Genomic DNA, 57,671 nt, shown 5'->3' on the forward strand with positions numbered 1-57,671 from the left:
CACGCCCGACGGCACCGTCGGGTCGCCGATGGCGCCGAGCAGGATCGCGTCGTGCGCGCGGATCGCCTCGAGGTCGGTGTCGGTGAGGGTCTCCCCCGTCGCGTGCCAGCGCCGGGCGCCGAGGTCGAAGTCCGTGGTGGACACGCGCACGTCTGTGCCGGTCAGCGCTGTCTCCAGCGCGAGCAGGCCCTGCTCGACGACCTCGGTGCCAATCCCGTCACCCGCCACGACAGCGAGGCGGACATCCCGTGCAGCGTTGTTCTCGACCATGGACGCAGGCTACCGGTCCGTCTCACGCATCGGGACCTGCATCTCATCCTCCGGAATCGCTGGCTGCTGGTAGAGCACCTCGAACTCCTCGAGCAGCAGCGGCAGGTCCTGCGAGAACGGCTGCCCGCCGCGCGCCTCCGCGAGCCGCCTCCAGTACTTCTCATGCTCCCGGCGCCACGACTCCAGCGAGAGGTCGTCCTCCCCCTCGGCGGCCGCGTACTCCGCGTCCACGTCGCAGAACGGCACGACGCGCACCGCAGTCGTGCGGATGAGCGCCCGCGGGCGCCCCGCGCTGTCGAGCAGGATCGACAGGTCGCCGACGCTCGGCCGCTCCTCATAGCCCGCCTCGAACTCCCACAGCGCGGTGGTCGTGGCGGTCTTCCGGCCCGACAGGACCACCCCCAGCAACTCGTCGGCCAGTCGCGGCGAGTCGCCGAACGACCACGCGGGCGGAGGGACGGAGCCCAGCGGCGAGGAGCCCACCACCACGCCCAGCCGGTCGATGCCGGCATGACCCCTGGCGACCTCCCAGAACTGGGCCAGCTCGCCGTCATCACGCGGGTGGTCGGTCACAGTCATCTCAGCCTCCAGGTCGGTGACGCGGTGCGTGGCGCGGGCCCGAGTCTCGCAGCCACGAGCCCGGGGTGGGACGCCGACGGCCCGGGCCTGTCCACAGACAGGGCCCGGGCCGTCGGACGGGTCGGCCTTGTCAGGTCAGCGCGCGGCGCTGCCCTCGACGTAGTCGCTCTCGGACGGCTTCACCCAGGCGAACATCTTGCGCAGGTCGCGGCCGGTGGCCTCGATCGGGTGCGCCTCGCCCTTGGCGCGGAGCGCGGTGAACTCCGGGGCGCCCGCGTCCTGGTCGTCGATGAAGCGCTTCGCGAACGCGCCGTTCTGGATGTCCGCGAGGACGGCCTTCATGTTCTCCTTGACGCTCGGGTCGATGACCCGCGGGCCGGAGACGTAGTCGCCGTACTCGGCCGTGTCGGAGACGCTCCAGCGCTGCTTGGCGATGCCGCCCTCGACCATCAGGTCGACGATCAGCTTGAGCTCGTGCAGCACCTCGAAGTACGCGACCTCGGGCTGGTAGCCCGCCTCGGTCAGCGTCTCGAAGCCGTACTGGACCAGCTGCGAGGCGCCGCCGCACAGCACGGCCTGCTCGCCGAACAGGTCGGTCTCGGTCTCCTCGGTGAAGGTCGTCTTGATGCCGGCGGCGCGCAGGCCGCCGATCGCCTTCGCGTAGGAGAGCGCGAGCTCCCAGGCGCTGCCCGACGCGTCCTGCTCGACGGCGACGATCACCGGCACGCCACGGCCGTCGACGTACTCGCGACGCACCAGGTGGCCGGGGCCCTTGGGGGCGACCATGACGATGTCGTGGCCGGCCTCGGGCTTGATGTAGCCGAAGCGGATGTTGAAGCCGTGCCCGAAGACGAGCGCGGCGCCCTCGTTCAGGTTCGGGGCGATCTCGTCGCGGTACACGTGACGCTGCACCTGGTCCGGCGCGAGGATGACGACGACGTCGGCCTCCTTCACCGCGTCCACGACGGAGAGCACACGCAGGCCCTCGTTCTCCGCCTTGGCCCGCGACGCGGAGCCCTCACGCAGGCCGACGCGCACGTCGACGCCCGAGTCGCGCAGGTTCAGCGCGTGCGCGTGGCCCTGGCTGCCGTAGCCGATGACCGCGACCTTCTTGGAGGCGATGATGGACAGGTCGGCGTCGTCGTCGTAGAACAGCTCAGCCACGGTAGTTCTCCTTGTGTATTCGGTGGTGATGGACGTCTGTGGTCGCTCGTGCGGGGCCGTCAGGCGGACCGGCTGACCCGTTCGAGCGCGCGGTCGGTGATGGAGCGGGAGCCACGGCCGATCGCGACGGTGCCAGACTGCACGATCTCGCGGACGCCGAACGGCTCCAACGCGGCGAGCAGCGCCGCGAGCTTGTCCGGGCCGCCCGTCGCCTCGATGGTGACGGTGTCCGGCACCACGTCCACGACGTGCGCGCGGAAGAGCTGGACGACCTCGAGCACGTGGGTGCGCTGCGCGGCCTCGGCGCGGACCTTGACCAGCAGCAGCTCGCGCTGCACGGACGCGCTGTCCTCGAGCTCGACGATCTTGATGACGTTGATCAACTTGTTGAGCTGCTTCGTCACCTGCTCGAGCGGCAGCTCGGCGACGTCGACGACCACGGTGATCCGCGAGATCTCCTCGCGCTCCGTGGGGCCGACCGCGAGCGAGTGGATGTTGAACGAGCGCCGGGCGAACAGCCCCGCGACCCGGGTGAGCACACCCGGCTTGTTCTCCACCAGCACCGAGAGCGTGTGCCTGGTCATGCTGCACCTTCTTCCAGGGACGGGGCCTGCGGCGCGAGTGCCGCGTCGAGGAGGGCGTGGACGTGCAATGCCGTGCTGTCGAGCACGGGCACGGGGCTGTGCGTGGGGTCGTCGGGCGAGATGAGCATCGACAGCTCGGTGCACCCGAGGACGATGGCCTGCGCGCCCTGCTCGACCAGCCGCCCGATGATCGCGACATACGCCGCGCGTGAGGAGTCCAGCACCCGGCCGAGCGCGAGCTCCTCGTAGATCACCCGGTCGACCTCGGCCGCGTCCGCCCCGGTGGGCATGATCGTGGCCACGCCGCGAGCGGCGAGGCGAGCCGGGTACAGGTCCGAGGCCATCGTGAAGCGGGTGCCGAGCACGCCCACGCGCTCGACGCCGAGGCCGGCCACCGCGTCAGCGACCACGTCGACGACGTGCACCACCGGCAGGCCGGAGCCGCGCGCGACCTGGTCGTGGAGCAGGTGCATCGTGTTCGCCAGGATGCCCACCAACTCGGCGCCCGCGGCGCGCAACTGCGCCGCCTCCTGCTCGTACCGCTCGCCGAGCGTCGCCCAGTCACCGGCGCTCTGCAGCGCCTCGATCTCGGCGAACTCCACGGAGCGCAGCACCAGGTCGGCCGAGTGCAGGCCGCCGAGGCGCGCCTGCACCCCCTCGTTGAGCTGGGCGTAATAGTGCGCCGACGACTGCCAGGACGTGCCGCCGAGCAGTCCGATGCGGCGCACTCAGTCCTCCCGGTCCCACGCGGGCGTGATGCCCCGCGCGTACAGGATGTCGTCGTTGCTGACGCCCGACGGCACCATCGGCCACACCATCGAGTCCCGCGAGACGGTGAAGTCGACCACCACGGGCTGGTCGTTGATCTCCATCGCGCGCTTGATCGTGGCGTCCACGTCCGCCTTGGTCTCGCACCGCAGCCCGACGCAGCCGTACGCGTCGGCCAGCTTGACGAAGTCGGGGATGCGGCGCGTGCCGTGGCCCGTGTGCAGGTCGGTGTTCGAGTAGCGCGACTCGTAGAACAGCGTCTGCCACTGGCGCACCATGCCCAGCGAGGAGTTGTTGATCACCGCGACCTTGATCGGGATGTCGTTGATCGCGCAGGTGGCGAGCTCCTGGTTGGTCATCTGGAAGCAGCCGTCGCCGTCGATCGCCCACACGGTGCGATCGGGCTCCCCCACCTTCGCGCCCATCGCGGCGGGCACGGCGAAGCCCATGGTGCCCAGGCCGCCGGAGTTGAGCCAGGAGTTGGGCCGCTCGTAGCGGATGAACTGCGAGGCCCACATCTGGTGCTGGCCCACGCCCGCCACGAAGATCGAGTCCGGCCCGGAGATCTCCCCGATCCGGGAGATGACGTGCTGCGGGGCGAGGTGCCCGTCACTGGGCTCGTCGTAGCCGAGCGGGAACGTCTCGCGCAGCTTGTCGAGCTCGCTCCACCAGGCGCCCAGGTCCGGGCGCCCGTGCTGCGTGTGCTCGCGGGCGAGCTCGGGCAGCAGGTCGGCGATGACCTCGCGCAGGTCGCCGACGATCGGCACGTCCACGGCCCGGTTCTTGCCGATCTCGGCTGGGTCGATGTCCGCGTGCACGATCGTCGCGTTGGGCGCGAAGCTCGACAGCTTGCCGGTGACGCGGTCGTCGAACCGCGCGCCCAGGCTGACGATCAGGTCGGCCTTCTGCAGTGCGGCGACCGCGGCGACGGTGCCGTGCATGCCGGGCATGCCCAGGTGCTGCGGGTGCGAGTCGGGCAGCGCGCCGCGGGCCATCAGCGTGGTCACGGCCGCCGCGCCCGAGGCGTCGACGAGCTGGCGCAGCTCGGCCGAGGCGCCGGAGCGGATCGCGCCGCCGCCGATGTACAGCACCGGGCGCCGGGCGGTGGCGAGCAGTCGCGCGGCCTCGCGGATCTGCTTGGCGTGCGGCTTGACGACCGGGTGGTAGCCCGGCAGGTCGAGCTCCTGCGGCCAGGAGAACGTGGTGTCCGTGACCATCGCCGACTTCGCGATGTCGACGAGCACCGGGCCCGGGCGGCCGGTGGAGGCGATGTGGAAGGCCTCGGCGATGACGCGCGGGATCTGCGCGGGGTCGGTCACGAGGAAGTTGTGCTTGGTGATCGGCAGCGTGATGCCGACGATGTCGGCCTCCTGGAACGCGTCGGTGCCGATCAGGGACGCGCCGACCTGGCCGGTGATGGCCACCATCGGGATCGAGTCCATGTTCGCGTCGGCGATCGGCGTCACCAGGTTCGTGGCGCCCGGCCCCGAGGTGGCCATGCAGACCCCGACCCGGCCGGTGGCGTGCGCGTAGCCCGACGCCGCGTGCCCGGCGCCCTGCTCATGCCGCACCAGGATGTGGCGGAGCTTCTTCGAGTCCATCAGCGGGTCGTAGGTCGGCAGGATCGCGCCGCCCGGGATGCCGAAGACGACGTCGACGCCGGCCTCCTCGAGGGAGCGGACGATCGACTGGGCGCCCGTCACCTGCTCTCGCACAACCGAGGCCTGCGGAACCGGCTGCTGCGCGCTGGCGAGCCGCGGCTCGACCGTCGCGCGCACCGATGCCGGTGTGGCGGGTGTCGTGCGCTGCGGTGCGGGGTGGGTGCCCTGGACCATCGTGTCTCCCTGGCGTCGGTGCTGAAGCTGGTGCTCTGAGTCGATCGCTGCTGCTCGCACGGTGGAACGTGCGTCTGGCATAGAAAAACCCCTCGGGCCCGGAGGGGGCTGGACGAGGGGTGCGCGCGCTGACGAGACCTGTGACGAAGGTGGCCTCAGCCGGCGCGCCCAGGAAGTACTACAACAATGATCGTCTGCACGGAATGGACTGTACGCCGGTCCCCCGGCGAATGTCACGCCCCCCACCGGTCGTCTCACATCGTGGTGCACGTGTCCAGTTCTCGGACGCGGTCCTAGCCTCACCTGCGCGGACAGCCGCCTGCGCGGCCCTCAGATCGGCGCGGCCCTCAGATCGGCGCCGCCCCTAGATCGGCGCCGCCCTCAAATCAGCACCGCCCCCACCGACGCGGACTGCACCAGCCGCACGTACTTGCCGAGCACCCCCCGCGTGTACCGCGGCGGCAACGGCGCCCAGCCGGCTGCGCGCGCCTCGAGCTCCTCCGGCGCCACCAGCAGGTCCAGCCGCGCGTTCGCGACGTCGAGGCGGATGCGATCGCCGTCGCGCACGAACGCGATCGGCCCCGCGTCCACCGCCTCCGGCGCCACATGCCCGACGCACAGCCCCGTGGTCCCGCCGGAGAACCGCCCGTCGGTCAACAGCAGCACGTCCTTGCCCAGCCCCGCGCCCTTGATCGCGCCGGTGATGGCCAGCATCTCCCGCATGCCCGGGCCGCCCTTGGGCCCCTCGTAGCGGATCACCACGACGTCGCCCGCGACGATCGTGCCGTCCTCCAACGCGTCCATCGCCGCGCGCTCCCGGTCGAAGACCCGGGCCGTGCCCTCGAACACGTCGGAGTCGAACCCCGCCGACTTCACCACGGCGCCCTCTGGCGCGAGTGAGCCCCGCAGGATCGTGATGCCGCCGGAGCGATGGATCGGGTCGCCCATCGCCCGCAGGATCTTGCCGTCCGGGTCGGGAGGCGCGATGTCCGCGAGGTTCTCCGCGACGGTCCGGCCCGTGACGGTGAGGCAGTCGCCGTCCAGCAGCCCCGCGTCGAGCAGCGCCTTCATCACCACCGGCACGCCGCCCACCCGGTCGACGTCGCTCATCACGTACCTGCCGAACGGCTTCAGGTCGCCCAGATGCGGCACCCGCGCCGCCACCCGCGCGAAGTCGTCGAGGGTGAGGTCGACCTCGGCCTCATGCGCGATGGCCAGCAGGTGCAGCACCGCGTTCGTCGAGCCGCCGAAGGCCATGACCACGGCGATCGCGTTCTCGAAGGCCGGCTTCGTCATGATCTGCCGGGCGGTGATGCCGCGGCGCAGCAGCTCCACGACGGCCTCACCGGACTGCCGGGCGAACACGTCCCTGCGCCGGTCCACCGCGGGCGGCGCCGCCGAGCCGGGCAGCGACATGCCCATCGCCTCGGCCACCGACGCCATCGTGTTCGCGGTGTACATCCCGCCGCAGGCGCCCTCGCCGGGGCAGATCGCGCGCTCGATGCGGCCCACGTCCTCCCGGCTCATCAGGCCCCGCGCGCATGCGCCCACGGCCTCGAAGGCGTCGATGATCGTGACGTCCTTCTCGGTGCCGTCCTCCAAGGTGACGAAGCCCGGCAGCGTGGATCCCGCGTACAGGAACACGTTGGCGAGGTCGAGGCGCGCGGCGGCCATCAGCATGCCCGGCAGCGACTTGTCGCAGCCGGCCAGCAGCACCGAGCCGTCGAGCCGCTCGGCCTGCATCACCACCTCCACCGAGTCCGCGATGACGTCGCGGCTGACCAGCGAGAAGTGCATGCCCTCATGGCCCATCGAGATGCCGTCCGACACCGAGATGGTGCCGAACTCCAGCGGGAACCCGCCCGCCTCGTGCACGCCCTCCTTGACGGCCTTGGCCAGCCGGTCGAGGGACAGGTTGCACGGCGTGATCTCGTTCCACGAGCTGCCGACGCCGATCTGCGGCTTCGCGAAGTCGTCGTCGCCGAGGCCGACGGCCCGCAGCATGCCGCGGGCGGCCGTGGCCTCCAACCCGTCGGTGACCTGGCGCGACCGTGGCTTGATGTCGACGCCGCTCACCGGGGCGCCGGATGGGAACTCGGGGGCAGTGGGCATCCTCGGAGTGTGGCGCCGTCAGTCCCTGGCCTGCCAGGTGCTCACGCACACCTCGTTGCCCTCCGCGTCGGCCAGCACCCAGAACGACGGCGCGCGTTGGTCGCTCACCACATGGCCGCCGGCGTCGATCGCGTCCGCCACCCGTTGCTCCGCCACATCGTGCGGCACGGTGACGTCCAGGTGGATGCGGTTGCGCTGTGGGCGCGGCGCGTCCATCTGCTGGAACCAGATCGACGGGCCGATGCCCGCCGGGTCCTCGAGCGCCGGTGTCGAGCCCGGGTCGTCGCGGTAGGCGAAGACCGCCCGCCAGAACGGCAGGACCGCGGGGATGTCGAGCGCGTCGACGGCGATCTCCGTGATCCCCAGCACCGGGACTTCTGACTCGATCCCCAGCTCGTCGGCGATGTGGCTGATCACGGCCGCGAGCGCGACGTCGCGCTCGCTCACGCCATGCACGTCGTGGCTCGTGAGCGCCACGCGCAGACGGCCGTAGGTCAGGTGCAGGTCGGGGTGGTGCTGCACGGCCTCGGCAGCGATGGTGATGCGCTGGGCGAGCAGGAAGCCGCGCGAGAACGTCTCGGTGCGGAACGAGGCGTGGATCGTGTGCAGGAGCACGCGCCAGTGGCGCGCGTCGGTGCGGGCTGTCACATCGGCGTGGCTCAGCAGATCGCTCATGGGCACAGCGTGGCGCCGGGCGCCGACATGTGCCTGTCGACGCCCGGCGCGCTACTGACCCCTCGGGCTACCTCAACGCACCGAGACGGACGTCCAGCGCTCGCTGTTCACGTCCACCCGGTGCACGGGCCCGGTGAGCGTCGTCCGCGCCTCGGTCTCGCGCTCGGCGCACGAGGGCCCGACCCACAGCTCCAGCTCGCCTGGCTCCACGACCCGGTCCAGGTCGCGGTTGGCGAACGCCAACCGTGCCGGCGGCACCGAGAACGAGACCACGACAGACTCGCCCGGCTCCAGCCGCACACGCTGGTACCCGACGAGCTGCGCCACCGGGCGGGTCACCGAGCCGATGACGTCGCGGGCGTAGAGCTGCACGACGTCCTCCCCGGCCCGATCGCCCGTGTTGGCGACCCGCACGCTCGCCTCGATCGGCGAGCCCGTGGGCGACTGCGCCGGAGCCTGGAGCTCCGACCGGGCGAACGTCGTGTACGAGAGCCCGTGGCCGAACGGCAGCGCAGGCGTGGTGCGCAGGTTCGTCACGTCGCCGTTGCCGCCCAACTGCGGGTGCAGGTACGTGTACGGCTGCGCGCCCGCCGAGCGCGGCATGCTCACCGGCAGTCGCCCGGACGGGTTCACCCGTCCGGACAGCACCCCGGCGATGGCCGGCGCGCCCTCCTCCCCCGGGAAGAACGCCTGCACCACTGCCGAGCAGCGGTCGAGCGCCCAGTCGATCGCGTACGGGCGACCGGTGAGCAGCACGAGCACCACGGGCGTCCCGGTGGCGAGGACGGCCTCGACGAGCTCGCGCTGGACACCAGGCAGCTCCAAGTCGTCGCGGTCGCACCCCTCACCGACGGTGCCACGGCCGAACAGCGCGGCGTGGTCGCCGACGACGACCACGGCGACCTCGGCGGTGGCCGCCGCCGAGGTCGCCGCAGCGAAGCCCGAACGGTCGTCATCATCGACAGCGCAGCCGCGCGCGCCGATGATCTCCGCCCCGGGCAGCTCAGTGGCGATCGCGTCGGCCACCGTCTGGATCTCGATCCCCACCTCGGCGCCCGGATGGTGCGCGAGCACGTGGTTGAGGAACGAGTAGCAGCCGAACAGCGCCTCGACGCGGTCGGCGTTCGGCCCGATGACCGCGACGCGCGCCGGCGAGGCCAGCGGCAGCGTCCCGTCGTTCGCGAGCAGCACGAGGGACTCCTCGGCCAAGCGCGCGGCGATCTTGCGGTGCTCGGGGCTGTCGAGGTCGACAGCCGTGGGCGGCTCGTCGTCGAAGGTCGCGTCGAGGAGCCCGAGCTCCTCCTTCTGCTCGAGCGCCCGCAGCACCGCGCGGTCCACGAGCGCCTCGTCGACGCGCCCTGCACGCACCGCCTCGGCGAGCGGCGCGAGGTACGCGTCGCCCGTCGGCAGCTCGATGTCGACCCCGGCGGCGAGGGCCAGGCCCGCCGCCTCGCCGAGGTCGGCGGCCACGGAGTGCAGCAGGTGCAGGAAGGCCACACCGAAGTAGTCCGCCACCACGGCGCCGTCGAAGCCCCAGCGGTCGCGCAGCACGCCGGTGAGCAGCGCCGGGTCGGCGGCCACGGGCACGCCGTCGATCTCGGCGTAGGAGTGCATCACCGAGCGGGCGCCGCCGTCGAGGAGGGCCATCTCGAACGGCACGAGCAGGACGTCCTCGACCTCGCGCGGCCCGGCGTGCACCGGGGCGAAGTTCCGCCCCGACTGCGACCCCGAGTAGCCCACGAAGTGCTTGAGGGTGGCGTGCACGCCCATGGACTGCAGGCCGCGCACGTAGGAGGTCCCGAGCGTCCCGACGACATACGGGTCCTCGGAGATGCACTCGTCGACCCGACCCCAACGGGGGTCGCGGATCACGTCGAGCACCGGCGCGAGGCCCTGGTGGACGCCCAGCACGCGCATCGAGTCGCCGATCACGGCGCCCATCTCGGCCACCAGGTCGGGGTCGAACGCGGCGCCCCACGCCAGCGGCGTCGGGAACGTCGCGGCGCGCCAGGCCGACAGGCCGGTCAGGCACTCCTCATGCACGATCGCGGGGATGCCCAGCCGGGTGTCGCGGACCAGCGAGCGCTGCTTCTCCCACAGCCACTGCGCCCGCTCGACCGGCTCCACCGGACGGGTGCCGTACACCCGGGTCAGGTGCCCGAGCCCGTGCCGCATCGCCTCGGCCAGGCCGACGTCGTGGGTGAACTCGCCCTGCAACGGCGCCACTGCCTCGCCGTCGGCCTTCTCCCAGAACCCCACGATCTGCGCGAGCTTCTCCTCGAGGGTCATCCGCGCGAGCAGCGCGCGCGGACGTGTGAGCACCCCAGAATCAGCCAGCGGCTGCAGAACAGTCACCGAACCATCCCCTTCATTGGAACTGACGAGCCGGAGCGGGCGCGGTGGGGCGCCCGCCCCGTCCAGCGGCGCGGGGGTCATCCCTTCACCGCTCCCTGCAGGCCGTTGACGATCCGCTTCTGCATGGCGAGGAAGAACACGAGCGCGGGGATCATCGCGAGCGAGGTGAACGCGAACACCCCCGCCGTGTCGGAGGAGTACTCGGAGGAGTAGTCCGCGACGCCCAGCGGCAGCGTCTTCATGTCCCCCTGCAGCAGCAGGAGCGGCAACAGGTACGCGTTCCACGACGCGACGAACGCGAGCACGCCCACCGTCACCATGCCCGGGCCGGACAGCGGCACCAGGATCCGCCAGAAGAACCCGATGCGGGAGGCGCCGTCGATCAGCGCGGCCTCCTCGAGCTCGTCAGGCAGGGCCTGCAGGAACGGCCGGAGGATGATCACCGTCGTCGGCAGCGCGAAGGCCGCCTGTGGCAGGGCCACCCCCCACCACGTGTTGCCGAGGCCGAGGTCCTTGGTGATGAGGATGAACAGCGGCACGATCGCGACGGTCGCGGGGAACAGCAGCCCGGCCACGAAGACCAGGAAGAGCTGCTCACGCCCGCGGAACTTGTACCGCGCCAGCGGGTACGCCGCCATGATCCCGAAGACGACGACGATCGCCGTGGTCACGAGCGCGATGATCGTGGAGTTCAGCGTGTACTGCCAGAAGTCCGGGTTGGTGAGGACGCCCGTGTAGTTCGACAGGATCCACGGGGACGGCAGGCCGGCGGGGTTCTCCGCGAGCTGGGAGTTGGAGCGGAAGCCGCCGAGCACGCCGTAGAGCACGGGCCCGAGGGTGAGTGCCACCACCACCAGGGCCAGCCCGTAGACGAGCGGGTTGCCGCCCCCGGGGCGCTTCAAACGCCGACGAGGAGGCTCCGGCTGCGAGTGGGGCGTCTTCGGCGCCGAGGTCAGGGTGCCGGCGCTCATCGCTTTGCCTTCTTCCGGGGTGCCGGGTCGTGAGTGTCACGGCGCATCACGAAGCGCTGGTAGACCAGCGCCAGGACCAGTGCGATCACGAAGAGGATCACGGAGGCCGCTGAGGCGATGCCGAAGTTCTGCCGCTTGGTGCCCTCGTTGATGAGGAAGGTCGCCATCGTGGTGGTCGCGTTCGCTGGCCCGCCCTTGGTGAGGATCCACACCATGTCGAAGAGCTGCAGTGAGCCGATCATCGACAGGAAGCCCCAGGTGCGCATGGTCGGGCCGAGCAGCGGGATCGTGATCTTCCGCTGGATCTGCCACCAACTGGCGCCGTCGAGCTGCGAGGCCTCGTAGAGCTCCTCCGGGACGCCCTGCAGGCCGGCCAGGAAGAGGATCACGGCCAGGCCGAGGTACTTCCAGGTGAGCACGACGATCACGGCGATCATCGCCTTGTCGGGGGTGCCGAGCCAGCCCTGCGGCGGGCCCTGGAGCCCGATCGCGCCGAGGATCGTGTCGATCACGCCGTACTTGGGCTGCAGCAGTTGGAACCACACCACACCCGCGATGACCTCGGCCAACACATAGGGCACGAAGATGATGGTCCGCAGAACGCCCTGGCCCCACATCTTGCGATTGAGCAGCAGCGCGATAGCCAGGCCGAGCGGAAGCTGAATGAGGATCGAGAGGACCACGATCGTGAGGTTGTGCTGCAACGCGCCCGTGAAGACGTCGTTCTGGAGGACGCTCACGTAGTTCTTCAGCCCGACGAAATCGACCAGCGGGCCGAATCCCTTCCAGCGGTACAGCGAGAACTGGACCGCCTTGACAATGGGCCACACCACAAAGAAAAGAAAGAGAAGGAGCGCGGGCGCCACGAAGAAGAAGATCTCCGCGCGCTTGCGCCAGGCGGGGCCCGGCCCACGGCGTCCGCCCGGGGCCCGGGCCGCCGGCCGCGCCGAAGCGCGACCGGCGACCGGGGCCTGGGAGGTGGACGTCGCAGCCGAGACGGAGGCGCCCATGGGGGCGGTCGTTTCGTCTGCCACGTCGGTCACTTCTCCGCGTCAGCCGCCGCCTGGGTGGCGTCCACGATGTCCTGCGCGGTGCCGCTGGAGGCGAACACCAGCAGGATTGCGTCGTTCATCGCGCCGCCGACCGAGGAGCCGAACGCCGTGTCGAAGTAGAGCTGGACGAACGGCGCGGCGTCACGGACCTGAAGGAGGTCGGCGAGCGCCTTGTCCTTCACGTACTGGGTCGCCGAGGGGTTCGTCGGCAGGCCCATGTCGTTGTCCGCGAAGCCCTGCTGGACCTTGTCGGAGAGCAGGTAGTTCACGAAGTCGACAGCAACATCGGGGGCGTCCTGGGTCACGGCCCAGGCGTCACCGCCGCCGAGGACAGCCGTCTGGTCGCCCTTGCCGCCGCTCACGGCCGGGAAGGGGAACCAGCCGGTGTCGTCGCCGAGGCCCTGCTTGTCCTCGGTGAGGCCCTGCATCACGCCGGGCTCCCAGTGGCCGGCGAGCTCCATGGCGACCTTGCCGGTCGCGAGGAGGGCCGAGGCGCTGGTCGGGCCCTTCTGGGCGGGCGTCGCCAGGAAGCCCGCGTTGAACGGCTCGGCCGCGATGAGCTGCTCGAGGTCGACGCCCGCCTTGGCGAAGCACGGGTCGCTGAAGTCGAGCGTGCCGACGCCGTCCTGCAGCGTCTTCTGCGAGCACTCGCGCAGCGCGAAGTAGTACCAGTAGTGCGCTGCGGGCCACTTCTCGCCGGCGCCCACGGAGACGGGCTCGATGCCCGCCGCCTTGAGCTGGTCGACGGCCGTGTAGAACTCATCCATCGTGGCCGGAGGAGTCGTGATGCCCGCCTGGGCGAACAGCGACTTGTTGTACCAGAACCCGACGACGCCCATGGAGAACGGCAGGCCGTAGGTCTTGCCGTCGACCTGCCAACCGGCGACGGCGCTGCCGATCGTCGAGATCGCGTCGGCCGAGCTGTCGGTCAGGTCCTTGGTCAGGCCCGCCTCGACGTGGGCCGCGAGCTCGCCGCCGCCACGCTCCATGTAGATGTCGGGCGCGTCCCCACTCTGGAACGCCGCGTCGAGCTTGGTCACCATGTCGTCGTGCTGCATGGCACTGACCTCGATGGTCACGCCCGGGTTGTCGGCCTCGAAGTCAGCCGCGACCTGGTCGTAGTAGTCCTTGCCAGGCGAGGTGTTGGAGTTGTGCCACCAGGTGATCGTGGTGGCGTCTCCGTTGCCCTCTTCCGTGCCTTCTCCGGCGCCGGTGCCCGAGCTGCACGCAGTTGCGAGCAGCGCCATACCCACACCCAAGCTGAGGGTGCGGAGCGCTGCGGTCCTCGTCTTCTTCATCGTCGAATCTCCTCGTCGTCACTGACAGGGCGGGACGCGGATCAGGTTGGCAGCATTTCGGCCGTTGCGTCAATCGTTGTCGATATCGTTATCGAACTGATGCTCTATGCTTCCCCACGTGGACACGACTCCCCGCGTGAAAATGGCTGATGTGGCCCGGACCGCAGGAGTCTCCGTGGCCACGGTCTCGAAAGTGGTCAACGGCCGCTACGGCGTCGCCCAGAGCACCCTGGCCCGCGTCCAGGAGGTCATCGACGACCTCGGCTACGAGGCCAGCCTCGGAGCGCGATCCTTGCGCCGGCACCGCACCAACGTGCTGGGCATCCTCGTCGCCGAGTTCGAGCCGTTCAGCACCGAGCTGCTCAAGGGCGCGTCGACGGCCGTCGCCGCCACGGGCTACGAGCTGCTCGCGTACTCCGGCGGCGGGCGCGGAGGCGACGTCGGCTGGGAGAAGCGGTACCTCTCACGCCTGTCCGGCACGCTGATCGACGGCGCGATCATCGTCACGCCGACAGTGGTCGGGACCAACCACGGCGTGCCCGTCGTGGCCGTCGACCCGCACACCGGGCCGTCCGGGGTGCCCATGATCGACTCGGACAACCGCGGTGGAGCGGTGCTCGCCACCGAGCACCTGATCGCGCTCGGCCACCGGCGCATCGGCTTCCTCGGCGGGCGCGAGGACCTCGACTCCGCGCAGCAGCGCGAGGAGGGCTTCCGCCAGGCGATGGAGGCCGCGGGCATCCCCGTCGACGAGTCCCTCGTGGCGGTTGGCGGCTACCGGCCCGAGACCGCCGACGGCCCGGCGCGCACGCTCCTCGACCGCGCCGACCCGCCCACGGCCGTGTTCGCGGCGAACGACCTCTCCGCCATCCAGGTCATGACCGTCGCGCGCGGGCTGGGCATGAGCCTGCCCGACGACCTGTCGGTCATCGGGTTCGACAACGTGCCGGAGTCCGCCCTCGCGACCCCGCCGCTCACGACCATCAACCAGCCGCTGCAGCGCATGGGCTCGGAGGCCCTGCGGCTCCTGGTCGACCTGATCGACGGCCGCGAGCGGCCCTCCCACCTGAGACTGCCCACCGAGCTCGTGATGCGGGTCTCCTGCGCGCCCCCGCGCCGCTGACCTCACTCCCCCGCGCGCTGGACGGGCGCCTGACGCCGCCGCGGCGCCCGCCAGGATCACCCACCGAGTTCACCCGTCCGGCCCAGGCGGCGCCACCCATGCGGCCCAGCGGTGATCACTCGTCCGATGCGCAGGATCACGACTGCAACTCGGCCTCACGGGTGCTCTCCGCGCCCGCCTTGATGTGCCGGGTCACCCACGGGGCCAACGCGAACATCGCCAACGCGGGGATCATCGCGATCGCGCCGATCCAGCCGAAGTACGCCGTCTCGCTGACCCCCTCGGTGGCTGTCAGGAGCTGGGCGGTGATGGCGTTGCCCGCCGCGGGAGCCAGGAACCACAGCGCCATCGCCTGGCTGCGGAACGCCTCGGGAGCGAGCAGGGTCGTGGCCGCGAGCCCGATCGGCGACAGGCACAACTCGCCCAGCGTCTGCATGACATAGGTGAGCACCAGCACCCAGGCCGGGCTCTTCCCGTCACCGGCGATCGCCGACGCGGCCGACAGGAAGAGGAAGCTCGACGCGGCCATGGTCAGCCCGATGGCGAACTTCACCGCCGTGGACGGCCGGTTGTCCGTCTTGTACCAAATCCACGCGAACACCGGCGAGAGCAGCACGATGCCCGCCGGGTTCACCGACTGGAAGACCTCCGGCGCGATCGTCCACCCGAAGACCGTGCGGTCCGTGCTGTTCTCCGCGAAGGCCGCCAAGGTGCTGGCCGCCTGCTCGAAGATCATCCAGAACGCCACGGCCGTGAGGAACAGCGGCACATAGGCGGTCAGCCGCGAGCGCTCATGCGCGCTCACCCGCGGCGAGCGGAACATCACCAGGAAGTACGCGATGGGCGCCGCGAACGCCAGGTACGACAACGCGTCGATGAGGACGCCGAGCCCGGACTCCCCCGACACCCACGACGCGAGCAGCACCGCGAGCCCGACGGCCAGGAGCACCAGGGCCCCCGTGCGTGCCAGCGCGGGGCGGTCCGCCCGGGTCAGGGGATTGCCGGGCTGGTCGCCCGCATGGCCCAGCAGCCGCCGGCCGGCGACGAAGAACACCAGCGCGATCGCCATGCCGATGGCGGCCACCGCGAACCCGGCGTGGAAGCCGCCCCAGGCACGCGCCGCCCCGACCACGAACGGCGCCGCGAACGAGCCGATGTTGATGCCCATGTAGAAGATCGAGAACCCGGAGCTGCGCCGCGGGTCCTCCCGGTCGTAGAGCTCGCCGACCATGGTCGAGACGTTCGGCTTGAGCAGCCCGGTGCCGACCGCGACACAGGCGATGCCCGCGAAGGAGAAGCCCGCCGAGGGGATCGTCAGGAGCACATGCCCCGCGGCGATGACGACGCCGCCGTACAGCGTGGCCCTGCGGGCGCCCATGACCCGGTCGGCGAGCCAGCCACCGACCACCGACAGCAGGTAGACGGCCGTGCCGTAGATCGCGACGAGCGCGCCCCCGGTGCTGCTCGCGATGCCGAGGCCGCCGTCCTCGACGGAGGCCGTCAAGTAGAACAGCAGGATGGCGCGCATCCCGTAGTAGCTGAACCGCTCCCACAGCTCGGTGTTGAAGAGGGTGAAGAGTCCCAGGGGGTGCCCGAAGAACGCGTGGTCGCGGGGCACCGGCGGCTGGTGCTCCGGCGAGGGCTGGACCGGTGCGCTAGTCATCCCCCCATCGTGCATCGAGTAGGGGAAACCGGCCTGGGCACAGAACGATTGCCTGACCAGGACGAACGGCCCACACGCCCGCGCCCGGCACACAGCATCCTGGACAAGCCGGTTCGCCTCGCGATCCAGGGGACCACGAGTGCCTCACGACGAGGGGCGATGCCGGCAGCGGACCACCAGTCCGCCTGCAGACGCCTGACCATGCTGATCCGTGGCCAGGTACCCCTGCCAGGCCGCCGTCCGGTCGCTCGACACGACCGGATCGGCGGCCTGGCGCCAGGGGTTGGCGCGCAGGCGGCGGTCAGTCCAGCTGGCTGGCGCGGAACTCGTCCTCGAGCAGCCCCATCACCAGGCTGTCGCACCAGCGCTCGCCGTCGCGGTACGCGTCCCGGAGCCTGCCCTCGACGCGGAAGCCGAGGTTCTCGTACAGGGAACGGGCCCGCGGGTTGATGCTCAGCACGTCCATCTCCACGCGGTGCAGGCCGAGCCCGTCGAACGCCAGCCCGAGCATCAGCTGGATCGCCTCGGTGCCGTAGCCGCGGCCGCGGTATCCCGGGCGCATCACGAGCCGCAGGTTGCCGCTGCGCACCACGTCGTCGATCTCGTTCAGGACGATCTCGCCCAGGTACTCGTCGGAGCCGTTCGCGGTGATCGCGAGGTCGATGCGGCCGTCGGCGTCGGCGATCGTCGAGCACCAGTCGTCGATCTGCGCGCGGCTGAACACCGTGGTCGTGCCCGTCATGCGGGCGCCCTCCGGGTCCTGCACCATCTCCCACATCGCGTCCGCGTCATCCGCGCGGACGGGGCGCAGCCGGATCATCTCCCCCTCGAGGGACGGCTTCTTCATGACGCCTCCTTCATTCACCGCACGAGCCTACGTCCCGAGGATGTCGTCGAGGTTTCCCGGTGGACCGTCGCGGCTAGCGTGGCCGCGTGACTGCGATCCACTGGTTCCGCCGCGATCTGCGCCTGGCCGACAACCCGGCGCTGCTGGCCGCGGCCGCCGGCGGGGACGTGGTCGGGGTGTTCGTCCTCGACGACGTGTTGTGGCGGTCCGCGGGCGCCCCGCGACTCGCCTACCTGCTGCGCAGCCTCGCAGCCCTCGACGCCAGCATGGACGGGCGCCTGGTCGTGCTGCGGGGCGACCCCGTCGATGAGGTGCCGCGCCTGGCCCGCGACGTGGGGGCCGCGGCCGTGCACGTCGCGGCGTCGCATGAGCCGTACGGCGTGCGGCGCGACCTGGCCGTCGAGGCCGCGCTGAACGCGGCGGGCACTGCGCTGACGCGCACCGGCTCGGCCTACGCGGTGGACCCGGGCGTGCTGCGCACCCGCACCGGCAGCCCGTTCCAGGTGTTCACGCCGTTCCGCACGGCGTGGCTCGAGCACGGGTGGCCCGGACCCGCCGGGGACGCCGCCCGCGTGCGCTGGGCTGATCCCGGCGGCGGGGCGGCGTTGCCCGCCGAGCCAGGCCTGGGCGGGCTCCGCCTGCCCGACGCCGGGGAGGACGCCGCCCGGCGCCGATGGGCGTCCGCGCTCGACGACGTGGTTCCCCGCTACGCCGACGAGCGGGACCGCCCCGACCGGGACGGGACCTCGCGGATGTCCGCTGCGCTGCGCTGGGGCGAGGTGCACCCCCGCACGCTGCTCGCCGACCTCGGCCGCCTCGAGGGCGACGGGCCTGCGATGTTCCGCAGCGAGCTCGCGTGGCGCGAGTTCCACGCCGACGTGCTGCACCACCATCCGTCGGCGCGGACCGAGTCGCTGCGGCCGGTGGCGCCCGAGGACGCGTGGGCCGGCGGCGACCGCGAGCACGCCCTGCTCACCGCCTGGCAGGACGGCCGCACCGGGTACCCGTTCGTCGACGCGGGCATGCGCCAGCTCCGCGCCGAGGGGTGGATGCACGGACGCACGCGCATGGTGGTGGCGTCCTTCCTGGTCAAGGACCTGCACATCCGGTGGCAGCGCGGCGCCGAGCACTTCCTGCGGTGGCTCGTGGACGCGGACCTGAGCCAGAACCAGCTCAACTGGCAGTGGGTGGCGGGGACCGGGCGCGACGCGGCGCCGTTCTTCCGGGTGTTCAACCCGGTGGCCCAGGGGCAGCGGTTCGACCCCGACGGCGACTACGTGCGCCGGTGGGTCCCCGAGTTGCGCGGGGTCGCGGGCGCCGCCGTGCACGAGCCGTGGCGGCTGCCCGCCGGGACAGTGGACTACCCGGAACGGCTCGTGGACCACGCCGTGGAGCGGCGCGTCGCGCTCGAGGACAACGCCCGCGTCAGGGCGTTGAGATGAGCGCTTGCGCTTGACGTAACGTCAACTCGTAGCGTCGTTCTCGACGGCGGAAGTCCCGCCGTCAGGAGACGACATGAGGAGGGGCGGCATGGAGACGGGCTCGGTCCAGGACGAGACCTGGACCATCGACGAGGTCACCCGGCTGTCGGGGACCACGTCGCGCACCCTGCGCCACTACGACGCGATCGGCCTGCTCACACCCTGCGGCGCCGCCGCCGGGGGGCGCCGCGTCTACGGGCGCCCCGAGCTCCTGCGGCTGCAGCAGATCCTCGTGCTGCGCGAGCTCGGGGTCGACCTCGCGACGATCGCCGACGCGCTCCGCGTCGAGGACGCCGCCGAGCCCGACGCCGCACGCCAGGCCCGGCTCGACCTGCTCCGCGAGCACCGGGAGCGGCTGCTCGCGGAGAGCGACCGCTTCGCACGGCTCGCCGCCACCGTCGCCTCCACCCTCGAGTCCCTTGAAGGGGGACCAGCCATGGAAGCCAAGGACATGTACGCCGGATTCGACAACAGCCAGTACGACGCCGAGGCGCGCGAGCGCTGGGGGGACGAGGCAGTGGACCGCAGTCAGGCCACATGGACGAGCCTCGGCGAGGAGGGTCGCGCCCGGCACACCGCCGAGCACGACGCCGTCAGCCGCGAGCTCGCCCGATGCCTCGTGGCGGGCACGCCCGTGGACGACCCCGAGGTCCAAGCGCTCATCGCCCGCCACCACGCGTGGGTCAGCGTGTCGTGGACGCCCGGGCGTGAGGCCTACACCGGGCTCGGCGACATGTACGTGGCGGATGAGCGCTTCGCCGCCGTGTACGACGCCCACGCGCCCGGCCTCGCCGCGTACCTGCGGGACGCGATCCGGGTCTACGCGGACAGCGCCCTGTCCTGACGGGCCCTGTCCTGACGGGGCCATGGGGCCGGGACATTCTCAGAAATGCCGCCAACGCACAGCGGGGCGCGACCTGTCGGTCGCGCCCCGCTGTGCGTCGCTCTGTGCGCGGAAGGCGCACGCGATGTGATCAGCCCTAGCTGAGCCGCTCCAGCACGAGCTCGCGCACACGGCCGGCGTCGGCCTGCCCACGAGTGGCCTTCATCACCGCGCCGATGATCGCGCCGATGGGGCCCTGGTTGCCGGAGCGGATCTTCTCCGCCAGGTCCGGCTGCGCGGCGAGCGTCGCGTCGATGGCCTCGAGCAGCGGGCCGTCATCCGAGACGACCTCGAGCCCGCGGGCGACGACGACCTGCTCGGGGTCGCCCTCCCCCGCCAACACGCCCTCGAGCACCTGGCGGGCCAGCTTGTCGTTGATCCGGCCCGAGTCGACGAGCGCCTGGAGCTGGCCGATCTGCGCGGGGGTGATGGGCAAGTCGCCCAGCTCCACCTCCTGCGTCTTCGCGGTGCGGGCCAGCTCGCCCATCCACCACTTGCGCGCGGCCGCCGGGCTCGCGCCCGCCGCCACCGTCGCCTCGATCAGCTCGATGGCGCCCGCGTTGACGACGTCGCGCATCTCCGCGTCCGCGAAGCCCCACACGCCCTGCAGACGGCGGCGCCGTGCGGCGGGCAGCTCGGGCAGCGTCGCGCGGATCTCCTCGACCCACTCACGGCTCGGGTTGACCGGCACCAGGTCGGGCTCCGGGAAGTACCGGTAGTCCTCGGCGTCGGACTTCACGCGGCCGGCGGTGGTGATGCCGGTGTCCTCGTGCCAGTGCCGCGTCTCCTGCGTGACCGTGTCACCGGCGTCGAGCACCGCGGCCTGCCGCGACACCTCGTAGCGCACGGCGCGCTCCACCGAGCGGAACGAGTTGACGTTCTTCGTCTCCGTGCGGGTGCCGAGCACCGACTCGGGCGTCGGGCGCAGCGACAGGTTCACGTCGGCGCGCACGTTGCCGCGCTCCATGCGGGCCTCCGAGACGCCGAGCGCCCGGAAGATGTCCCGCAGGGTCTGCACGTAGGCGCGCGCCACCTCGGGCGCCCGCTCCCCCGCGCCCTCGATGGGACGCGTGACGATCTCCACCAGCGGGATGCCCGCGCGGTTGTAGTCGACCAGCGAGTACTCGGCGCCCTGGATGCGGCCCGTGGAGCCGCCGACGTGGGTGTTCTTGCCCGCGTCCTCCTCCATGTGCGCGCGCTCGATCTGCACGCGGAAGATCTCCCCGTCGTCCAGCTCGACGTCGAGGTAGCCGTCGAACGCGATCGGCTCGTCGTACTGCGACGTCTGGAAGTTCTTCGGGACGTCCGGGTAGAAGTAGTTCTTCCGGGCGAAGCGGCAGGACTCGGCGATCTGGCAGTTCAGCGCCAGGCCGATCCGGATCGCGTACTCCACGGCCGTCCCGTTGACCACCGGCAGCGCGCCGGGCAGGCCCAGCGAGACCGGGGAGACGGACGTGTTGGGCTCCTCGCCGAACACCGCCGGGGCCGGGCAGAACATCTTGGTCGCGGTGCCCAGCTCGACGTGCACCTCGATGCCGATCACCGGGTCGTACCGGCGCACGGCCTCGTCGTAGTCGACCAGGTCGACGGTCTGCGTGCTCACTTGCCCACCTCCAGCTCGGGCGCGCGATCCAGGAGCGGACCGCCCCACTGTGCTTCCAGCAGCGCCTCGAGCGCGGCGCCCACGCGGTACAGCCGGTCGTCCGCCTTCGCCGGCGCCAGCACCTGGAAGCCGACGGGAAGGCCGTCGTCCGACAGGCCGTTCGGCACCGACAGCCCCGGCACGCCCGCGAGGTTCGCGGGGATCGTGGCGACGTCGTTGAGGTACATCGCCAGCGGGTCGTCGAGCTTCTCGCCGAGCTTGAACGCCGTGGTCGGCGCCGTCGGGGAGACCAGCACGTCGGCCTGCTCGAACGCGGCCGCGAAGTCGCGCTGGATCAGCGTGCGGACCTTCTGCGCGCTGCCGTAGTACGCGTCGTAGTACCCCGCGGACAGCGCGTAGGTGCCCAGGATGATGCGGCGCTTGACCTCGTCGCCGAAGCCCGCGCCACGCGTGGCGGCCATGACGCGCTCGGCCGTGATCGGGCCCTCGTCGGGCTCGACGCGCAGGCCGAAGCGCATGCCGTCGAACTTCGCCAGGTTGCTCGACGCCTCACTCGGCAGGATCAGGTAGTACGCGCCCAGCGCATACGTGAAGTGCGGGCAGGAGACCTCGACGATCTCCGCGCCCGCCGAGCGCAGCAGGTCGAGGGACTCCGCGAAGCGCGCGCTGACGCCCGCCTGGTAGCCCTCGCCGGTGAGCTCGCTGACCACGCCGACGCGCACCCCGGTGAGGTCGCCGGTGCGGCCCAGGCGGGCGGCCGCGACCAGGTCGGGCAGCGGCTCGTCGATCGAGGTGGAGTCACGCGGGTCGTGGCCGCCGATGAGCTCGTGCAGCAGCGCCGAGTCCAGCACCGTGCGGGTCACCGGGCCCGCCTGGTCCAGGCTCGAGGCCAGCGCGATCAGCCCGTAGCGGGACACGCCGCCGTACGTCGGCTTGACCCCGACCGTGCCGGTGACGGCCGCGGGCTGGCGGATCGAGCCGCCCGTGTCCGTGCCGATGGCCAGCGGCGCCTCATACGCGGCCACCGCGGCGGCCGAGCCACCGCCCGAGCCGCCGGGGATGCGGTCCAGGTCCCACGGGTTGTGCGTGTTGCCGAACGCGGAGTGCTCCGTGGAGGAGCCCATCGCGAACTCGTCCATGTTGGTCTTGCCGAGGATCGGCAGGCCCGCGTCCTTGATCCGGGACACGAGCGTCGCGTCGTACGGCGGCACCCAGCCCTCGAGGATCTTCGAGCCGGCCGTCGTCGGCAGGCCCTTCGTGACGATGATGTCCTTGACCGCGATCGGCACCCCGGCGAGCGTGTGCAGCTGCTCGCCAGCGGCGCGGCGCGCGTCGATGTCACGGGCCGTGGCCAGCGCCTCGTCGCCGCTCACGTGCAGGAACGCGTGCACCGCGGGCTCGACCTCGGCGATCCGGTCCAGATGGGCCTGCGTGGCCTCGACGCTTGAGACGTCGCGGGCGGCGAGCTTGTCGGCCAGGTCGGCGGCGCTCAGCCGCGTCAGGTCGGTCATCAGTCCTCCTCCATGATCTGCGGGACGAGGAACTTGCCGTCCTGCGTCGCGGGGGCGCCGGCGAGCGCGTCCTCCACCGGGAGCGGCGGCTCGGGGACGTCCGCCCGGAAGACGTTCGTCAGGGGCAGCGGGTGGCTGGTGGCGGGCACGTCGGGCGTGGCGACCTCGCTGACCCGGGCGACCGACTCGACGATCACGTCGAGCTCGCCCGCCAGGCGGTCGAGCTCGGTGGTCGTCAGGTCGATCCGGGCCAGGGCTGCCACGCGCGCGACCTCGTCGCGGGAGAGGGTGGACATGCCTCGAAGTCTAGGCGTTCGACGATGGCCGCAGCGACGGCCCGGGGCTCATCGGACCCGGTCCACAGCCGCCGCGACCAGGGCGAGCAGCGCATCGGCGTACACGTCGGGCACCGTCGGGGCCCGGAACGACTGCTCGGGGCGGCCAGGCAGCTCCACGACCACCTGGTAGTCGTCGATGCCGCGCGACAGGCTGCGGAACGTGCCGCCCAGCAGCTCGCGGAGCTGGCCCTCGCTCGGCAGCCACAACGCGTCCTCCTGCGACACGGAGTCCAGCGCCCACTCGGTGGTGCCGTTGAAGCCGAGCACCGTGCCCGTGGGGAACTCATGCGCCTCGATCATCATGTCCGAGATGGTGAAGACCTCGCCGGAGAGCTCGGGCTGCAGGATCGTGAACCGGTCGCCGGCGCGCGGGCGCCAGCTCATGCCGGCGGCACGGAGCCGCAACGCGCGATCGACAGAGACCATGCGGCCAGTATCGAACGGCCCACGGACGGCGGCACCTCAGGGCGACCGGGGCGGCCTACCCGCTATGGCGGGTAGGCCGCGTCGTCGCCCCGGACGCCCAGACGTCTTATCGCTCGACGTAGCAGTACCGGTCGGCCGGCTGGAACCCCATCTGCGCGTAGAGCGCCGCCGCGCCCACGTTGCCGGCCTCGACCTGCAGGAAGGACCTGCGGGCTCCGGACCGGGCGGCCACGTCGAGCGCCGCCCGCGTGAGCGCGCGACCGAGGCCCCGGCGCCGGGCGGCGGGCACGACGGTCAGGCAGGACAGGCCCGTCCAGTCGTCCGCGAACGCGGCCCGGATCACGCCGACCACCCCGGTGGCGTCACGCGCGCTGAGGTAGGCGGCGCGCGATCCGGTGACGACTGCCCGCGCGAGGTCCAGGTCCGCGCCCGCGCCGGCCTTGACGCCGGTCCAGCAGGCCAGCCATGCCTCGTCGGGCGCGTCGGCGATGTCGAGGGCCATGTCGCCAGCCACCCCCGGCAACAGCCCGGATGCCTGGCCGACCGTGACCCCAGAGCCCGTGCCCTCGGCTGTGAGCCCATCGAGCACCAGCACGTCCGTCACCGCCGCAGGCGCGTACCCACGCGCGAGGAGCAGGTCGCGCAACCCGTCCGGGCGGCTCTCGCGGCCGACGCGGAACACGGTGGGCAGCCCGCGCTCGCCATAGCACCGCTCCACCCGTGCGAGGGCGTCCGCCACATCGCCGGGCTCCGCGAGCGGGAGCACGCTGTTCGCGCGGCGGGTGAACCCGCCCGAGATCCCGAGCCGCCACCCGTCCACGTCGACGACCTCGAGCGGAGGCCAGGTGGCGGCCTCCACCGCGACACCGGGGGCCGGCGGCGCGGCCCACTCGAGCACGCGCATGTCGATCCCGTGGTCGTGCCGGTCACGGGCCGGCGCGGCGACGAATCCGAGGCGCCCGTACAGCCGGTGCGCGGTGCGCATCGAGTCGAGCGTCGAGAGCACCACGCGATGGGCGCCGAGGGCCACGGCCTCCCCCAGGGCGGACCGCATGAGCGCCTCCCCCACCCCGCGGCCGCGGGCCCCGGGCGCCACGGCGAGCATCCGCAGCTCCACCTCGCCGGGCTCCGCGAACTCCGCCCACGGGCTCTCCCGGCGCGCCAGCGTCAACGTGCCGACCACCGAGGGCTCCGCCGAGCCCGGGCCGCCGGGGCCGAGCGCGACGAGCAGGGTCGCCTCCGCAGCGCGTCGCGCCGCGTCCCGCAGCTCACGCGTGTACGGATGCTCGGCTGTCAGCAGGCCGTCCGACAGATAGGCGGCGGCAGTGACCTCGCCCGCGCCCGCGATCTCGGCGGGCGTGGCGGCGGCCCGGACCAGCACGCCGCGACCCCGTTCGGTGAGCGCGGTCATGCCTCGTCTGCCCCGGCGCCCGCGTCAACAACGACCTCATCGGCCTCGTCGGCGAAGGCCGCCGGCCCCTCGGCGAGCAGTCGCGTGAACTGCGCCTCGTTGAGGATCCGCAGCCCGAGCTCGCGCGCCTTGGCCTCCTTGCTGCCGGCGTTCTCCCCCACCACCACGTAGTCGGTCTTCTTCGACACGCTGCCCGACGCCTTCCCGCCGCGGCTGAGGATGGCCTCCTTGGCGCCGTCCCGGCTGAACCCCTCGAGCCCGCCGGTGACCACCACCGTGAGGCCGTCGAGGGTGCGCGGCGCGGACTCGTCGCGGGCGTCGGCCATGACCACGCCCGCCGCCTTCCAGCGGTCCACGATCTCGTTGTGCCAGTCGGCGCCCTCGCCGTGGAACCACTCCTGCACCGCTGCGGCGATGGTGGGGCCGACCCCGTCGACGGCCGCGAGCGCCGCGGCGTCCGCGTCCCGGACCGCCTCGATCGTGCCGAACTCCCCGGCCAGCGCGCGGGCGGCCGTGGGTCCCACATGCCGGATCGACAGGGCCACAAGCACCCGCCACAGCGGCTTGGACTTCGCCAGCTCGAGCTGCTCGATGAGCTTGAGGGTCGTCGCGGAGGGGGCCGAGGGCTTCTTCGCGGTGGGCCGGGTGTAGAAGTACGGGACCTGCTCCCAGACCCCGGTGCCGACCCCGGACTTCTTCTTCTCGCGCCACACCCGCACGTCGGCGAGGTCCTCGGCGCGCAGGTCGAAGAGCCCGGCCTCGGTGCTGAGCACCGGCGTCTGCGGCTCGCCCTGCGCGTCCTCGGGCCTGTTGAACTCGGGGTCGACGAGGGCGATCGCGGCCTCCCAGCCGAGCGCCTCGATGTCGAGCCCGCCGCGTGAGCCGATGCCGAAGACCCGCTCACGGAGCTGGGACGGGCACGAGCGCGCGTTGGGGCACCGGATGTCGATGTCCCCCTCCTTGGCGGGGGCGAGCGGCGTGCCGCAGGACGGGCACTCCGTCGGCATCTCGAAGGGCCGCTCCGTGCCGTCGCGCAGCTCGACGACGGGCCCGACGATCTCGGGGATCACGTCGCCGGCCTTGCGCAGCACCACGGTGTCGCCGATCAGCACGCCCTTGCGCGCCACCTCGCTGGCGTTGTGCAGCGTCGCCATCTCGACGGTGGAGCCGGAGACCCGGACCGGCTCCATGACGCCGAAGGGCGTGACCCGGCCGGTGCGCCCGACGTTCACCCGGATGTCGAGGAGCTTGGTGTTGACCTCCTCGGGCGGGTACTTGTACGCGATCGCCCAGCGCGGGGCGCGGCTGGTGGACCCGAGCCGGCGCTGCAGCGAGATCTCGTCGACCTTGATGACGATGCCGTCGATCTCATGCTCCACGTCGTGGCGGTGCTCGCCGTAGTGGTCGATCATCTCCTGCACCTCGGGCAGCCCGGCCGCGACGCGGGTGTGCGACGAGACGGGCACCCCCCACCCGGCGAGCAGGTCGTACACCTGCGACTGCCGCTCGAGGCCGGCGCCGCCCGTGCCATCGCCCCAGCGCAGCGCGCCGATGCCGTGCGCGTACATGCGCAGCGGACGCGAGGCCGTGACCCGGGGGTCCTTCTGCCGCAGCGAGCCCGCCGCCGCGTTGCGGGGGTTCGCGAACGGGGCCTTGCCCGCCTCCACCTGGGCGGCGTTGAGCTCCGTGAACGCCTCCACCGGCAGGAACACCTCGCCGCGGACCTCGATCAGCTCCGGGTGGCCAGCCGGGTCGCCCGCCAGCACCTGCGGGATCGTGGGGATGGTCCGCACGTTCAGCGTGACGTCCTCACCAGTCCGCCCGTCACCACGGGTGGCGGCCCGCACGAGCCTCCCCCGCTCGTACAGCAGGGCGATGGCGAGCCCGTCGATCTTGAGCTCGGTGAGGTAGTGCAGCCCGCCCGGGCTCTCGCCGACGTCACGGGCCACGCGCTCGGCCCACGCGGCGACGTCCTCAGCGGAGAACGCGTTGTCCAACGACAGCATCCGCTCGACGTGGTCCACGGCGGTGAACTCGGTGGAGAACGTGCCGCCGACCACCTGCGTGGGCGACTCGGGGGTCCGCAGCGCCGGGAACTCCTCCTCGAGCGCCTCCAGCGCGCGCATCGACTCGTCGTACTCGGCGTCGCTCGCCAGCGGGGCGTCGCGCACGTAGTAGGCGAACTGCAGGTCGCGGACGCGCTCGGCGAGCTCGGTCCACCGGCGCCGGGCGGCGACCTCCTCGGGCGTCGCGGCCGACGGCTCGGCCCCCTGCGACATGCTCGGGTCGACTGCGGGATCAGGTGCGGTGCTCACCGGCACATCATCGCGTGTCCCGCCCACACACGCCGCGCGCTGTTCGGCCGTCGGCGCGGGAGGCCGCAGGGTCAGCCCACCAGCGCGGGCGCCACCCGGCGGCGCCGGGTCAGCGCTCCCACCGTCACCGTCACCCCGACGCCGACCACGGCCGCGGCGAGCCCGGCCGCGAACACCTGGGGCGACATCTGCGCGACGACCACCTCGGCGCCGTCCGCGTCCCAGGTGCACACCGCGCGCGGCGGGAACGCCGTGAACTGCACGCTCGCCTCTTCGGCGGCGTAGGCGACCAGGCACGGCTCGTCGGTCGCGTTGCTCGACTCGAGCGTGGAGACCCCGACGCCGATCCACCCGACGAGCAGCACCACGAGGCCGACGAGCGCCAGCCCTGAGCCGGCCAGCAGCGCGAGCAGCTGCCCCCGGGTACGTCCTGCCGTGCGCGCCATCGCGGTCAGCCTTCCGCTCGTTCGGCGACCAGCTCGGCCGCCCGCACCGCCGCGGCGAGCGCCGCGCGTGCCTGGTCAGGTGTCGCCGACGCGTCGGGCGCTGGCGGCAGGAGGGTAGCGCGGGCCAGTCCCTCGGCGGGCAGCCCGACGCGGCGCCAGGGCACGGTGAGCGCGTCGGCCTGGGCGCGCAGGTCGGGCCCGGCGCACTGCGAGGACGTCAGGGGCGGCAGCTCGGCCCAGAGCGCCGTGCCCTGTTCGACGGCCTCGGCGATGTGCTCCCAGGCCCGCTCGTCGAGTCCGGGGAGCGCGAGCGCGACACCGTCCGCCCCGGCCGCCACTGCGGGGCGCAGCGCCGTCCACGTCGCCCCGCCATGCACCACGACCTGCCCGGCGCCCGGGCGCGCGCCGCGCACGACGACGCCCAGCAGCTCGGTGGCGGCGGGCGCGGGCACGGCGCGCAGCGCGCTGTAGCCGGAGAAGCTGGGCAGCACCCCGGCGACGACCTGGGCGAGCAGCGGCTCGTGCAGCAGCACGACGGGCTCGACGCCGGGCACGAGGCGCCGCACGTCGGCCAGGTGCTCGGCGATCCCCGCGGCGAGCGACCACGTGAGCTCCTCGAGCGCGCCGCGGTCGGAGACCACCCGGTCGCCGCGGGCCAGGTAGAGCCGTGCGGCGAGCGTGAGCGGCCCGGTCACCGGGACCACCAGCGGTCCGGTGAGGCCGTGGGCCGCGACAGCCAGCGCGTCGAGGTCCTCGCGGCGCAGGGCCTGGGCACGGGCGAGGTCGCCGCCGGGACGGTCCGCGAGCTTCCAGCCGTGCGGGCCGAGCTCGGTGGGCATGTCGACCAGCAGCGTGGCGGCGGTCCCCGTCGGGCCGCCCCAGGGCCCACGCTGCGGCAGCCGCACGGCGAATGGCAGCCCGGTGACGCCGGTGGGGGCGTCCGCCAGGTCGCCGACCACGACGGTCTGCGCCTCGAGGACGTCGTCCCCGGGCCAGGGCCCGGAGCCGCTGACGCCCGTCATGCCGAGCCCGCCGGGGTGGAGCCGCTGACCGTGGCCTGGCCGAGCACGCGCGTGCCGGAGTAGAGCACCAGCGACTGCCCGGGCGCGACGCCCTGCAGGCCGGGCTCGTCATCGTCGAGCCGGACCTCGACCTCGTCCCCGAGGTCGCCGAGCGCGCGGGCGCGGGCCGGGACCGCCTCGCCGTGCGCGCGCACCTGCACGGCGCACGAGAACCAGTCGTCGCCCGCGGGCCGCTCGAGCCACACTGCGGCGTCGCCGCGGATGCCGCCGACCCGCAGGGCCTCGGCCGGGCCCACCACCACGGTGTTGCTGACAGGCTCGATGGACAGGACGTACCGCGGCTTGCCGTCGGGCGCGGGCCTGCCGAGCGCCAGGCCCTTGCGCTGCCCGACGGTGTACGCGTAGGCGCCGTCATGGGAGCCCACGACGGCGCCCGTCGTGTCGACCACGTCGCCCGGCCGTGCGCCGAGCCGCTCGCGCAGGAAGCCCTGGGTGTCGCCGTCGGCGACGAAACAGATGTCGTAGGAGTCCGGCTTGGCCGACACGGACAGCCCGCGCGCGGCGGCCTCGGCGCGCACGTCGTCCTTGGACGCGACGTCGCCGAGCGGGAACATCGACCGCGCGAGGCGTTCGGGGCCCATCACGGCGAGCACGTACGACTGGTCCTTCGCGGCGTCACGCGCCCGGTGCAACTGCGGCGCCCCACCGGCGGGACGCTCGACCCGCGCGTAGTGGCCCGTGCACACCGCGTCGAAGCCGAGTGCGAGGGCCTTGTCGAGCAGCGCCTCGAACTTGATGTGCTCGTTGCAGCGCACGCACGGGTTCGGGGTGCGCCCTGCCGCGTACTCGGACAGGAAGTCGGCGATGACGGTGTCCTCGAAACGCTCGGACAGGTCCCACACGTAGTACGGGATGCCCAGCACGTCGGCGGCGCGGCGCGCGTCCCCCGCGTCCTCGATCGAGCAGCAGCCCCGGGAGCCGGTGCGGTGCTGGGCCCGGTTGCGGGACAACGCCATGTGCACGCCGACCACGTCATGCCCGGCGTCCACCGCGCGGGCCGCGGCCACCGCGGAGTCCACTCCCCCGGAGAGGGCGGCGAGCACCCGCATCAGCGGCCCTCTCCCGCTGCGCTGGCCGCGCGCGGGCGGCCCGAGAGCCCTGCGGCCCGTGCCCGCTCGACGGCGGCGGGGAGCACCTCGACGAGCCGGTCCACATCGGCCTCGGTGGACGTGTGGCCGAGTGTGAAGCGCAGCGCGCCCCGGGCCTCGTCCTCGCCCGCGCCCATCGCCAGGAGCACGTGGCTGGGTTGCGGCACGCCCGCCTGGCACGCGGAGCCGGTGGAGCACTCGACTCCCGCGGAGTCCAGCAGGTACAGCAGCGAGTCGCCCTCGCAGCCGGGGAAGGTGAAGTGCGCGTTCGCCGGGAGCCGCAGCGACGGGTCGGCGGGCCCGCGCAGCACGGCGTCGGGGACGACGCGCCGCACCTCGGCCACGAGCCGGTCGCGCAACGCCGCCAGTCGCGGCGCCGTCGTCGGGCGGGCGGCCACAGCCGACTCCACCGCCACCGCGAAGGCCGCCGCCGACGGGGTGTCGAGCGTGCCCGATCGCACCCCGCGCTCTTGGCCGCCGCCGTGCAGCACCGGCGTCAGGTCGAGGCCGCGCCGGGCGAGCAGCGCGCCCACCCCCATCGGCCCACCGACCTTGTGACCGCTCACGGTGAGCGCGTCGAGGCCCGATGCCGCGAAGTCGACGGGAACCTGCCCCACCGCCTGCACCGCGTCGGCGTGCACGGGAACGCCATGCCGGCGCGCCAGGGCGACGGCGTCGGCAAGCGGCTGCAGCGCGCCCACCTCGTTGTTCGCCCACATCACGGACAGCAGCGCCGCGGAGTCGCCGTGCGCCTCGAGCTCGGCGGCGAGCGCGTCGATCCGCAGCACGCCGTCCGAGTCGACGGGCAGCAGCACGATCTCGGCGCCGGCGTGCTCGGCCATCCAGAAGGCCGGGTCAAGCACCGCGTGGTGCTCGACGGCGGAGACGAGGATGCGCCGCCGGGCCGGGTCCTGCGCGCGCCGCGCCCAGAACAGGCCCTTCACGGCGAGGTTGTCCGCCTCGGTTCCGCCTGCCGTGAGGACCACCTCGCTCGGCCGGGCGCCCAGGGCGGCGGCGAGCCGCTCACGCGCCTCCTCGACGGTGCGGCGGGCGGCCCGGCCAGAGGAGTGCAAGGACGAGGGGTTGCCGGTGCGGACCAGGGCCTCGGTGAAGGCGCTGACGGCTTCGGGGAGCATCGGCGTGGTCGCCGCATGGTCCAGATAGACACTCACCGCGTCATCCTACGAACCCGCACTGGCAAGATGTGTCCGTGAGTGCCGACGACGTCCTGGGATCCCCGCTCGCGTTCAGCGGGCAGCGCCTCGACTGGCGCGACCTCCCGCGCGCCGTCCGGAGCCGCATCGCCGAGCTCGCGGGCGCGCAGGTGACCGCCGAGATCAGCGCGAACACCGGGTTCAGCCCCGGCTTCGCGGCCGTGCTGGAACTGGCCGACGGGCGCGGGGTGTTCGTCAAGGCGGTCTCGCCGGAGCAGAACCCCGCCTCCCCCGACCTCGCCCGGGCCGAGATCCGCGTCGCCGCGGCCCTGCCCCCCGAGGTCCCCGCCCCGAAGATGCTGTGGTCGGACGACGACGGCGAGTGGGTGCTCCTGGGGTTCGAGGTCGTGCACGGGCGCGCGCCGGAGTCGCCGTGGCGCCCCGCCGACCTCGAGCTCGCGCTGGACGCGCTGGCCGTGCTGGCCGACGCGGAGCCGTTGCCCGGCCACCAGCTCCCGAGCACCGATGTCACCCTGGCCGCGGAGTTCACGGGCTGGCGGCAGTTGCACGCGGCGGCGCCCGAGATCCGGCGGGAGGCTGCCGAGCAGGCCGGCGAGCTCGGGGGCTGGGCGTGGGAGAACCTGGAGCAGCTCGTGCGCTGGGAGCAGGATTCGCCCCGGGTGTCCGTCGGCGGGGCGCTGGTGCACGGCGACCTGCGCGCCGACAACATGCTCATCGACCACGAGCACGCGAAGATCGCGCTGGTCGACTGGCCGCATGCGAGCGTCGGCGCGCCGTGGCTGGACCTGGCGTTCATGCTGCCCAGCGTCTCGATGCAGGGCGGCGGCGACCCGCAGGACCTGTTCTGGTCACAGCCGGTGACCGACGGCCTGCCGGTGGACCACCTGCGGGCGGCGCTCGCCGGCATGTCGGGGCGCCTGGCCTACGGGTCGCTGCAACCCGCGCCGCGGGGGATCCCCAACCTGCGCCGGTTCCAGCGGGCGCAGGCCGAGGCCGCGTTGTCCTGGCTCCGCGAGCTGGCCTGACCGACCGCGTGGGCCGGCGCCCTCCGGCGCCGGCCGCCAAGCGGGGGCTCAGCCCTGGGCGTCCTTGAGCCGGCGCAGCTCCTGCGTGGCCTGCGGCAGCACCGTGAACAGGTCGCCCACGATGCCCAGGTCGGCGATCTCGAAGATCGGCGACTCGGGGTCGGAGTTGACGGCCACGATCGTGCCGGAGGCCTGCATGCCGCCCCGGTGGTGCACGGCGCCGGACACCCCGGCGCCGATGTACAGCCGGGGGGCGATGGTCACGCCCGTCTGGCCGATCTGCGCGTCGTGCCCGATCCAGCCCTCGTCGGTGGCGACGCGGGTGGCGCCCACGGCCCCGCCGAGCACGTCGGCGAGCTCCTCGAGCGGGGTGAAGTCGCCGTTGGTGCCACGGCCGCCGACGACCACGACCTGCGCCTCGCCGAGCGCCGGGCGGTCCGACGGCGCGCGCTCGGCGTGCTCGACGACGACTGCCTGACGGGCGGCGCCGCTGATGGCCACCGGGTGGGTGACGACGGCGGGCGAGGTGGGCGCGGCGGCGGGCGTGGGCTGCGTGGAGTTCGCCTTGAGCGCCACCACGGCGAACGGGGTGCGCACCGCGCAGCTCGTGGTCCACGTCCCGGCGAGCACCGTCTTGTCGGCGACGACCCGCCCGTCCGCGACGCGCGCGTCGGAGGCGTCGACGACCACGCCGGCGCCGGAGCGCACACCGAGCCGCCCGGCGATCTCCTTGTTGTCGAACGTGGAGGTGAGCAGCAGCGCCGCGGCGCCGAGGGCGGCGGCCAAGTCGGCGAGCGCGTCGGCGACCACAGGGGTGAGCCGCTGGTCGGCGGCGCCCAGGTCGAGCGCGTCGACGACCTCGACGCCCTGGGCCCCGAGCTCGGCGAGCACGTCGCCGCCGGGGCCGTCGGCGCCCAGCCAGACGCCGTGCACGGCGCCCAGGCCGCGGCCAAGGGTCAGGAGCTCGAGGACCGGCGCGCGCAGCGTCCCGTCCGGGGCGTGGTCGAGCAGCACCAGCACAGGGCCGGCGAGGTGGTTCGTCATCGTCAGGGGTCCTCCGGTCGCTGCGCTCAGACGAGCTTGTTCTCGACGAGGTAGGCCGCCAATCGCAGGCCCGCCTCGCCGTCGTCGGTGACCAGCACGCGGTCCTCGCGCGCGGGCCGTGGCGCCGCCTCGAGGACCTCCGTGCGCGCGCCCGCGGCGCCGACGGTGGCCGGGTCGACCCCCAGGTCGGCGAGCGTGAGGACGTCGACGGGCTTCTTGCGGGCCGCCATGATGCCCTTGAAGTTGGGGTAGCGCGGCTCGTTCGCCTGGTCGGTGACCGAGACGAGCGCCGGCAGCGGCGCCTCCAGCACCTCGGTGGCGTGGTCCAGCTCGCGGCGCACCCGCACCGTGCCGTCCGTGACGGCGACCTCGGCCGCGAGGGCCAGCAGCGGCAGGTCCAGCTCGGTGGCGAGCGCGGCGGGCAGCAGGGACGTGAGGCCGTCGAGCCCCGCCATCCCCGTCACCACCAGGTCGACGGGCTCCTGCTCGCCGAGGCGGCGCACGGCGGCGGCGAGCACCTTCGCGGTGCCGAACACGTCGGAGCCGGCGATCGCGTCGTCGACGACGTGGACGGCCTGCTCGGCGCCCATCTGCAACGCCCTGCGCACCGCGTCCACCGCGTCGTCGGGGCCGACGGTCACGGCGACGACCTCGCCGCCGTGCTCCTCGACGAGGGCGAGGGCCGCCTCGACGGCGTTCTCGTCCAACTCGTTGAGGGTGCCGTCACCGCCGTCGCGGGCCATCCGGCCGTCGGGCTGGAGGGAGCGCTCTGACTGGATGTCCGGCACGTGCTTGACGCACACCACGATTCTCACCCGCGGAACGTTACCTCCCGGGGCGCGCGGACCCCAGCCCGCCTGCGTCACAGTCCCGCCCAGCGGACTGCGCGGACGCCCCGGAGGTCCGCCTGGGGAGGCCAGCGCGCGTCGGCCCCCGCCCGGCAGGTCAGAATGGCGGGGTGACGCGGGAGGACATGCGGGGCCGGACGCCAGGGCTGGGCGTGCGCGTGACCGACGACGGCATCGAGGCCGCCGTCCTCGCGTCGCATGCCAGCGCCGTCGACCTGTGCCTGCTGGACCCGGGGCCGCCCGGCCCGGACGGCGCGCCGACATGGTCCGAGCGCAGAGTCCCGATGGGCGGCCCCCATCTGGGGGTGTTCCGCGCCCAGGTCGCCGGGGTGCGGCCGGGCCAGCGGTACGGCTTCCGCGCGCACGGCGCGTGGGATCCCGCCGGCGGGCTGCGCTACAACCCCGCCAAGCTGCTCGTGGACCCGTACGCGCGGGGCCTGGCGGGCTCCCTCGAGCTGCGGCCCGAGGTGTACGGGCAGGTGGTGGACGACGCGCTGCACGGCGACCCCTACGGGCCGGCGGACCCGCGCGATTCCGCGGCCCATGTGCCGCACTCGGTGGTCGTCGACACCCGCGCGCGCAGCCTCGTGCCGGATCCAGCCGCCAACCGTCCGCGCACGCCCTGGTCGCGCACCGTCGTCTACGAGGCGCATGTGCGCGGGCTCACGCAGCGCATGCCGGACCTGCCGCCCGCGCTGCGCGGCACCTACGCCGGCCTCGCCCACCCCGCGACGATCCAGCACCTGCGGACGCTCGGCGTCACCACCCTGGAGCTACTGCCGGTGCAGGCGTTCGCCTCCGAGCCGCATCTGCTGCCCCATGGGCTGACGAACTACTGGGGGTACAACACCCTCGGCTTCTTCGCCCCGCACACCGACTACGCGACGCGGGAGGCCCAGGCGCAGGGCCCGGCGGCGGTGCTCGCCGAGGTCAAGGCCGCGGTGCACGCGCTGCACGCGGCGGGCATCGAGGTGCTGCTCGACGTCGTGTACAACCACACCTGCGAGGGCGGGATCGGCGGGCCGCAGGTGAGCTGGCGGGGGCTGGACCCGAGCGTGTACTACGCGCACGACGGCGGGTACCCGGCGACGCTCGCCGACTTCACCGGCACCGGGAACTCGTTGGACTACCGGCGCACCCCCGTGATCGCGATGGCCCTGGACTCGTTGCGCTACTGGGCGGACGAGGTGGGCGTCGACGGCTTCCGATTCGACCTGGCGGTGACGCTCGGGCGCGGGCCGTCGGGCTTCGACCCGCACCACCCGTTCCTGGTGGCCCTCACCACCGACCCGAGCCTGCGCGACCTCAAGCTCGTCGCGGAGCCGTGGGACGTGGGGCCGGGAGGCTGGCAGACGGGGCACTTCCCGCCGCCGATGGCGGAGTGGAACGACAAGTTCCGCAACGCCGTGCGCTCGTTCTGGCTGGCCGACCCCGCCCGCGCGGCCCACGGCCTGCCCGGCCACCGCGTGCGCGAGCTCGCGACCCGCCTGGCCGGCTCCGTCGACCTCTTCGGCCACACCGACCCGCCGCTCATGCGCGGCCCGCTGGCCTCCGTCAACTACGTCACAGCGCATGACGGGTTCACCCTGGCCGACTTGGTCGCCTACGACCACAAGCACAACTCCGCCAACGGCGAGGACAACCGCGACGGCACCGACGACAACCGGTCGTGGAACCACGGCATCGAGGGGCCGCTGCGAGCCGACTCGATCGGCGCCCCCATCCTGCCGCTGCGCCGCCGCTCCATCCGCAACCTGTTCGCGATGCTGCTGCTGTCCGCCGGCACCCCGATGATCACCGCCGGCGACGAGATGGGCCGCACGCAGCACGGCAACAACAACGCCTACTGCCAGGACAACGAGACGTCGTGGGTGTCCTGGGACCTGTCGCCGTGGCGCGCGGACCTGCTCGCCACCGTCACCCACCTGCTGCGGCTGCGGCGCGAGCACCCCGCGCTGCGCAGCGAGCGCTTCTTCACCGGCGCCCCGGTGCGGCCCGGCGGCCGCCCGGACCTGGCCTGGTACGACAGCCAGGGAGCCCTCTTCGACCACGACCGCTGGCATGACCAGGAGCTCCGCACCCTGCAGATGGTCCGCTCGCTGCCCGCCGAGCGGGCCGAGGGCGCCGACGAGCGCACTCCGGGCGAACGGCGCCCGCCCGCGCCCGATGACGACACCGTGATGATCGTGGTCAACGGCGCGCTGGACCAGGTGGAGGTCGCGCTCGCCGCCGATCGGCCCACCGTGTGGGAGCTGGCCTGGGACTCCACCTGGGAGAGCCCGCGCGAGTTGCGCGCCGCCGCGATCAGCTCGGCGCTGCACACGGCCTCCGGCGCCCGCACTGTGCTGGAGCCGCTGAGCGCTCGGGTCTACATCGCGCGCTGACACGCCGCTACGCTGCGCGCATGGCCGACACCGCCGTCAGTCCGCAGCACGTCCCGCAGCGCGCCACCGACGTGATCGTCGTGGGGGCCGGGCTCGCGGGGCTCGTCACCGCCGCCGAGCTCACCGCCGCCGGCAGGCACGTCACGCTGGTCGACGCGGAGGGCCCCGCGGCGCTGGGCGGCCAGGCCTGGTGGTCCTTCGGGGGCCTGTTCCTGGTCGACTCGCCCGAGCAGCGCCGGCTCGGCATCCGCGACTCCGCGGACCTCGCCCTGGCGGACTGGCTGGGCTCGGCGGACTTCGACGCGGGCGGCGCCCCGGGCGGCGGCGACGAGTGGTCGCGCGCCTGGGCCGAGGGCTTCATCGACTTCGCCGCGGGCGAGATGCGCCCCTGGCTGCACGCGCAGGGCGTGCGCTGGTTCCCGCTGGTGCAGTGGGCCGAGCGCGGCGGGTACCTGGCCGACGGGCACGGCAACTCCGTGCCCAGGTTCCACGTCACGTGGGGCACCGGGCCGGGCATCCTCGAGCCGTTCGTGCGGGCGCTGCTCGACGCGCGCGCCGCGGGGCTCCTGACGGCGATGTTCCGGCGCCGGGTGACCGGGCTGGTGCTGACCGACGGGCGGGTCACGGGCGTGCGGGGGGACGTGCTGGCCGCCGACGGCGCCGCGCGCGGGGCGCCGAGCTCACGCGAGCCGGTGGGGCAGTTCGAGCTGGCCGCGAGCGCCGTGGTGATCGCCACGGGCGGCATCGGGGCCAACCACGACCTGGTGCGGGCGACCTGGGCGCAGGACGCGGGGCGGCTGCCGCAGCGGATGCTGTCGGGGGTGCCGGACCATGTGGACGGCTCGGGCATCGAGGCGGCCCGCGGGGCCGGAGCGGCGGTGGTCCACGAGGACCGCATGTGGCACTACCCCGAGGGCGTCACGAACCACTCGCCGGTGTGGGGGCGCCATGGCATCCGCATCCTGCCCGGCCCGAGCTCGTTGTGGCTCGACGCCGACGGCCACCGCCTGCCCCCGCCGCTGTTCCCGGGCTTCGACTCGTTGGGCGCCCTGCGGCACATCACGGGGCGCGGCGACGACCACTCCTGGTTCGTGCTGGACAAGACGATCCTGGGCGCCGAGTTCGCGCTCTCCGGCTCGGAGCAGAACCCCGACCTGACCGGCAAGGACGTCGGCCTGCTGCTGCAGCGCGTGCGCCCCGGCGCCGTGGGGCCGGTGGAGGCCTTCGCCCAGCACTCGGAGGAGTTCCTGTGGGCGGACACGCCCGCGGAGCTCGCCGCCCGGATGAACACCCTGACGGGCACTGACCGCATCGACCCCGGCAAGCTCGCCCGGACCATCCGCGAGCGCGACCGCCAGGTGCGCACGGGCCTCGGCAAGGATCTGCAGGTCACCGCGACGGCGATGGCCCGCCGGTATGTGGTGGACCGGCTGATCCGCGTCGCCAAGCCGCATGAGCTGCTCGACCCGGCGCACGGGCCGCTGCTCGCGGTGCGGCTGTCGGTGCTGACCCGCAAGACGCTCGGCGGGCTGCTCACCGACACCGACGGCCAGGTGCTGCGCCCGGGTGGCGGCGCGCTGCCCGGGCTGTTCGCGGTCGGCGAGGCCGCGGGCTTCGGCGGCGGAGGCGCCCACGGCCGGCGCGCGCTCGAGGGCACGTTCCTGGGCGGCTGCCTGTTCACCGGGCGCACCACCGGCAGGGCGCTCGCCGACCAGCTCAGCGGCTGAGCCGGCGGGCGCCCTGCGGGGTCAGCTCACGGCGTTGGCGACCAGCCCCACGTCGGCCACGGATGTCAGCCCACGGTGCCGGGGCACGATCCGCACGGTGTACCCGAACGACCCGGACGACTCGAGGCGCACGGTGCCCGCGAACGCGTAACGGCCCACCTCGAACGCCTCGGCGACCTGCAGCGCCGACACCGCGAAGGTGGACAGCTCGTCGTCCTCCCGCACGTGGCCGTGCAGCACCTGCACCTCGACGTCCTGCGGGGTGAGCTCGCCCAGGGAGATATACGCCTTGACGTGCATCTCGTCGCCGACCTGCGGCACGTCGCTCACACCGCCGGACTCGACGTGGTCCACGCGCACCTGGGCCCAGCCGGCCCGCACCCGCTCCTTCCAGCGCGCGAGCTCGCGCGCGCCGGCGAAGTCGTCGGCCTCGAGGTCCTGGCCGGCGACAGCGGCGGGCACGTACAGGTGGCGCACGTAGTCGGCGACCATGCGGGTCGCCTGGACCTTCGGCCCGAGGGTGGCCAGCGTGTGGCGGACCATCTCGAGCCAGTGCACCGGCAGGCCGCGCTCGTCGCGGTCGTAGAACCGGGCGGCGACCTGGTGCTCGATGAGGTCGTACAGCGCCGCAGCCTCGAGGTCGTCGCGGCGCTCGGGGTCGTCGACGCCGTCGGCGGTGGGGATGGCCCAGCCGTTCTCGCCGTCGAACCACTCGTCCCACCAGCCGTCGAGCACGGACAGGTTGAGGCCGCCGTTGAGGGCGGACTTCATCCCGGACGTGCCGGAGGCCTCCAGCGGGCGCAGCGGGTTGTTGAGCCACACGTCGCAGCCCGGCAGCAGGGTCTGCGCCATCCCGATGTCGTAGTTCGGCAGGAAGACGATGCGGTGGCGCACATCCGGCTCGTCCGCGAAGCGCACGAGCTGCTGGATGAGGCGCTTGCCCTGGTCGTCGGCGGGGTGGGACTTGCCGGCGACGATGAGCTGCACGGGGCGCTCGGGGTCGGTGAGCAGCGCGCGCAGCCGCACGGGGTCCCGCAGCATCAGCGTGAGCCGCTTGTACGTCGGCACACGACGCGCGAATCCGATGGTGAGGACGTCGGGCGAGAGGACCTCGTCCAGCCAGCCCAGCTCGGCCGGGCTCGCGCCGCGCTGGTGCCAGGACGACCCGACCCGGTCGCGCGCGTCGGCGACCAGCTGGGCGCGCAGCTCGTGGCGCACCTGCCACAGCTCGGCGTCCGTCACGCCGTCCGGCCGCAGCCAGCCGGCGCCGGAGGCGACCTCCTCCGGGGTGAGCCGTGCGGCGGCCAGGTCGGCCAGCCTGCGGTCCACCCACGTCGGGGAGTGCACGCCGTTGGTGATGGAGCCGATCGGCACCTCCGCCGCGTCGAACCCCTCCCACAGGCCGTTGAACATGTTCCGGGACACGTCGCCGTGCAGCAGCGAGACGCCGTTGGCGCGGCCGCCGAGGCGCAGGCCCAGCACCGCCATGTTGAACAGCAGCGGGTCGCCGCCCTCGTAGTCCTCGGCGCCCAGCTCGAGCACACGCTCCACGGGCACGCCCTCGACGGCGTTGTCCCCGCCGAAGTACTGGCCGACGAGCCGCGCCTCGAAGCGGTCGATGCCGGCGGGCACCGGGGTGTGCGTGGTGAACACCGTCGACGCGCGCACGGCCTCGCGCGCCGCGTCGAAGTCCAGGCCCTTGTCGGTGACGAGCTCGCGGATGCGCTCCACGCCGAGGAGGCCCGCGTGGCCCTCGTTCATGTGGAAGACCTCGGGGGCGGGCGCCCCGGTGAGCCGCGACCACAGGCGCAGCGCGCGGACCCCGCCGACGCCCAGCAGCAGCTCCTGCTGCAGCCGGTACTCGCCGCCGCCGCCGTAGAGGCGGTCGGTCACCTTGCGGGCGAGCTCGTCGTTCTCGGGGACGTCGGAGTCGAGCAGCAGCAGCGGGATCCGGCCGACGGCGGCGGACCAGATGTGCGCGTGCAGCGTGCGACCGCCCGGCAGGGAGATGCTCACCTGCGCCGGGGTCCCGTCGTCCTCGCGCAGCAGCCGCAGCGGCAGCCCGTCCGGGTCGAGCACCGGGTACGTCTCGAGCTGCCAGCCGTCGCGGGTGAGCGACTGCTTGAAGTAGCCGGAGCCGTAGAGCAGCCCGACGCCCACGATCGGCACGCCGAGGTCGGAGGCGCTCTTGAGGTGGTCGCCGGCCAGGATGCCGAGCCCGCCCGAGTACTGCGGCAGCACCGAGGTGATGCCGTACTCCGGCGAGAAGTAGGCGATCGAGGCGGGCAGGTCCTCGGGGTCCTGCTCCTGGTACCAGCGGGGCGCGGTGAGGTAGCGCCGCAGATCGGCGGCGGCGGCGTGCACCCGCCCGACGAACGCCTCATCGGCGGCGAGCGCGGCGAGCCGGCCCGGCTCGAGCGCGCCCAGCAGCGCGACGGGGTCCCCGCCCACCTGATCCCAGAGATCCTGGTCGATGGCCGCGAACAGGTCCCGGGTGGGCGCATGCCACGACCAGCGCAGGTTGTGGGCCAGCTCGTCGAGATCGGCGAGCTCAGCCGGCAGAACAGTGCGGACGGTGAATCGTCGGATTGCTCTCACCTGCCCGACACTACGCAGGTCAACCCCCTGCGCACACCCCGAACGCGCCGCTGATGCGCCCGGGCGCGTCGGGGCCGCCCGCCGGGGCGCGGGCGCCGCCCGACCTGGGGCTCGCCGTGTCCAGCGGATGCTCTGACCACCGCGGAGTGGATAGGTTCGGACCGTGACGCAGACACCACCGCAGGTCCCCCCAACGACGCCGCGTCGCGCCCGCACCTCGGCACTCCCCCAGCCGCACGCTGACGGGCCCCCGATCGGGCGCATCCCCGTGGTCGACCTCTCCCCCGTCGTGGACGCCGGCCGATGGCCCGCCAAGGCCGTTGTCGGCGAGGCGGTGCCGATCCGCGCCACCGTCTTCCGCGAGGGCCACGACGCCGTCGCCGCCACCGCCGTGCTGGTGGGCCCGGACGGCCGCGACCGTTCGCGCACCCGCATGGTGGACATCGCCCCGGGCCTGGACCGGTTCGAGGGCCGGCTGGCGCCCGACTCCGTGGGCCTGTGGGGCTTCCGGGTGGAGGGCTGGTCCGACCCGTACGGGACGTGGACGCATGACGCGTCGATCAAGGTCGAGGCGGGGATCGACGTCGAGCTGATGCTCGCCGAGGGCGCGTTGCTGCTCGAGCGCGCGGCCACGCGCGGCGAGGACGGGCGCCTGCCCGAGCCGGCCGCCCAGGTGCTGCTCGGCGCGGTGAAGGCCCTGCGGGACACCAGCAGGCCCCCGCAGGCCCGGCTCGCCGCGGCGTTGAGCGACCCGGTGCGCGCCGTGCTCGACGAGCACCCGCTGCGCGACCTGGTCAGCCCGTCGCCGGTGTACCCGCTGCAGGTGGACCGCGAGCTGGCGCTCGCGGGCGCCTGGTACGAGATGTTCCCGAGGTCCGCGGGGGCCGTCCGGGACCCGGAGACCGGCGAGTGGACCTCCGGCACGTTCCGCACCGCTGCCCTCGAGCTGCCGCGCATCGCCGAGCTGGGCTTCGACTTCGTGTACCTGACGCCGGTGCACCCCATCGGCACGACCTACCGCAAGGGCCGGAACAACTCGCTGACGGCCCTGCCCGGGGAGCCGGGCTCGCCGTACGCGATCGGCTCGCCGGACGGCGGCCACGACGCGATCGAGCCGTCGCTGGGCACGTTCGAGGACTTCGACGCGTTCGTGGCCACCGCGCGGGGCCTCGGCCTCGAGGTGGCCCTGGACTTGGCGCTGCAGGCGTCCCCGGACCACCCGTGGGTCACCGAGCACCCCGAGTGGTTCACCACCCGCGCGGACGGCACCATCGCCTACGCGGAGAACCCGCCCAAGAAGTACCAGGACATCTACCCGCTCAACTTCGACAACGACCCCGAGGGCATCTACCAGGAGATCCGCCGGGTGCTGCAGGTGTGGATCGACCACGGGGTCACGGCCTTCCGCGTGGACAACCCGCACACCAAGCCGCTGCCGTTCTGGGAGCGGCTGCTCGCGGACGTGCGGGCCAGCCACCCGGAGGTGATCTTCCTGTCGGAGGCGTTCACCCGGCCGGCGATGATGCTGAACCTGGCGCGGATCGGCTTCCACCAGTCGTACACGTACTTCACGTGGCGCAACTCCAAGCCCGAGATCGAGGAGTACCTGCGCGAGGTGTCCGGCGAGCAGGGCTCGTGGATGCGGCCGAGCTTCTGGCCGACGACGCACGACATCCTGCCGCCGTACCTGCAGCAGGGCGGCGTCGCGGGCTTCGCGGTGCGGGCCGTGCTCGCCGCGCTGGGGTCGCCGACGTGGGGCGTGTACTCCGGGTACGAGCTCATCGAGAACGTGCCCCGCCCGGGTGTCGAGGAGCAGATCGACAACGAGAAGTACGAGTTCAAGCCGCGCGACTGGAGCCGCGCCGACCAGTTCGGCATCGCCGAGCTGATCCGCCGGCTCAACGAGATCCGCCACCAGCACCCGGCGCTGCGCCAGCTCCGCGACCTCACCGTGCACCCCACCACCGACGACGCGCTGGTGTGCTTCTCGCGGAGCCTGTCCGCCCAGGACTCGCCGACCGGCAGGCCGGACACCATCATCGTCGTGGTGAACCTCGACCCGTTCCAGACCCGCGAGGGCCTGGTCCACCTCGACCTGGCCGCCTTGGGGCTGCCCCGCCCCGGCAGCGACCCCACAGGCCTCTTCGTGGCGCACGACATCCTCTCGGACGAGACCTACGCCTGGGGGTCGGAGGTCTACGTGCGGCTGGACCCGGCCGTCCGGGTCGCGCACGTCGTCCAGGCGGACCCGGCATGAGCGCGCCCACGTCCGGCGTCTCCACCCCGGGACTGCCCGCCGAGCCCGAGCACCCCGCGCGCAGCGCGCTCCCGGGCCGCCCGCAGCCGCTGGTGCCCCGTCCCCGCAATGAGCGCCCGGGGTTGTCCGACGACCCGGAGTGGTACCGCACCGGCGTGTTCTACGAGGTGATGATCCGGGCGTTCTCTGATGGGAAGGGCGACGGCAGCGGGGACCTGCAGGGCCTGATCCAGCGGCTCGACTACCTGCAGTGGCTGGGCGTCGACGTGCTGTGGCTCCCGCCGTTCTACCCGTCGCCGTTGCGCGACGGCGGCTACGACGTGTCCGACTACACGGCGATCGCCCCGCAGTACGGCACCGCCCAGCAGTTCACCGAGCTCATCGGCGCGGCGCATGAGCGCGGCATCCGCATCGTCGTCGACCTGGTGATGAACCACACCAGCGACGCGCACCCGTGGTTCCAGGCCTCCCGCTCGGACCCGGACGGGCCGTATGGCGACTTCTACGTGTGGAGCGACGACAACACCCGCTACCAGGACGCGCGCATCATCTTCGTGGACACGGAGACGTCGAACTGGACCTTCGACCCGGTGCGGCGCCAGTACTTCTGGCACCGGTTCTTCAGCCACCAGCCGGACTTGAACTTCGAGAACCCGCGCGTGGTCGACGCGATGATGGACGTGGCCCGGTACTGGCTGCAGCTCGGCGTGGACGGGTTCCGGCTGGACGCCGTGCCGTACCTGTACGAGGCGGAGGGCACCAACTGCGAGAACCTGCCCGAGACGCACGCGATGCTGCGCAGGCTCCGCAAGATGGTGGATGACGAGTTCCCCGGCCGCATCATCCTGGCCGAGGCGAACCAGTGGCCCGAGGACGTCGTCGAGTACTTCGGCACCGAGGAGGAGCCGGAGTGCCACATGGCGTTCCACTTCCCGGTGATGCCGCGGATCTTCTACGCGATCCGCGACCAGCGCGCCACGCCGATCGTGGACATCCTCGCGGACACGCCGCCGATCCCGAAGGGCGCGCAGTGGAGCACGTTCCTGCGCAACCACGACGAGCTCACCCTCGAGATGGTCTCCACGGAGGAGCGCGCCTCGATGTACGGGTGGTACGCCCCCGACTCGCGGATGCGCGCGAACATCGGCATCCGGCGACGGCTCGCGCCCCTGCTGGACAACTCCCGCAGCGAGATCGAGCTCGCGCACGCGCTGCTGCTCTCCCTGCCTGGCAGCCCGTGCCTGTACTACGGCGACGAGATCGGGATGGGCGACAACATCTGGCTCGCGGACCGCGACTCGGTGCGCACGCCGATGCAGTGGACCCCTGACCGCAACGCCGGCTTCTCCACCGCCGACCCCGGCAAGCTGTACCTGCCGGTGATCCAGTCGCTGGTGCACAACTACAGCAACATCAACGTCGAGGCGCAGCTCGCGCAGCCGACGTCGCTGCTGCACTGGGTGCACGGGATGCTCGCGGTCCGCCGCCAGCACCGCGCGCTCGGCCTGGGCGACCTGACGGTGCTGCGCACCGACAACGACGCCATCCTCGCGTTCCTGCGGTCCACGCCCGAGGAGACGATCCTGGCGGTGGCGAACCTCGCGTCCACGCCCCGATCGACCACCGTGGAGATCCCCGGGCATGCGGGCGAGCGCACACGGGACGTGTTCGGCGGGGCGGACTTCCCCGCGATCACGCCGGAGGGGACGTTGGCGCTCACCCTCGGGTCGCGTGACTTCTTCTGGCTGCAGATCGGCGGATGATGACAACGCCCGGCGCCCCTGACGACCTCGCGGACGAGGAGCTCGTGCGGCTGCTCGCGGACTGGCTCCCCGAGCGGCGCTGGTTCCCGGTCAAGGGGGTCGTGGCCGCCCTGGACCTGGTGGGCGCCCGCGACCTGCGCGATCCCCGCGACGAGGCCCGCGTGCGGATCTTGTTCGTGCGCGCCACGGCGCCGGGCACGGACGTGGTGCTGCAGATACCCGTGACGCTGCGCACACCGGGCGGGAGGGACGGGATCACGCGGATCGGCGTGATCGGCGACCCCCCGCTGGAGGTGCATGACGGCTGTGGGGACCCGGCCTTCCTGCGCGCCTGGCTGGCCGCCGCGGACGGCCCCGGCGCCGCCGTCGACCCGCAGCGCGCGCGGGTGCTCACCGGCGAGCAGTCGAACACGTCGATCGTGCTGCCCGCCCTGGACGCTGGCGAGGACGCGGCCGCGGGCGGCCTGCCGCCGGGCCCGGCCATCCTCAAGGTCTTCCGCACGTTGTCCCCCGGCGACAACCCGGACGTCGACGTGCCCCGGGCCCTCGCGGCGCACGGGTGGCGGCATGTGCCGCGGCCGTTGGGCTGGCTCGACGGGACGTGGCCGGACCGGTCGGAGGTCGCCGAGGGCCATCTCGCGGTGCTCAGCCAGTTCCTGGCCGGCGCGCAGGACGGCTTCGAGCTCGCCTGCGCGATGGCGGGGCGGGGCGAGTCGTTCGCCGCGCATGCCCGCGCGCTCGGCGGGGTCGTGGCCGGCATGCACGGGGCCCTCGCCGCCGCGCTCCCCGTGCCGCCGCCGCCGGCCACCGTGCACCGCGCGAGCTCCGTCGCGCAGGCCGTGCGGGACAGATTCCGTTGGGCCGCGGCCGCGGTGCCCGTGCTCGACAAGTTCGCGGGCGCCGTCGAGGACCTCGCCGTCCGCACCCAGCATCTGGACCGCTTGCCCGCCCCGCAGCGCATCCACGGCGACCTGCACCTGGGCCAGGCGCTCTACGCCGACGACCTCTGGTTCATCACCGACTTCGAGGGCGAGCCGCTGGCGCCGGTGGCGGCCCGCACCCGCCCCGACCTGGCGCTGCGGGACGTGGCCGGGATGCTGCGCTCCTTCGACTACGCGGCGGCCGTGGGCGCGGCGAGCGGCGCCGACGGCATCCCCGACGAGGCCGCGGCGCAGGCATGGACGGACTCCGCCCGGCAGGGCCTGCTCGTCGGCTACCGCGACGCCCGGCTGAGCGCGCGGCCGCAGGACGGCGCCGACGGCGACCCGGACGCGATCAGCCTGGAGACCCGTGCCCAGCTCCTGCGCGCGCTCGAGCTCGACAAGGCGCTGTACGAGGCGGTGTACGAGGCCCGCAACCGGCCCGCGTGGCTGCCCATCCCGCTGATGGCGATCACCCGGCTGCTCGCCTGAGCGCGACGGGCCGTCAGGCTGAGGCACGTGCTACCGCTCAGGCCAGGGTTTGCACCGGCTTCCCGTCGCCCTCGGCCATGAGCTCCGCGGGGATCCGCAGGCCCGACTGCCGCGGCGCCAGCTCGCTCTGCAGCACGAGCGCCGCAGCGCCCACCGCGGCGGCCTCGGACGCGTTCGAGGAGATCGTCACCCGCACCGGGTGGCTGCCCCGCGCGAAGAACGAGCGCCCGAGCTGGTCCTCGACGGTGGGCAGGTAGATGGAGCCCGCGAGCGCGAACGACGGCCCGGTGAGGACCACCAGGTCGAGGTCCATCACGTTCGCCAGCGTCTGGGCCGCGACGCCGATGAACCGGGCCGACCGCTGCAGGATCTCCTGCGCGGCGGGCTCCCCGCGCAGCGCGGCGCGGGCCACGGCCGCGAACTGCTCGGCGATGGTGCGGTCCGGCTGGCCGAGGTCGAGGCCCTGGGCCTGCGCGGCGGCGACCACGGCTGCGGGCCCGGCGAGCGCCTCGACGCAGCCCTGGCTGCCGCACCAGCACTCCGGCCCGTCCACGTCCACGCAGATGTGGCCGACCTCCCCCGCGTTGGAGGACGAGCCCCGGTAGACGGTGCCGTTGACGAGCACGCCGGCGCCGATGCCGGTGCCCATGTACAGCGCAGCGAACGCGGACGTGGTCTCGATGCCGCCGGCCCAGTACTCGCCGATCGCGGCGGCCGTCGCGTCGTTGTCGAGCAGCACGGGCACCCCGACGGCGTCCTCGAGCGCGTCGCCGAGCGGGTAGTCGGCCCACCGCTGCATGATCGGCGGCGCCAACACCATGCCGACGGACGCCGTGATCGGCCCGGGCGAGACCACGCCGATGCCGAGCACGCGGGCGTGGTCGACCCCGACGCGGGTGATCATCGCGTCGATCTCCCCGACCATGCGGGTGACGACCTCCTGCGGGTCGTCCGAGCCCGCGCCGGACTTGCGCCAGCGGCCCACGATCGCCCCGCCGAGGTTCGCGAGCACGTAGGTGATGCCCGCGTGGTCGAGGTGCACCCCCACGGCGTACCGGGCGTTCGGGTCGAGCCGCAGCAGCCTGCGGGGCTTCCCGCCGGTGGACTCGGCCTGCCCCGCCTCGACGACGAGCCCCTCATTCATCAGGCGGCGCACCACCGTGGAGATGGTGGCGCCGGTGAGCCCGGTGGCATGGGTGAGCTCGACCCGGCTGATGGTGCCGGCGGCCCGGATGACGTCGAGGATCGCCGATCGGCTGCTGGTGTGTGCCATGCCGAGGCTGGTGCTGCTCACGCTGGGTCTCCTGTCCGGCTGTGCGCGGGATCTGGACGGCTGCGCGCCGTGCCGACTGGGCCACGACGTGGCGTCGCCCGGGGACCGCGAGTCCACCGAATTCGTTCGATCGCCACAGCGTGCCACAGGATCGTGGGCCGTCCGCCGCGCTTTCCCCCGACTGCCACGCGCGGGTTCCGTCAGGCCGTCGCTGACAGCTCGCGCAGCCGCCGCTCGGGGTCCGGGGCGGCCTCCGCGAGTAGCCGCGTGTACTCGTGCTGCGGGTTGAGGATGACGTCGTCCGCCGGCCCACGCTCGACGATCTGCCCCCGGTACATCACCAGGATCTCGTCGGAGAAGTGCCGGGCTGTGGCGAGGTCGTGCGTGATGTACAGGACGCCCAGGTTCTCCTCGCGCTGCAGGCTCGCGAGCAGGTTGAGCACGCCGAGCCGGATGGACACGTCGAGCATCGACACCGGCTCGTCGGCCACCAGGATGCCGGGCTCGGGCGCCAGCGCGCGGGCGATCGCGACGCGCTGCCGCTGCCCGCCGGAGAGCTCATGGGGCCGGCGCCGGGCGAAGTCGTCGGTGGCGTCGAGCCGCACCCGCTCGAGCAGCGAGCGCACCCTGTCGCGCACCTCGTCGGTGGACAGCCCACGGTGGTGCAGGCGGATCGGGCGCTCCAGGTGGTGCTCGATGGTGTGGTAGGGGTTCAGCGAGGCGAACGGGTCCTGGAAGACCATCTGCACCTCCTTGCGGTACCGCCGCAGACCGGGCCCGCGCCGCCGCACGGGCTCGCCGTCCACCGCGATCTGGCCGCTGGTGGGGCGCTCGAGCTGCATGAGCAGCTTGGCGATCGTCGACTTGCCGCTGCCGGACTGCCCCACCAGCGCGACCGTGCGCCCCGGCTCCAGCGTGAAGCTCACATGGTCGACGGCCGTCAGGGTCGTGGAGCGGAAGCCGCTGCGCAGGTGGTACTCCTTCACCACGTCGCGCACCTCGAGGGTGGTCATCGGGTCTCCTCCTCGTCGACGCCGGAGCGGATGAACCCGCCGCGAGCCCCGGTCAGGCTCGGGAAGGACCCGAGCAGCGTGCGGGTGTACTCGTGCTGCGGCTGCGTGTAGAGCGTCATCGCGTCCGCCAGCTCGACGATCTCGCCGTCGCGCATGATCGCGATGCGGTCGCTGATCTCCAGCAGCAGCGGCAGGTCGTGCGTGATGAAGATGACGGCGAAGCCCAGCTCGGAGCGCAGCCGGGTGATCTCCCGCAGGATCTCGCGCTGCACCACCACGTCGAGGGCTGTGGTCGGCTCGTCCATGATCATGACCTGCGGGTCCAGGGCCATCGCCATCGCGATCATCACCCGCTGCCGCATGCCGCCGGAGAGCTCGTGCGCGAACGACTTGAGCCGGCCGCGGTCCACCCCGACCCGCTCGAGCAGCTCGCCGCAGCGCTCGACGCGCTCGGCGCGGCCCATGTCGGGCCGGTGCGTGGTGAAGATGTCCTCGAGCTGGGCCTGGATGCTGATCACCGGGTTGAGCGAGTTCATCGCCCCCTGGAAGACCATCGCGATGCGGTCCCAGCGGAACGCGCGCAGGTCCTCGCCGTGCAGGGCGCCCAGGTCGAGCTCGTAGCCCTCCCGCGAGTGGAACACCGCGCGCCCGCTGGTGATGACGGCCGGCGGCTTGAGCAGGCGGTTCACCCCGTAGGCGAGGGTGCTCTTGCCGCAGCCGCTCTCCCCCGCGAGGCCGAGCACCTCGCCGCGGCCGAGCGACAGCGAGACGTTCTTCACGGCGTGCACCACGGGGTCGACGAGGTAGTCGATGCTCAGGTCCTCGATGGTGAGCACCGGATGGGAGGACGTCCCCGGCGGGGTGGCTGTCGGCGTGGACGCCGGGGCGGGCGTCGGCATGGTCGTCACAGCGTGGCCTCCTTCGCGCTCTTGAGCTGGGACCGCGACATGCGCCACGTGCGCCGTGCCGCGCGCGTCTGCGAGCGCAGCTTCGGGTTGATGATCTCGTCGATCGAGAAGTTGATGAGGGACAGCGCGGCGCCGAACAGCGCGAGCATCAGGCCCGGCGGGATGAACCACCACCAGGCGCCCAGGCGCAGCGCCAGGCCGTTCTGCGCGAAGTAGAGCATCGTGCCCCAGGTGAACGATCCGGAGGCGCCGAGCCCGAGGAACGACAGGCCCGCCTCGCCGAGGATCGCGAAGATGATCGCGAAGACGACCTGCGAGGCCAGCAGGGGGATGAGGTTGGGCAGCACCTCCACGGTGAGGATCCGCCACGACCGCTCCCCCGAGACGCGCGACGCGAGCACGTAGTCGCGGTTGCGGAGCGACAGCGTGAACCCGCGCAGCACCCGCGCGGAGCCGGCCCACCCGGTCAGGGCGAGCACGAAGGCGATCAGCCACACGCTCTTGTTCGGCACGTAGCTCGAGATGACGATCACCAGCGGCAGCCCGGGGATCACCAACATGACGTTGCTGAACAGCGAGAAGGACTCGTCGACCACGCCGCCGATGTACGCGCCCACCACACCGAAGAACGTGGACAGCACGAGCGTCAGCGCGCCCACCACGAGCCCGATGGTCAGCGAGCCGCGCGTCGCGTAGGCGAGCTGCGCGAAGACGTCCTGCCCGGTCTGGGTGGTGCCGAGCAGGAAGCCGCCGCCCGGGCCGCTCAGCCCGATGTCGTCGACCTTGGACGGGTCGCCGACGAGGTACGGGCCGACGAGGCCGAAGAGCGCGATGGCCCCGGCGATGGACAGCCCGATGGCGAGCTTCGCCGTCATCGGCGGGAACGAGCGTTGCCGTGAGCGGCCGGAGGCGGCCGGGGCGTGCGGCTCGCTCTCCGCGACCGCCGGGTCCTGGGTGGTCAGTGCCATGTCGGGGTTCCTCCTAGGCCCGGGCCCGCGTGCGCGGGTCGATGATCGTGTACAGGAGGTCGACCAGCAGGTTCGCTCCGAGGACGGACAGGGTGATCACCAGGAAGATGCCCTGCATGAGCGCGTAGTCGTTGCTGTTGACCGCCTGCAGCAGAGCCGACCCGATGCCCGGGTAGGAGAAGACGGCCTCGGTGACGATCGACCCCGCGACCACGAACCCCAACGAGATCGCGAAGCCCGCGATCGAGGGCAGCACGGCGTTCCGCGCGGCGTAGGTGCGCATGATGCGACCCGGCTTCAAGCCCTTGGCCTCGGCGGTGAGGATGTAGTCCTCCGAGAGCGTCGAGACCATCATGTTGCGCATCCCGAGCATCCAGCCGCCGATCGAGGAGATCACGATGGTGAGCGCCGGCAGGGTGCCGTAGTAGACGACCGACGAGATGAACGGCCAGCTCAACCCGATCGACGTCGTGTACACGTCGTAGCCCCCGTTGAGCGGGAACACCTGCCAGATGCTGCCGAAGAGGAACAGCAGGATCAGCGCGAGCCAGAAGTACGGCACGGACTGGAGCATCGTCGTCACGGGGATGACGTTGTCCAGCCACGAGCCGCGCTTCCAGCCCGCCAGGGTCCCCAGCCCGATGCCCACCAGGAACGAGATGATCGTCGCGATGCCGATCAGCCCGATCGTCCACGGGAGCGTCTGGGAGATGACCTTCGCCACCGGGGTCGGGAAGTAGACGACCGACGTCCCGAGGTTCCCCGAGAAGATCTGGCCCAGGTAGGCGATGTACTGCTGCCACAGCGGCTGCTGCGTGTCGGTGCCGAGGAGGAGCTCGATGGCGTGACGGGTGGCCGGGGTGACCGGCCCTCGCGTCGCGAGCTTCGAGATCATGATGTCGACGGGGTCGCCCGGCATCCATCGCGGGATGAAGAAGTTCAGCGTGAGCGCGGCCCAGAGGGCTGCCACGTAGAACCCCAGCTTCTGCAAGACGTATCTCATGCGGTCGCTCTCCCTCGTCGACGGCGCCCCTCGGCACCGACTCGCAGTGCAGTCGTGCGGGTGGGACTACTTGCTGGTGGGCGTGATCGTCTTGAGGATGATCCCGTTGTCCCAGGCCTTCCACGACGCGGCGAACGCGTACTTGTCGTCGTTGGTGGGCCAGCCCTCGGCACGGCTCGTGTTGAACTCGGTGAGCGTCGAGTTCACGTAGATCGGGATGTAGGGCAGGTCGTTGACGATCTGCTCCTGCACGATCGCGTACTGCTTGAGCTGCTCGGCCTCGTCATTCGTGGACCCCGCCGCGCGGACCGCCTCGTCGACGATCGGGTTGGCGTAGCGGGCGAAGTTGCCGGAGATGGCGGACTCGCCCACCGGCGTGGTGTTGTCGCTGTGGTAGCGCTGGTTGTACGGGTAGTACGGGTTCGGCGAGGCGTACAGGCCGATCGAGTCGAGCGAGAGCTGGTAGGTGCCGCCGGTCTGGTTGGCGTTCCACTCGTTCCACGAGAGCTGCGTGGGCGTGAGGTCGATGCCGACCTCCTTGAGCTGCTGCTTCATCGCGTCGTTGAGCGAGATGAAGTCGCTCCAGCCGGTGACCGTCTGGATGGTCAGGGAGAGCTTCTGGCCGTCCTTCACGCGGATGCCGTCCGAGCCGAGCGTCCAGCCCGCGGCGTCGAGGATCGCGTTGGCCTTGGCGGTGTCGGCCGTCTGCGGCGCGACGGCGTTCTCCTTGTCGACGATCCACTTGGCGTCACGCTCGGGGAGCAGCAGCGTCGGGCTGCCCTCGCCGGCGAAGCCGCCACCGGCCAGCTTGTTGAGCTGGGTGCGGTCGATCGCGTGGTAGATCGCCTGGCGCACGGCGACGTCCGTCTGCGGGCCCTCGCAGCCGAGGTCCGCGTTGGAGCAGGTGTAGATCGAGGCCGTCAGGCCAGGGGTGTTGACGTAGGCGAGGTCCTCCTGGTCCTTGAGCAGCTGCTCGAGGCCGGGGAGGAACGCGCTCATCCAGTCGACCTGGCCGGCGATGAGGGCGGCGCTGGCGGCGTCGGCCGTCTCGAGCGAGATGTAGCGCACCTCGTCGATGGCCGGCTTGCCCTTCTCCCAGTAGTCGGCGTTCTTCTCGAGCGCGTAGCTCTGGGCGGAGAAGGTCTTCACCTTGAAGGCGCCGGTGCCGACGGGGTTGGAGTTGACCTCGGTGACCGGGTCGGCCACGTCCTTCCAGATGTGCTCGGGCACGATTCCTCGGTTGCCGAGGATCTCCGGCTCCTGCATGAAGGACTTCTCCGGGAAGGTGAGGACGACGGTGTTCTCGTCGGTGGCCTCCGCGGTGGCCGCGAGCCCGGTGGTGTTCAGCTCAGGCGTCTCGTTGACGAGGTTGAAGGTGAACGCGACGTCGGCGGCGCTGAACGGCTCGCCGTCGTTCCACTTGACGCCCTCACGCGTGGTGATGGTGAGCTCGGTGCCGTCGTCGTTCCACTCGTGGCCGGTGGCCAGCAGCGGGGTGGGCTCGGACTCCGACGCCAGGTTGTACCAGTAGAGCGACTCGAAGATCACGCCGAGCGTGGGCTGCAGCGCGGTGGGCGAGAACGGGTTGAAGTTCTCGGTGATGGTGCCGGTGGCGCCGTTGAAGACGGTGATCGCTGAGCCGCTGCCCCCTGCGGGGTCGGCTGCGGGGTCGGAGCCCGAGCAGGCGCTCAGGCTGAGTGCGGCGACCGAGGCGACGGCTGCCGCGGTCCAGGCCAGGCGCCTTCCGGGGCGCCGAGTGAAGAGGAGCATCTGTGATCCCTCGGTCTGTCGTCACCACGTCGTGACGAGGTTGTGCTGGAAGCCCCCGCGACGTCCCTGTCGGCGGAACGGCGCGGCTTTCGGCCTTCCAGTGGTTACTTTCTTAACTGTCCAAAGTATGGCTGTCAAGGATTGTGTCCTGTTTGTGACCTGTACGTCCGACCTGGCGAAACAGCCTGCGCGCGGCCCCTCCCAGCGCTCAGACCCGGGTTGCGCGCAGCAGCACCAACCGCTCGGGGAACAGCACAGGCGCCTGCAGCCCCACCTCGGACAGCACCCGCCCTGGCAGCCGCACTCCCTCCGGCCCCCACCACGGCAGGTGGGTCCACTGGCTCGCGACGCCGTCCACAGTGGCGCCCGGAGCCTGGGGGCGCACGTGGTAGATCGCGTCGGGATCCAGGCCCGGCAACGGCAGCCGGCCCGTCGGGTAGTCCGCCGACGTCGCCGTCGCCACCCACGCGAACAGCGCGTCCGAGCCGTCCTGCGCCACCACGCCATGCACGTCATACGCCGGATCGGCCACATCCCCATGCACCGCGACGCCCGTGTGCAGCAGACCGCGCACGTCCTTGTACAGCCCGATCCACTCGGCGAGCTCCGCGCGCTGGTCGGCGTCGGCCTCCCGCAGGTCCCACTCGACGCCCAGGTGCCCGAACAACGCCGTGCCCGCCCGAAACGACAGCGGATGACGCCTGCCCGTGGAGTGCGCGGCGCCCGAGCCCACATGGGCGCCCAGCAGCTCGAGCGGCACCAGCAGGTTGGTCCAGCGCTGGATCTGCTGGCGCTCGAGCGCGTCGATGCAGTCGCTCGTCCACACCCGGTCGGTGCGCTCCAAGACCTCCAGGTCCACCCGCCCCCCGCCCGACGAGCACGACTCCACCTCGACGCCGGGGTGCAGCACCCGCAGCTCGTCCAGCAGCCGGTAGACGGCGCGCGTCTGCCCGTGCACGCCGCCCACCCCGCGGGCCCCGTGCCCGGCGTCGACCAGGTCGCGGTTGTGGTCCCACTTGAGGTACGCGATCGGGTACTCCGTCAACAGCGCGTCCAGCCGCCCGAGGATGTACGCGAACGCCTCCGGGCGGGCCAGGTCGAGCACCTGCTGATGACGCGCCTCGCGCGGGAGCCGGCCCGGGGTCCGCAGCATCCAGTCGGGGTGCGCGCGGGCCACATCCGAGTCGGGGTTGACCATCTCCGGCTCCACCCACAGCCCGAACTCCATGCCCAGGCCGTTCACGTGCCGCACCAGCGGGCCCAAGCCGTCCGGCCACACGTCCGCCGAGACGAACCAGTCCCCGAGCCCGGTCGAGTCGTCCCGGCGCGAGCCGAACCACCCGTCGTCCAGCACGAACCGCTCCACGCCCACCGCCGCCGCCGCATCCGCCAAGTCGGTCAGCCGGGTGAGGTCGTGCTCGAAGTACACCGCCTCCCAGGTGTTCGCCACGACCGGGCGCGGGCGGGCCGGGTGCTGCGGCCGGGCGCGCATCCACCGGTGGAATCGCGCCGCGAGGTCGTCGAGCCCGTGGCCGTAGGAGCCGTACAGCCACGGGCTGGTGTACGACTCGCCAGCCTCCAGCCTCACCTCGCCGGGCAGCAGCAGCTCGCCGCCGCCCAGCAGGCCCGGGTTGTAGTGGCTGCGCTCGGCGAGGGAGCGGTGGTTGCCCGACCACGCGGTGTGCACCCCCCACACCTCCCCGTGCCGGTTCGCGAAGCCGGGGACTCCGGCGGCCAGCACGTGCGCGGCGTCGTAGCCGGTGCGCCCGCGGCGGTTCTCCCGCAGCCGGACGCCATGCGTGAAGGCGGTGCGCTGCGGGCTGCGCTCGCGCAAGTGGCGCCCCGTGAAGTCGAGCAGCTCGGCAGCCCGGCCGGGCACGGGCAGCGTGAGCAGCAGCCCGTCCACGGTGTAGACGTCCGGCCCGGTGTTCGTGAGCCGGGCCTGCTGCCGCACCAGCCCCTGGGGGGTCAGCTCGAGCACGAGCCGCAGGCCCAGCCCGGCGCGCGGATCCTGTGCGTCCACCACGAGGCGCTGCGTGCCGTCGCGCTCGCGGCGGAGCTGGGCCGCGAGCACCCGGAACGCCGTGGAGAAGTCGGCGCCGTCGCGGTGTCCGGCCAGGCCCGGCGTGCCCAGGTAGCCGGCGGACTGCTCTGGCAGCACGGCGATCTCGACCTCGCCGTCCACCGGGAAGCCCAGCGGCTGCGGGCGGGCGCCGGCCCGCAGGGCGGCGAGGGCGTCGGCGTCGAGGCCGCCCAGGTCGGCGCCCCAGTGCAGCACCCGGGGCAGTGTGCCCCCGCCCAGGTCGACCACGATGGCGACCCCTGCGGCGCGGAGCTGGACGATCTCGCCTGTGACGTCGGCGGCGATGTCGGCGGCGCCATCGGCCGGCGCAGCGCCGGCGGGGCGCCCGCCGAGGGCTGGCGAGCCGGTGCGGGCGGTGGTGAGGTGGTGGTGCACGGCGTCGCGCGTCACAGGTCGGCTCCTTCGTCGGCTGGTGGGATGACGATAGAGGAGAAACGATTGACTTACTTTGTTCAGTTGCCTAAGAATTGATCCACCCGGGTCCTCGCCTCGGTGACGATGTCGTCGACGGAGCCGCGCAACGCTGCGCGCCCCGTGCTCGAGGGCCCCACGAGGCAGGGAGCACCCCGGATGTACCGACAGGACCTGCACGACGGATGGACCCTGCGCGCCACAGGCGGTCCAGTGCCCGCCGACATCGCGGGCCAGACGGTGACCGCCGAGATCCCCGGCAGCACTCACACGGACCTCCTCGCCGCAGGCCTCATCCCCGACCCGTACCTCGACCAGAACGAGACGGCGCTGGCCTGGATGCACCGCGCCGACTGGCGGTACAGCCGCGAGCTGGCCCTCGAGCCCGCCGCCGCGGGCGAGCGGGTCGACCTGGTCTTCGAGGGCCTCGACACCGTGGCCGAGGTGCGGCTCGACGACGTCCACGTGGGACGCGCCGCCAACCAGCACAGGTCCTACCGCTTCGACGTCCGATGGGCCGCCGACGGCGCCGCCCGCACCCTCGCCGTCGACCTGCGCTCCGCGCTCGAGCACGCCGAGGCGCTCCGTGACCGACTCGGCGCCCGCCCCGCCGCCTACGACCACCCGTTCAACATGGTCCGCAAGATGGCCTGCAGCTTCGGCTGGGACTGGGGCCCCGATCTGCAGACCGCCGGCATCTGGAAGCCCGTGCGCGTCGAGCGCTGGCGCACCGCCCGCCTGGCCCAGATCCGGCCGCTGGTCACGGTCGACAACGACGGGACCGGCCAGGTCGCCGTCCACGTCGAGGTCGAGCGCTCCGGCCTGGCCGGATCGCAGGACGCGGCCCTCGTGCTCCGGGCCCGCATCGGCGACGTCGAGGCGGAGGCTGCGCTGGCGCCCGGCCAGGACTCCGCCACGGTGAGCGTCGCGGTGCCGCACGCACCCCTGTGGTGGCCCGTGGGCCATGGCGCCCAACCGCTGCTCGACCTGGACGTGACGCTCGAGGATGCCGCGTCGCCCACCGCCGACCCGCTCGACTCCTGGCGGCGGCGGATCGGGTTCCGCACCGTCGAGCTCGACACCCAGCCGGACGAGTTCGGCTCGTCCTTCACACTGCGGGTCAACGGCCGGCCGATCTTCGTCAAGGGCGCCAACTGGATCCCCGACGACCACCTGCTGACCCGGATCACGCGGGCACAAGTGGTCCGCCGCGTGGACCAGGCCCTGGGCGCGAACCTCAACCTGCTGCGGGTGTGGGGCGGCGGCGTCTACGAGTCCGAGGACTTCTACGACGTGTGCGATGAGCGCGGCGTGCTCGTCTGGCAGGACTTCCTGCTCGCCTGCGCGGCCTACCCGGAGGAGGACCCGCTCTGGGACGAGTTCGAGGCCGAGGCCCGGGAGAACGTCGCCCGACTGACCCCGCATGCCTCGCTCGTGCTGTGGAACGGCGGCAACGAGAACCTCTGGGGCTTCGAGGACTGGGGCTGGAAGGACAGGCTCAGCGGCGCCACCTGGGGCCGTCGGTACGCCACCGAGCTCTTCCCGGCGATCGTCGCCGAGCTGGACCCGACCCGGCCGTACATGGACGGCAGCCCCTACTCCCCCGCCACGGCGCCCGAGGGCACGCATCCCAACGACCCGGACCACGGCACCCACCACGAATGGGACGTGTGGAACCGGGTGGACTACTCCGCCTACCGCCACCACGTGCCGCGCTTCTGCTCGGAGTTCGGCTTCCAGGGGCCGCCCGCATGGGCGACCCTCGAGCGGGCCGTGCGCAACCCCGACGGCAGCCCGCTCGCCAAGACCGACCCGGTCTTCCTGCTGCATCAGAAGGCCGACGACGGCAACGGCAAGCTCGACCGGGGCCTCGCGCCCCACCTGGGCGTCCCCGCCGAGTTCGCCGACTGGCACTGGGCCACCCAGCTCAACCAGGCGCGCGCGGTCACGCACGCGATCGACCACTACCGCGCCTGGTGGCCCCGCACCACGGGCGCCATCGTCTGGCAGATCAACGACTGCTGGCCGGTGACCTCCTGGGCCGCCGTGGACGGCGACGAACGCCCCAAGCCCCTGTGGTACGCGCTGCGGCACGCGTTCGCCGACCGGGTGCTGTCGGTGCACGAGCG

44 protein-coding genes (2 of these 44 running past the window's edge) are annotated in these 57,671 nt (G+C 72.7%); 10 read left to right on the forward strand and 34 right to left on the reverse strand.

The window, feature by feature from the left end:
• From QUV83_RS09530 to QUV83_RS09585, 12 genes are all read right to left on the reverse strand, one after another.
• On the reverse strand, positions 1-270 hold the 5' portion of the coding sequence (locus QUV83_RS09530; RefSeq protein ID WP_289564183.1) for a 3-isopropylmalate dehydrogenase. It extends 798 nt beyond the left edge of the window; only the first 270 of its 1,068 coding nucleotides appear in the window; it begins with the start codon at positions 268-270; its stop codon lies beyond the left edge, outside the window.
• A gap of 9 nt (positions 271-279) precedes the next feature.
• Entirely contained in the window at positions 280-849 is a 570-nt protein-coding gene (locus tag QUV83_RS09535; RefSeq protein ID WP_289564184.1) for an ASCH domain-containing protein, read from the reverse strand.
• A gap of 135 nt (positions 850-984) precedes the next feature.
• Positions 985-2,013 (reverse strand): ketol-acid reductoisomerase, encoded by a 1,029-nt coding sequence (ilvC, locus tag QUV83_RS09540; RefSeq protein WP_289564186.1) that lies wholly within the window; start codon positions 2,011-2,013, stop codon positions 985-987.
• A 59-nt stretch (positions 2,014-2,072) separates the two neighbouring features.
• On the reverse strand, positions 2,073-2,597 hold the full coding sequence (gene ilvN / locus QUV83_RS09545) for an acetolactate synthase small subunit (protein ID WP_227570553.1): 525 nt from the start codon (positions 2,595-2,597) through the stop codon (positions 2,073-2,075).
• Positions 2,594-3,325: an aspartate/glutamate racemase family protein gene (locus tag QUV83_RS09550; protein WP_289564189.1), complete on the reverse strand. Its 732-nt coding sequence runs from the start codon at positions 3,323-3,325 to the stop codon at positions 2,594-2,596. Before QUV83_RS09550 ends, ilvN begins: the two co-directional genes overlap by 4 nt.
• A complete protein-coding gene (locus QUV83_RS09555; protein WP_289564191.1) occupies positions 3,326-5,200 on the reverse strand; it encodes an acetolactate synthase large subunit in 1,875 nt (624 codons plus the stop codon). It abuts the gene before it with no gap.
• A gap of 381 nt (positions 5,201-5,581) precedes the next feature.
• Entirely contained in the window at positions 5,582-7,312 is a 1,731-nt protein-coding gene (gene ilvD, locus QUV83_RS09560; protein WP_289564193.1) for a dihydroxy-acid dehydratase, read from the reverse strand.
• An 18-nt stretch (positions 7,313-7,330) separates the two neighbouring features.
• Positions 7,331-7,987 carry a VOC family protein gene (locus tag QUV83_RS09565; protein WP_289564195.1) on the reverse strand — a complete coding sequence of 219 codons (657 nt, stop codon included), beginning with the start codon at positions 7,985-7,987 and terminating at the stop codon, positions 7,331-7,333.
• A 72-nt stretch (positions 7,988-8,059) separates the two neighbouring features.
• The gene (locus QUV83_RS09570) at positions 8,060-10,276 is read right to left on the reverse strand and encodes a glycoside hydrolase family 3 N-terminal domain-containing protein (RefSeq protein WP_289564250.1); all 2,217 of its coding nucleotides are present in this window, start codon (positions 10,274-10,276) and stop codon (positions 8,060-8,062) included.
• Between the two features lie 143 nt (positions 10,277-10,419).
• Positions 10,420-11,313, reverse strand: a complete 894-nt coding sequence (locus tag QUV83_RS09575) for a carbohydrate ABC transporter permease (RefSeq protein ID WP_289564196.1) — start codon at positions 11,311-11,313, stop codon at positions 10,420-10,422.
• Positions 11,310-12,347: a carbohydrate ABC transporter permease gene (locus QUV83_RS09580; protein ID WP_436231898.1), complete on the reverse strand. Its 1,038-nt coding sequence runs from the start codon at positions 12,345-12,347 to the stop codon at positions 11,310-11,312. Before QUV83_RS09580 ends, QUV83_RS09575 begins: the two co-directional genes overlap by 4 nt.
• 5 nt (positions 12,348-12,352) lie before the next feature.
• Positions 12,353-13,663 carry an ABC transporter substrate-binding protein gene (locus QUV83_RS09585; protein ID WP_289564197.1) on the reverse strand — a complete coding sequence of 437 codons (1,311 nt, stop codon included), beginning with the start codon at positions 13,661-13,663 and terminating at the stop codon, positions 12,353-12,355.
• 142 nt (positions 13,664-13,805) lie between these two features.
• Between QUV83_RS09585 and QUV83_RS09590 the strand changes: the two genes are divergently transcribed.
• Positions 13,806-14,786 (forward strand): LacI family DNA-binding transcriptional regulator, encoded by a 981-nt coding sequence (locus tag QUV83_RS09590; protein WP_289564254.1) that lies wholly within the window; start codon positions 13,806-13,808, stop codon positions 14,784-14,786.
• A gap of 136 nt (positions 14,787-14,922) precedes the next feature.
• Here QUV83_RS09590 and QUV83_RS09595 read toward each other — a convergent pair whose 3' ends face one another.
• Both QUV83_RS09595 and QUV83_RS09600 read right to left on the reverse strand, forming a co-directional pair.
• Complete coding sequence (locus QUV83_RS09595; RefSeq protein WP_289564198.1) at positions 14,923-16,449, reverse strand: peptide MFS transporter; 1,527 nt, start codon at positions 16,447-16,449, stop codon at positions 14,923-14,925.
• 301 nt (positions 16,450-16,750) lie between these two features.
• Positions 16,751-17,296: a GNAT family N-acetyltransferase gene (locus QUV83_RS09600; RefSeq protein WP_289564200.1), complete on the reverse strand. Its 546-nt coding sequence runs from the start codon at positions 17,294-17,296 to the stop codon at positions 16,751-16,753.
• Between the two features lie 86 nt (positions 17,297-17,382).
• Here QUV83_RS09600 and QUV83_RS09605 point away from each other — a divergent pair, with 86 nt between their 5' ends.
• Both QUV83_RS09605 and QUV83_RS09610 read left to right on the forward strand, forming a co-directional pair.
• Positions 17,383-18,738 carry a cryptochrome/photolyase family protein gene (locus QUV83_RS09605; protein WP_289564202.1) on the forward strand — a complete coding sequence of 452 codons (1,356 nt, stop codon included), beginning with the start codon at positions 17,383-17,385 and terminating at the stop codon, positions 18,736-18,738.
• A gap of 88 nt (positions 18,739-18,826) precedes the next feature.
• Complete coding sequence (locus tag QUV83_RS09610; RefSeq protein ID WP_289564204.1) at positions 18,827-19,621, forward strand: MerR family transcriptional regulator; 795 nt, start codon at positions 18,827-18,829, stop codon at positions 19,619-19,621.
• Between the two features lie 136 nt (positions 19,622-19,757).
• On the opposite strand, the gene gatB is transcribed toward QUV83_RS09610, so the two are convergent.
• The 10 genes from gatB to QUV83_RS09660 all read right to left on the reverse strand — a co-directional run bounded on the left by gatB (position 19,758) and on the right by QUV83_RS09660 (position 31,052).
• Positions 19,758-21,263: an Asp-tRNA(Asn)/Glu-tRNA(Gln) amidotransferase subunit GatB gene (gene gatB, locus QUV83_RS09615; protein WP_289564206.1), complete on the reverse strand. Its 1,506-nt coding sequence runs from the start codon at positions 21,261-21,263 to the stop codon at positions 19,758-19,760.
• The gene (gene gatA, locus QUV83_RS09620; RefSeq protein WP_289564208.1) at positions 21,260-22,774 is read right to left on the reverse strand and encodes an Asp-tRNA(Asn)/Glu-tRNA(Gln) amidotransferase subunit GatA; all 1,515 of its coding nucleotides are present in this window, start codon (positions 22,772-22,774) and stop codon (positions 21,260-21,262) included. Before gatA ends, gatB begins: the two co-directional genes overlap by 4 nt.
• Positions 22,774-23,070, reverse strand: coding sequence for an Asp-tRNA(Asn)/Glu-tRNA(Gln) amidotransferase subunit GatC (gene gatC, locus QUV83_RS09625; RefSeq protein ID WP_289564209.1), 297 nt, complete (start codon positions 23,068-23,070; stop codon positions 22,774-22,776). The genes gatA and gatC overlap by 1 nt, the downstream gene beginning before the upstream one ends.
• A 48-nt stretch (positions 23,071-23,118) precedes the next feature.
• A complete protein-coding gene (locus QUV83_RS09630) occupies positions 23,119-23,538 on the reverse strand; it encodes a pilus assembly protein CpaE (protein WP_066587370.1) in 420 nt (139 codons plus the stop codon).
• Between the two features lie 106 nt (positions 23,539-23,644).
• Positions 23,645-24,949 (reverse strand): GNAT family N-acetyltransferase, encoded by a 1,305-nt coding sequence (locus QUV83_RS09635; RefSeq protein WP_289564212.1) that lies wholly within the window; start codon positions 24,947-24,949, stop codon positions 23,645-23,647.
• Positions 24,946-27,228, reverse strand: a complete 2,283-nt coding sequence (gene ligA, locus QUV83_RS09640; protein ID WP_289564256.1) for an NAD-dependent DNA ligase LigA — start codon at positions 27,226-27,228, stop codon at positions 24,946-24,948. The genes QUV83_RS09635 and ligA overlap by 4 nt, the downstream gene beginning before the upstream one ends.
• A 107-nt stretch (positions 27,229-27,335) precedes the next feature.
• On the reverse strand, positions 27,336-27,710 hold the full coding sequence (locus tag QUV83_RS09645; protein WP_289564214.1) for a hypothetical protein: 375 nt from the start codon (positions 27,708-27,710) through the stop codon (positions 27,336-27,338).
• 5 nt (positions 27,711-27,715) lie between these two features.
• Entirely contained in the window at positions 27,716-28,732 is a 1,017-nt protein-coding gene (locus QUV83_RS09650) for a hypothetical protein (RefSeq protein WP_289564215.1), read from the reverse strand.
• Positions 28,729-29,841: a tRNA 2-thiouridine(34) synthase MnmA gene (mnmA, locus tag QUV83_RS09655; RefSeq protein ID WP_289564216.1), complete on the reverse strand. Its 1,113-nt coding sequence runs from the start codon at positions 29,839-29,841 to the stop codon at positions 28,729-28,731. The genes QUV83_RS09650 and mnmA overlap by 4 nt, the downstream gene beginning before the upstream one ends.
• Positions 29,841-31,052 (reverse strand): cysteine desulfurase family protein, encoded by a 1,212-nt coding sequence (locus QUV83_RS09660; protein ID WP_289564217.1) that lies wholly within the window; start codon positions 31,050-31,052, stop codon positions 29,841-29,843. Before QUV83_RS09660 ends, mnmA begins: the two co-directional genes overlap by 1 nt.
• Positions 31,053-31,090: 38 nt before the next feature.
• Here QUV83_RS09660 and QUV83_RS09665 point away from each other — a divergent pair, with 38 nt between their 5' ends.
• Positions 31,091-32,080, forward strand: a complete 990-nt coding sequence (locus QUV83_RS09665) for a phosphotransferase family protein (protein WP_289564219.1) — start codon at positions 31,091-31,093, stop codon at positions 32,078-32,080.
• Positions 32,081-32,128: 48 nt separating this feature from the next.
• Here the strand turns inward: QUV83_RS09665 and QUV83_RS09670 are convergent, their stop codons facing one another.
• Together QUV83_RS09670 and QUV83_RS09675 are read right to left on the reverse strand one after the other, a co-directional pair.
• The gene (locus QUV83_RS09670) at positions 32,129-33,124 is read right to left on the reverse strand and encodes an electron transfer flavoprotein subunit alpha/FixB family protein (protein ID WP_289564221.1); all 996 of its coding nucleotides are present in this window, start codon (positions 33,122-33,124) and stop codon (positions 32,129-32,131) included.
• A 26-nt stretch (positions 33,125-33,150) separates the two neighbouring features.
• A complete protein-coding gene (locus QUV83_RS09675; protein WP_289564223.1) occupies positions 33,151-33,939 on the reverse strand; it encodes an electron transfer flavoprotein subunit beta/FixA family protein in 789 nt (262 codons plus the stop codon).
• Between the two features lie 158 nt (positions 33,940-34,097).
• Between QUV83_RS09675 and glgX the strand changes: the two genes are divergently transcribed.
• Positions 34,098-36,356 (forward strand): glycogen debranching protein GlgX, encoded by a 2,259-nt coding sequence (glgX, locus tag QUV83_RS09680; RefSeq protein ID WP_289564258.1) that lies wholly within the window; start codon positions 34,098-34,100, stop codon positions 36,354-36,356.
• Positions 36,357-36,376: 20 nt separating this feature from the next.
• Complete coding sequence (locus tag QUV83_RS09685) at positions 36,377-38,083, forward strand: FAD-binding dehydrogenase (protein ID WP_289564224.1); 1,707 nt, start codon at positions 36,377-36,379, stop codon at positions 38,081-38,083.
• A gap of 21 nt (positions 38,084-38,104) precedes the next feature.
• On the opposite strand, the gene glgP is transcribed toward QUV83_RS09685, so the two are convergent.
• Positions 38,105-40,681 carry an alpha-glucan family phosphorylase gene (gene glgP / locus QUV83_RS09690; protein ID WP_289564225.1) on the reverse strand — a complete coding sequence of 859 codons (2,577 nt, stop codon included), beginning with the start codon at positions 40,679-40,681 and terminating at the stop codon, positions 38,105-38,107.
• A 163-nt stretch (positions 40,682-40,844) separates the two neighbouring features.
• On the opposite strand from glgP, the gene QUV83_RS09695 reads away from it, so the two are divergent.
• From QUV83_RS09695 to QUV83_RS09705, 3 genes are read left to right on the forward strand one after another with little or no spacing between them, the layout of a single operon-like run.
• Positions 40,845-42,938, forward strand: a complete 2,094-nt coding sequence (locus QUV83_RS09695) for an alpha-1,4-glucan--maltose-1-phosphate maltosyltransferase (RefSeq protein WP_436231899.1) — start codon at positions 40,845-40,847, stop codon at positions 42,936-42,938.
• Positions 42,935-44,701, forward strand: coding sequence for a maltose alpha-D-glucosyltransferase (treS, locus tag QUV83_RS09700; protein WP_289564227.1), 1,767 nt, complete (start codon positions 42,935-42,937; stop codon positions 44,699-44,701). The genes QUV83_RS09695 and treS overlap by 4 nt, the downstream gene beginning before the upstream one ends.
• On the forward strand, positions 44,698-46,113 hold the full coding sequence (locus tag QUV83_RS09705; RefSeq protein WP_289564229.1) for a maltokinase N-terminal cap-like domain-containing protein: 1,416 nt from the start codon (positions 44,698-44,700) through the stop codon (positions 46,111-46,113). The genes treS and QUV83_RS09705 overlap by 4 nt, the downstream gene beginning before the upstream one ends.
• A gap of 37 nt (positions 46,114-46,150) precedes the next feature.
• On the opposite strand, the gene QUV83_RS09710 is transcribed toward QUV83_RS09705, so the two are convergent.
• The 7 genes from QUV83_RS09710 to QUV83_RS09740 form a co-directional block, all read right to left on the reverse strand.
• Complete coding sequence (locus tag QUV83_RS09710) at positions 46,151-47,407, reverse strand: ROK family transcriptional regulator (protein ID WP_289564231.1); 1,257 nt, start codon at positions 47,405-47,407, stop codon at positions 46,151-46,153.
• Positions 47,408-47,586: 179 nt separating this feature from the next.
• Complete coding sequence (locus QUV83_RS09715) at positions 47,587-48,399, reverse strand: ABC transporter ATP-binding protein (protein WP_289564232.1); 813 nt, start codon at positions 48,397-48,399, stop codon at positions 47,587-47,589.
• Positions 48,396-49,298 (reverse strand): ABC transporter ATP-binding protein, encoded by a 903-nt coding sequence (locus QUV83_RS09720; RefSeq protein WP_289564260.1) that lies wholly within the window; start codon positions 49,296-49,298, stop codon positions 48,396-48,398. Before QUV83_RS09720 ends, QUV83_RS09715 begins: the two co-directional genes overlap by 4 nt.
• Before the next feature lie 5 nt (positions 49,299-49,303).
• Positions 49,304-50,275 (reverse strand): ABC transporter permease, encoded by a 972-nt coding sequence (locus tag QUV83_RS09725; protein ID WP_289564233.1) that lies wholly within the window; start codon positions 50,273-50,275, stop codon positions 49,304-49,306.
• Between the two features lie 13 nt (positions 50,276-50,288).
• The gene (locus tag QUV83_RS09730) at positions 50,289-51,278 is read right to left on the reverse strand and encodes an ABC transporter permease (protein WP_066587322.1); all 990 of its coding nucleotides are present in this window, start codon (positions 51,276-51,278) and stop codon (positions 50,289-50,291) included.
• 66 nt (positions 51,279-51,344) lie between these two features.
• Positions 51,345-53,048 carry an ABC transporter substrate-binding protein gene (locus tag QUV83_RS09735; protein WP_289564236.1) on the reverse strand — a complete coding sequence of 568 codons (1,704 nt, stop codon included), beginning with the start codon at positions 53,046-53,048 and terminating at the stop codon, positions 51,345-51,347.
• A gap of 208 nt (positions 53,049-53,256) precedes the next feature.
• Positions 53,257-55,416 carry an alpha-galactosidase gene (locus QUV83_RS09740; protein WP_289564262.1) on the reverse strand — a complete coding sequence of 720 codons (2,160 nt, stop codon included), beginning with the start codon at positions 55,414-55,416 and terminating at the stop codon, positions 53,257-53,259.
• 285 nt (positions 55,417-55,701) lie between these two features.
• On the opposite strand from QUV83_RS09740, the gene QUV83_RS09745 reads away from it, so the two are divergent.
• Positions 55,702-57,671: the 5' portion of a glycoside hydrolase family 2 protein gene (locus QUV83_RS09745; protein ID WP_289564237.1), read on the forward strand. The gene runs 562 nt beyond the window's last position; the window shows 1,970 of its 2,532 coding nt (coding positions 1-1,970); it begins with the start codon at positions 55,702-55,704; its stop codon lies off the right edge, out of view.

The organism is Cellulomonas cellasea, assembly GCF_030372105.1.
Taxonomy (GTDB): Bacteria; Actinomycetota; Actinomycetes; order Actinomycetales; family Cellulomonadaceae; genus Cellulomonas_A; species Cellulomonas_A cellasea_A.

Coding starts and splice junctions, on each gene's coding strand:
- QUV83_RS09535 (WP_289564184.1), bottom strand. CDS start 849: ATGACTGTGACCGACCACCCGCGTGATGACGGCGAGCTGGCCCAGTTC.
- gatA (WP_289564208.1), bottom strand. CDS start 22,774: ATGACCGACCTGACGCGGCTGAGCGCCGCCGACCTGGCCGACAAGCTC.
- QUV83_RS09610 (WP_289564204.1), top strand. CDS start 18,827: ATGGAGACGGGCTCGGTCCAGGACGAGACCTGGACCATCGACGAGGTC.
- QUV83_RS09595 (WP_289564198.1), bottom strand. CDS start 16,449: ATGACTAGCGCACCGGTCCAGCCCTCGCCGGAGCACCAGCCGCCGGTG.
- QUV83_RS09630 (WP_066587370.1), bottom strand. CDS start 23,538: ATGGTCTCTGTCGATCGCGCGTTGCGGCTCCGTGCCGCCGGCATGAGC.
- QUV83_RS09730 (WP_066587322.1), bottom strand. CDS start 51,278: ATGAGATACGTCTTGCAGAAGCTGGGGTTCTACGTGGCAGCCCTCTGG.
- QUV83_RS09570 (WP_289564250.1), bottom strand. CDS start 10,276: ATGACCCTCGAGGAGAAGCTCGCGCAGATCGTGGGGTTCTGGGAGAAG.
- QUV83_RS09735 (WP_289564236.1), bottom strand. CDS start 53,048: ATGCTCCTCTTCACTCGGCGCCCCGGAAGGCGCCTGGCCTGGACCGCG.
- QUV83_RS09650 (WP_289564215.1), bottom strand. CDS start 28,732: ATGACGGGCGTCAGCGGCTCCGGGCCCTGGCCCGGGGACGACGTCCTC.
- QUV83_RS09705 (WP_289564229.1), top strand. CDS start 44,698: ATGATGACAACGCCCGGCGCCCCTGACGACCTCGCGGACGAGGAGCTC.
- QUV83_RS09590 (WP_289564254.1), top strand. CDS start 13,806: ATGGCTGATGTGGCCCGGACCGCAGGAGTCTCCGTGGCCACGGTCTCG.
- ilvN (WP_227570553.1), bottom strand. CDS start 2,597: ATGACCAGGCACACGCTCTCGGTGCTGGTGGAGAACAAGCCGGGTGTG.
- QUV83_RS09635 (WP_289564212.1), bottom strand. CDS start 24,949: ATGACCGCGCTCACCGAACGGGGTCGCGGCGTGCTGGTCCGGGCCGCC.
- QUV83_RS09600 (WP_289564200.1), bottom strand. CDS start 17,296: ATGAAGAAGCCGTCCCTCGAGGGGGAGATGATCCGGCTGCGCCCCGTC.
- QUV83_RS09645 (WP_289564214.1), bottom strand. CDS start 27,710: ATGGCGCGCACGGCAGGACGTACCCGGGGGCAGCTGCTCGCGCTGCTG.
- treS (WP_289564227.1), top strand. CDS start 42,935: ATGAGCGCGCCCACGTCCGGCGTCTCCACCCCGGGACTGCCCGCCGAG.
- ligA (WP_289564256.1), bottom strand. CDS start 27,228: ATGTCGCAGGGGGCCGAGCCGTCGGCCGCGACGCCCGAGGAGGTCGCC.
- QUV83_RS09720 (WP_289564260.1), bottom strand. CDS start 49,298: ATGCCGACGCCCGCCCCGGCGTCCACGCCGACAGCCACCCCGCCGGGG.
- QUV83_RS09725 (WP_289564233.1), bottom strand. CDS start 50,275: ATGGCACTGACCACCCAGGACCCGGCGGTCGCGGAGAGCGAGCCGCAC.
- QUV83_RS09670 (WP_289564221.1), bottom strand. CDS start 33,124: ATGACGAACCACCTCGCCGGCCCTGTGCTGGTGCTGCTCGACCACGCC.
- QUV83_RS09575 (WP_289564196.1), bottom strand. CDS start 11,313: ATGAGCGCCGGCACCCTGACCTCGGCGCCGAAGACGCCCCACTCGCAG.
- ilvD (WP_289564193.1), bottom strand. CDS start 7,312: ATGCCCACTGCCCCCGAGTTCCCATCCGGCGCCCCGGTGAGCGGCGTC.
- mnmA (WP_289564216.1), bottom strand. CDS start 29,841: ATGCGGGTGCTCGCCGCCCTCTCCGGGGGAGTGGACTCCGCGGTGGCC.
- glgX (WP_289564258.1), top strand. CDS start 34,098: ATGCGGGGCCGGACGCCAGGGCTGGGCGTGCGCGTGACCGACGACGGC.
- QUV83_RS09555 (WP_289564191.1), bottom strand. CDS start 5,200: ATGGTCCAGGGCACCCACCCCGCACCGCAGCGCACGACACCCGCCACA.
- QUV83_RS09565 (WP_289564195.1), bottom strand. CDS start 7,987: ATGAGCGATCTGCTGAGCCACGCCGATGTGACAGCCCGCACCGACGCG.
- QUV83_RS09585 (WP_289564197.1), bottom strand. CDS start 13,663: ATGAAGAAGACGAGGACCGCAGCGCTCCGCACCCTCAGCTTGGGTGTG.
- gatC (WP_289564209.1), bottom strand. CDS start 23,070: ATGTCCACCCTCTCCCGCGACGAGGTCGCGCGCGTGGCAGCCCTGGCC.
- QUV83_RS09685 (WP_289564224.1), top strand. CDS start 36,377: ATGGCCGACACCGCCGTCAGTCCGCAGCACGTCCCGCAGCGCGCCACC.
- QUV83_RS09715 (WP_289564232.1), bottom strand. CDS start 48,399: ATGACCACCCTCGAGGTGCGCGACGTGGTGAAGGAGTACCACCTGCGC.